The sequence below is a fragment of the Streptococcus sp. cx1 genome (assembly GCF_052384325.1).
In the GTDB taxonomy this organism is placed as follows: Bacteria; Bacillota; Bacilli; order Lactobacillales; family Streptococcaceae; genus Streptococcus; species Streptococcus salivarius_G.
Genome location: NZ_JBQSUN010000008.1, coordinates 57,672 through 102,947 on the forward strand (window position 1 = coordinate 57,672; position 45,276 = coordinate 102,947).

45 protein-coding genes, 1 tRNA gene and 1 CRISPR repeat array (1 of these 47 cut by a window edge) are annotated in these 45,276 nt (G+C 39.0%); of the genes, 42 read left to right on the forward strand and 4 right to left on the reverse strand.

Features of this window, described 5'->3' with window-relative positions:
• The 8 genes from ACT170_RS09980 to folP form a co-directional block, all read left to right on the forward strand.
• Nucleotides 1-1,000, forward strand: partial view of a sensor histidine kinase gene (locus tag ACT170_RS09980; RefSeq protein WP_444818270.1) — the 3' portion only. 179 nt of this gene lie to the left of the window's left edge; the window shows 1,000 of its 1,179 coding nt (coding positions 180-1,179); its start codon lies off the left edge, out of view; it ends in the stop codon at nucleotides 998-1,000.
• Between the two features lie 111 nt (nucleotides 1,001-1,111).
• Nucleotides 1,112-2,491, forward strand: a complete 1,380-nt coding sequence (locus ACT170_RS09985; protein ID WP_073685867.1) for a hypothetical protein — start codon at nucleotides 1,112-1,114, stop codon at nucleotides 2,489-2,491.
• 164 nt (nucleotides 2,492-2,655) lie between these two features.
• A complete protein-coding gene (gene rpsP / locus ACT170_RS09990; protein WP_002884675.1) occupies nucleotides 2,656-2,928 on the forward strand; it encodes a 30S ribosomal protein S16 in 273 nt (90 codons plus the stop codon).
• A gap of 11 nt (nucleotides 2,929-2,939) precedes the next feature.
• Nucleotides 2,940-3,188 carry a KH domain-containing protein gene (locus ACT170_RS09995; RefSeq protein ID WP_444818271.1) on the forward strand — a complete coding sequence of 83 codons (249 nt, stop codon included), beginning with the start codon at nucleotides 2,940-2,942 and terminating at the stop codon, nucleotides 3,186-3,188.
• 162 nt (nucleotides 3,189-3,350) lie between these two features.
• Nucleotides 3,351-4,613 carry a bifunctional folylpolyglutamate synthase/dihydrofolate synthase gene (locus ACT170_RS10000; RefSeq protein ID WP_444818272.1) on the forward strand — a complete coding sequence of 421 codons (1,263 nt, stop codon included), beginning with the start codon at nucleotides 3,351-3,353 and terminating at the stop codon, nucleotides 4,611-4,613.
• A gap of 66 nt (nucleotides 4,614-4,679) precedes the next feature.
• On the forward strand, nucleotides 4,680-6,524 hold the full coding sequence (locus ACT170_RS10005) for an APC family permease (protein ID WP_070576958.1): 1,845 nt from the start codon (nucleotides 4,680-4,682) through the stop codon (nucleotides 6,522-6,524).
• Between the two features lie 145 nt (nucleotides 6,525-6,669).
• On the forward strand, nucleotides 6,670-7,233 hold the full coding sequence (gene folE / locus ACT170_RS10010; protein ID WP_002884345.1) for a GTP cyclohydrolase I FolE: 564 nt from the start codon (nucleotides 6,670-6,672) through the stop codon (nucleotides 7,231-7,233).
• Between the two features lie 8 nt (nucleotides 7,234-7,241).
• Nucleotides 7,242-8,042, forward strand: coding sequence for a dihydropteroate synthase (gene folP / locus ACT170_RS10015; protein ID WP_410541377.1), 801 nt, complete (start codon nucleotides 7,242-7,244; stop codon nucleotides 8,040-8,042).
• A gap of 36 nt (nucleotides 8,043-8,078) precedes the next feature.
• Here folP and ACT170_RS10020 read toward each other — a convergent pair whose 3' ends face one another.
• The gene (locus ACT170_RS10020; protein WP_225998682.1) at nucleotides 8,079-9,530 is read right to left on the reverse strand and encodes an alpha-amylase; all 1,452 of its coding nucleotides are present in this window, start codon (nucleotides 9,528-9,530) and stop codon (nucleotides 8,079-8,081) included.
• A 222-nt stretch (nucleotides 9,531-9,752) separates the two neighbouring features.
• Between ACT170_RS10020 and folB the strand changes: the two genes are divergently transcribed.
• The 8 genes from folB to ACT170_RS10060 all read left to right on the forward strand — a co-directional run bounded on the left by folB (nucleotide 9,753) and on the right by ACT170_RS10060 (nucleotide 16,592).
• Nucleotides 9,753-10,112: a dihydroneopterin aldolase gene (folB, locus tag ACT170_RS10025; RefSeq protein ID WP_060972232.1), complete on the forward strand. Its 360-nt coding sequence runs from the start codon at nucleotides 9,753-9,755 to the stop codon at nucleotides 10,110-10,112.
• Complete coding sequence (gene folK, locus ACT170_RS10030; protein ID WP_201036044.1) at nucleotides 10,109-10,600, forward strand: 2-amino-4-hydroxy-6-hydroxymethyldihydropteridine diphosphokinase; 492 nt, start codon at nucleotides 10,109-10,111, stop codon at nucleotides 10,598-10,600. Before folB ends, folK begins: the two co-directional genes overlap by 4 nt.
• 188 nt (nucleotides 10,601-10,788) lie before the next feature.
• Nucleotides 10,789-11,691, forward strand: coding sequence for a UDP-N-acetylmuramate dehydrogenase (gene murB, locus ACT170_RS10035; protein WP_155213354.1), 903 nt, complete (start codon nucleotides 10,789-10,791; stop codon nucleotides 11,689-11,691).
• A 46-nt stretch (nucleotides 11,692-11,737) separates the two neighbouring features.
• Nucleotides 11,738-12,892, forward strand: coding sequence for an ABC transporter ATP-binding protein (locus ACT170_RS10040; RefSeq protein WP_002884517.1), 1,155 nt, complete (start codon nucleotides 11,738-11,740; stop codon nucleotides 12,890-12,892).
• Nucleotides 12,876-13,670, forward strand: a complete 795-nt coding sequence (locus tag ACT170_RS10045) for an ABC transporter permease (RefSeq protein ID WP_272159150.1) — start codon at nucleotides 12,876-12,878, stop codon at nucleotides 13,668-13,670. Before ACT170_RS10040 ends, ACT170_RS10045 begins: the two co-directional genes overlap by 17 nt.
• Nucleotides 13,667-14,443, forward strand: a complete 777-nt coding sequence (locus tag ACT170_RS10050) for an ABC transporter permease (protein ID WP_002884421.1) — start codon at nucleotides 13,667-13,669, stop codon at nucleotides 14,441-14,443. The genes ACT170_RS10045 and ACT170_RS10050 overlap by 4 nt, the downstream gene beginning before the upstream one ends.
• Entirely contained in the window at nucleotides 14,436-15,503 is a 1,068-nt protein-coding gene (locus ACT170_RS10055) for an ABC transporter substrate-binding protein (protein WP_410541379.1), read from the forward strand. Before ACT170_RS10050 ends, ACT170_RS10055 begins: the two co-directional genes overlap by 8 nt.
• A 189-nt stretch (nucleotides 15,504-15,692) precedes the next feature.
• Complete coding sequence (locus ACT170_RS10060; RefSeq protein WP_002891518.1) at nucleotides 15,693-16,592, forward strand: SPFH domain-containing protein; 900 nt, start codon at nucleotides 15,693-15,695, stop codon at nucleotides 16,590-16,592.
• Between the two features lie 42 nt (nucleotides 16,593-16,634).
• Here the strand turns inward: ACT170_RS10060 and gloA are convergent, their stop codons facing one another.
• Entirely contained in the window at nucleotides 16,635-17,030 is a 396-nt protein-coding gene (gene gloA, locus ACT170_RS10065) for a lactoylglutathione lyase (protein WP_002891517.1), read from the reverse strand.
• Nucleotides 17,031-17,145: 115 nt separating this feature from the next.
• Here gloA and ACT170_RS10070 point away from each other — a divergent pair, with 115 nt between their 5' ends.
• The 18 genes from ACT170_RS10070 (at nucleotide 17,146) to ACT170_RS10155 (ending at nucleotide 38,116) form a co-directional block, all read left to right on the forward strand.
• Nucleotides 17,146-18,039 (forward strand): ROK family protein, encoded by an 894-nt coding sequence (locus ACT170_RS10070; protein WP_201712266.1) that lies wholly within the window; start codon nucleotides 17,146-17,148, stop codon nucleotides 18,037-18,039.
• Between the two features lie 154 nt (nucleotides 18,040-18,193).
• Nucleotides 18,194-19,288, forward strand: coding sequence for a 3-phosphoserine/phosphohydroxythreonine transaminase (gene serC / locus ACT170_RS10075; protein ID WP_014632766.1), 1,095 nt, complete (start codon nucleotides 18,194-18,196; stop codon nucleotides 19,286-19,288).
• A 12-nt stretch (nucleotides 19,289-19,300) separates the two neighbouring features.
• Nucleotides 19,301-19,858, forward strand: coding sequence for a GNAT family N-acetyltransferase (locus ACT170_RS10080; protein WP_002884484.1), 558 nt, complete (start codon nucleotides 19,301-19,303; stop codon nucleotides 19,856-19,858).
• An 18-nt stretch (nucleotides 19,859-19,876) separates the two neighbouring features.
• Nucleotides 19,877-21,055: a 3-phosphoglycerate dehydrogenase family protein gene (locus ACT170_RS10085; protein ID WP_195435478.1), complete on the forward strand. Its 1,179-nt coding sequence runs from the start codon at nucleotides 19,877-19,879 to the stop codon at nucleotides 21,053-21,055.
• Between the two features lie 55 nt (nucleotides 21,056-21,110).
• On the forward strand, nucleotides 21,111-21,605 hold the full coding sequence (locus ACT170_RS10090) for a methylated-DNA--[protein]-cysteine S-methyltransferase (protein ID WP_444818273.1): 495 nt from the start codon (nucleotides 21,111-21,113) through the stop codon (nucleotides 21,603-21,605).
• Nucleotides 21,606-21,639: 34 nt separating this feature from the next.
• A complete protein-coding gene (locus tag ACT170_RS10095) occupies nucleotides 21,640-21,993 on the forward strand; it encodes an arsenate reductase family protein (RefSeq protein WP_037611955.1) in 354 nt (117 codons plus the stop codon).
• A 57-nt stretch (nucleotides 21,994-22,050) separates the two neighbouring features.
• Nucleotides 22,051-22,121: transfer RNA gene (locus tag ACT170_RS10100), tRNA-Thr, on the forward strand.
• Nucleotides 22,122-22,273: 152 nt separating this feature from the next.
• Nucleotides 22,274-22,648 (forward strand): CidA/LrgA family protein, encoded by a 375-nt coding sequence (locus ACT170_RS10105; RefSeq protein ID WP_014634867.1) that lies wholly within the window; start codon nucleotides 22,274-22,276, stop codon nucleotides 22,646-22,648.
• Nucleotides 22,641-23,336, forward strand: coding sequence for an LrgB family protein (locus ACT170_RS10110; RefSeq protein WP_002886784.1), 696 nt, complete (start codon nucleotides 22,641-22,643; stop codon nucleotides 23,334-23,336). Before ACT170_RS10105 ends, ACT170_RS10110 begins: the two co-directional genes overlap by 8 nt.
• 85 nt (nucleotides 23,337-23,421) lie before the next feature.
• On the forward strand, nucleotides 23,422-23,982 hold the full coding sequence (locus ACT170_RS10115) for an HAD-IA family hydrolase (protein WP_037611867.1): 561 nt from the start codon (nucleotides 23,422-23,424) through the stop codon (nucleotides 23,980-23,982).
• A complete protein-coding gene (gene gyrB / locus ACT170_RS10120; RefSeq protein WP_444818274.1) occupies nucleotides 23,983-25,935 on the forward strand; it encodes a DNA topoisomerase (ATP-hydrolyzing) subunit B in 1,953 nt (650 codons plus the stop codon). It begins immediately after the preceding gene.
• Nucleotides 25,936-26,031: 96 nt separating this feature from the next.
• Entirely contained in the window at nucleotides 26,032-27,756 is a 1,725-nt protein-coding gene (gene ezrA, locus ACT170_RS10125; RefSeq protein ID WP_444818275.1) for a septation ring formation regulator EzrA, read from the forward strand.
• 111 nt (nucleotides 27,757-27,867) lie between these two features.
• Nucleotides 27,868-28,515 carry a phosphoserine phosphatase SerB gene (serB, locus tag ACT170_RS10130; RefSeq protein ID WP_410536907.1) on the forward strand — a complete coding sequence of 216 codons (648 nt, stop codon included), beginning with the start codon at nucleotides 27,868-27,870 and terminating at the stop codon, nucleotides 28,513-28,515.
• Nucleotides 28,516-28,847: 332 nt separating this feature from the next.
• A complete protein-coding gene (cas9, locus tag ACT170_RS10135) occupies nucleotides 28,848-32,939 on the forward strand; it encodes a type II CRISPR RNA-guided endonuclease Cas9 (RefSeq protein ID WP_410536908.1) in 4,092 nt (1,363 codons plus the stop codon).
• Complete coding sequence (gene cas1 / locus ACT170_RS10140) at nucleotides 32,939-33,808, forward strand: type II CRISPR-associated endonuclease Cas1 (RefSeq protein WP_410536910.1); 870 nt, start codon at nucleotides 32,939-32,941, stop codon at nucleotides 33,806-33,808. The genes cas9 and cas1 overlap by 1 nt, the downstream gene beginning before the upstream one ends.
• Complete coding sequence (gene cas2, locus ACT170_RS10145; RefSeq protein ID WP_045772201.1) at nucleotides 33,805-34,149, forward strand: CRISPR-associated endonuclease Cas2; 345 nt, start codon at nucleotides 33,805-33,807, stop codon at nucleotides 34,147-34,149. Before cas1 ends, cas2 begins: the two co-directional genes overlap by 4 nt.
• Nucleotides 34,139-34,798, forward strand: a complete 660-nt coding sequence (gene csn2 / locus ACT170_RS10150) for a type II-A CRISPR-associated protein Csn2 (protein ID WP_045772202.1) — start codon at nucleotides 34,139-34,141, stop codon at nucleotides 34,796-34,798. Before cas2 ends, csn2 begins: the two co-directional genes overlap by 11 nt.
• A gap of 321 nt (nucleotides 34,799-35,119) precedes the next feature.
• Nucleotides 35,120-37,794: direct repeats of the CRISPR family, unit length 36 nt; unit sequence GTTTTAGAGCTGTGTTGTTTCGAATGGTTCCAAAAC.
• An 82-nt stretch (nucleotides 37,795-37,876) separates the two neighbouring features.
• On the forward strand, nucleotides 37,877-38,116 hold the full coding sequence (locus tag ACT170_RS10155; RefSeq protein WP_155198199.1) for a hypothetical protein: 240 nt from the start codon (nucleotides 37,877-37,879) through the stop codon (nucleotides 38,114-38,116).
• A 36-nt stretch (nucleotides 38,117-38,152) separates the two neighbouring features.
• Here the strand turns inward: ACT170_RS10155 and ACT170_RS10160 are convergent, their stop codons facing one another.
• Both ACT170_RS10160 and ACT170_RS10165 read right to left on the reverse strand, forming a co-directional pair.
• Complete coding sequence (locus ACT170_RS10160; protein WP_225745335.1) at nucleotides 38,153-39,043, reverse strand: DMT family transporter; 891 nt, start codon at nucleotides 39,041-39,043, stop codon at nucleotides 38,153-38,155.
• A gap of 116 nt (nucleotides 39,044-39,159) precedes the next feature.
• Entirely contained in the window at nucleotides 39,160-39,525 is a 366-nt protein-coding gene (locus tag ACT170_RS10165) for a hypothetical protein (protein WP_037601648.1), read from the reverse strand.
• 247 nt (nucleotides 39,526-39,772) lie between these two features.
• Here ACT170_RS10165 and ACT170_RS10170 point away from each other — a divergent pair, with 247 nt between their 5' ends.
• From ACT170_RS10170 to tnpA, 8 genes are all read left to right on the forward strand, one after another.
• Nucleotides 39,773-40,138 carry an OsmC family protein gene (locus ACT170_RS10170; protein WP_037598323.1) on the forward strand — a complete coding sequence of 122 codons (366 nt, stop codon included), beginning with the start codon at nucleotides 39,773-39,775 and terminating at the stop codon, nucleotides 40,136-40,138.
• Between the two features lie 93 nt (nucleotides 40,139-40,231).
• A complete protein-coding gene (locus tag ACT170_RS10175; protein ID WP_022496322.1) occupies nucleotides 40,232-40,615 on the forward strand; it encodes a PaaI family thioesterase in 384 nt (127 codons plus the stop codon).
• Between the two features lie 13 nt (nucleotides 40,616-40,628).
• On the forward strand, nucleotides 40,629-41,603 hold the full coding sequence (locus tag ACT170_RS10180) for a GyrI-like domain-containing protein (RefSeq protein ID WP_444818276.1): 975 nt from the start codon (nucleotides 40,629-40,631) through the stop codon (nucleotides 41,601-41,603).
• On the forward strand, nucleotides 41,604-42,335 hold the full coding sequence (locus ACT170_RS10185) for a pseudouridine synthase (RefSeq protein WP_148512839.1): 732 nt from the start codon (nucleotides 41,604-41,606) through the stop codon (nucleotides 42,333-42,335).
• 81 nt (nucleotides 42,336-42,416) lie between these two features.
• Nucleotides 42,417-42,545 (forward strand): DUF4044 domain-containing protein, encoded by a 129-nt coding sequence (locus tag ACT170_RS10190; RefSeq protein WP_002884629.1) that lies wholly within the window; start codon nucleotides 42,417-42,419, stop codon nucleotides 42,543-42,545.
• 94 nt (nucleotides 42,546-42,639) lie between these two features.
• Nucleotides 42,640-43,953, forward strand: a complete 1,314-nt coding sequence (obgE, locus tag ACT170_RS10195) for a GTPase ObgE (protein ID WP_002884694.1) — start codon at nucleotides 42,640-42,642, stop codon at nucleotides 43,951-43,953.
• A 377-nt stretch (nucleotides 43,954-44,330) separates the two neighbouring features.
• Complete coding sequence (locus tag ACT170_RS10200) at nucleotides 44,331-44,528, forward strand: hypothetical protein (protein WP_002884415.1); 198 nt, start codon at nucleotides 44,331-44,333, stop codon at nucleotides 44,526-44,528.
• Between the two features lie 151 nt (nucleotides 44,529-44,679).
• Nucleotides 44,680-45,153 carry an IS200/IS605 family transposase gene (gene tnpA, locus ACT170_RS10205; protein ID WP_002891962.1) on the forward strand — a complete coding sequence of 158 codons (474 nt, stop codon included), beginning with the start codon at nucleotides 44,680-44,682 and terminating at the stop codon, nucleotides 45,151-45,153.
• Nucleotides 45,154-45,276: the final 123 nt, after the last annotated feature.

A 45,276-nucleotide genomic window follows, 5' to 3' on the forward strand; every position in this document is an offset into this window, starting at 1 on the left:
ATCGGATTTTCTAAACAGAAGTTATCTTTATTTCATTTTCTTTGACCTTTTAATTATTCCAACATTTGTCGCTCTATCCAAGCTCCTTAACATTGATTTTAAATATTTGAGGGTCTTAGAGCGAGATCGTAAATTTGGTCGGATTATGTTTTTCACTAACTTTATCTTGATTGGCTATGTGATTTTGAACTATTCTGTCGTCGTGGCCTCGCGATTTTTTGCCTTGTACTATGCTGGACATGTGATAACCTTAGTGGGGTTTGTAGCTATTTTTTATGCTGTTTACAAGGTTAATAAATATGCAGATGAATTCTTTGAAAATGAGCGTAGAAAAGAAAATCGACGTCACTTGGATGATTTAGAGAAGTATTCTGAGCAGGTCGAAAGTCTTTACGAAACGCTACGCAGTTTCCGTCACGACTATACTAATGTTATGATTTCGCTTAATGAAGCCATCCAGATGAAAGACATCGATCAAATCAAGATGATTTATGATAGTGTCTTGAAAGATTCGGCATCAGATTTGAAGCAGCAAAAGTTTGATTTGGCAAAATTAACTCGTGTGACCAATATGCCACTTAAGAGTCTTTTATCATCTAAAATGGCTGAGGCTTTTGATAAAGGTATTCAATGTCATGTGGAGGTTGAAGAGGGGGTCTTCTTCACAGATATGCGTCCACTCGACTTGATTACAATCATATCAATTCTTTGTGATAATGCTATTGAAGCTACTGTATTAGCAGATAAACCAAAATTATCTATTGCTATCTTTAAGATGGAAAATCAATCAGTTATTGTTGTTGAAAATTCAACTAAGGAAGCTTCTATTGATGTAGCTCCTTTGAAACAAAGAGGATTTTCAACGAAAGGAACAGGTCGTGGTTTGGGCTTAGCAAATATCGAGGAGATTCTCTTCAGATACGACAACGTCACGCTTGAAACAGAATCAGCACAACACCGTTTTGTTCAATTATTGTCTATTACACCAAAAGAAGATTAATGGGGACTTAATAAGAATTTTTAGAATTCTTGTTAATCCCTATTTTTATGTTAAAAAGTATGGTAAAATAGGGAAGTTAATCATGTGTTTTTTAATTCAGGGGGATTTATTATGTTGAAAGACGAATGGTTAGAGTACTTTGAGGCTGTTAATGGCCGAAAACCAAGACCAATCGACTTCAAAGAGGCCTTGGAACGAGGAGAGTTTGTTCTCTCTGAAGGTACAGAGGCTAACCAAGTAGCTGATCAAGGTGAATCAGCAGCTGACCAACAGTTTGAAGAAGGAACCGCAACCGCCAGAGCACTAGCTCAGTCTCAGAAAGAGCGTGACAACGCGCAAGAAGCTATGGCAAATGCGGCCCAGGAAAAGAGAAAGGCCCTATCTCAAGAGACTGTTGGTCAAGTAAGAACCATTCAGTCGGGCCGTCAGGCTGAGGATATTCAAAAGGAAGAGGAACAGCGCAAACGCGTCGCAGAGGCTAAGGAACGTTTGGCAAGTTATGCGCCAACTCGTCCAGATGCAGGAAATCATTCTGTTAATACCTCGAATGAACCTAATCAAGCTATTCCAGTTTTCAGTAACCAAGCACAGCATCTTGGATTATCTGAGGATTTGACAAAACTTGATCGTAAGGAAGAAAAGGCAGCTAAGAAGATTGCTCGTCAAGCTGCTCGTGATAAGAAAAAAGCCGAAAAGCTAGCTGCCAAAGCTAAATCTAAGGAAGAACAGACAGTTGCCAAGTTGGAAAAGAGATTGGAAAGTCAGGTTCGTCTTCTAGAAACGATTCAAAACGCTAATCAAAAGTCGCAAAAGGCCAAAAATTGGGGCAAAGGAGCCTTGATTTCTAGTCTTGTTGCTGTTGTTTTGATGTTGCTTGTCGGTGGTGTATACGGTTTTTGGCGTAATGCTTCGGGGAACATTGAGGGAACTTGGGAATTAAAATCGTCTAAGGTCTTGGACGAAAATTCTGGTAAGTTAACCAATGCTCTGAAAGAACATGAAGATAAAGATGAGATTTACGTCTCTTTCCTTAAAGTTGATCATTCTAATAATTTACAAACGCATTCTTACTTCTATAAAAAAGGTGAGGAGGATCAGCCTACTTTTACAGCTTCAGATTATTTGAAGGAATATCAAGTTGTTGATCAGTGGAATAAATCTATTACCTATACTAAAGAAGTTTCAGAATTTAAGCGTGAGTTGACTAAAGTTGTCTCGCAACTTTATCCAAATGCAGATAAGAATCTAGTAGATTACTATATTTCGGATAACGTAGATAACTACCGACTCTACCGTAAAGGAAAACGCACCAAGTCTTATACTGTAAATAAAGATACCATGGTTGTTTCTACATACAACGAGGATGGCAAGTTGACTAGTCGTGATACTTATGAGAAAGTGTCAAAGGCAGCGGCTAAGAGTTTAGAAGCTCAATATGCTGAAGCAAAAGTAGCTTATGAAAAAAATCATAAGACCACAACTAAGAAATAGTCTAAAAGGAAGTTAGAGTCAAACTCTAATTTTTTTTTGTAGAAAATTTAAGTCTGTCAAGTTTTTTTCTTGACACATAAAAATTATATGTTATACTAGTTAGGGTCGAGGGGCGATAAGAGCCCTCACCATAATAAAAAAACTAAAGAAAAGAGATATTAAAAATGGCAGTAAAAATCCGTTTGACTCGTATGGGTTCTAAGAAAAAACCTTTCTACCGTATTAACGTTGCAGATTCACGTGCTCCACGTGATGGACGTTTCATCGAAACAGTTGGTACTTACAACCCACTCGTTGAAGAAAACCAAGTAACACTTAAAGAAGAACGTGTTCTTGAGTGGTTGTCTAAAGGTGCACAACCTTCAGATACAGTTCGTAACATCCTTTCAAAAGAAGGCGTTATGAAGAAATTCCACGAATCAAAATTCTCAAAATAATTTTTTAGCCTATGGATACCATTGAAAATCTTGTTATCGCTATCGTTAAACCTTTAATTGCTTCACCAGATCAGTTGACCATCAAAATCATTGACGGTCCTGAGTTTTTGGAGTACCATCTTGATCTTGCCCCAGCCGATATTGGGCGTGTTATCGGGAAAAAAGGACGTACTATTACGGCGATAAGAGCGATTGTCTATTCGGTACCTACTCAAGGTAAAAAAGTTCGTCTTGTTATTGACGAAAAAGAGAAAGCTTAAGAGGTGACCCTAGGGTTGCCTTTTTTGCATATTTTGGTTATAGACTAGAAGTCTTTGGTATAATAAGAATGTCAACTCATTAAGCTCAAGGAAAAACTAGGAATCTAGTTTAAAGGTCAGTTTAATGACTAAGTTGAAGCATTAGCCAAAAAAGGAGTAATTATGACTTATCAGGAAGCATTGGATTGGATTCATGGACAATTAAAATTTGGCATCAAGCCTGGCTTGGAGCGTATGGCTTGGATGCTTAAAGAATTGGGAAATCCACAAGATAATCTCAAGGCTGTGCATATCGTGGGAACAAACGGCAAAGGGTCTACAGTCAATGCCCTACAAACAATTTTTACCCAGGCAGGCTATGAAGTTGGAACCTTTACCTCGCCCTATATTATTGACTTCAAGGAACGAATCTCTCTTAATGGTCAGATGATTTCAGAAGAGGACTTACTTGACTTGGTTAGTCGTGTGAAGCCTGTGGTTGAACGTCTACCAAAAGAGACAGAGCATGAAAATGCGACAGAGTTTGAAATTATCACAGTTCTGATGTTCCTCTATTTTGGTCAGGTCCATCCTGTTGATATCGCATTCATTGAAGCTGGAATGGGCGGCCTTCATGATTCGACTAATCTATTTAAGCCTTTGGCAGTTCTTTGCCCTTCGATTGGTTTGGACCATCAGGCTATTTTGGGAAATACCCATGCTGAAATTGCAGCAGAAAAAGTTGGTGTTTTGAAGAATGGGGCTCCTTTTATTTATGCGACTGACCGTACTGATGTTAGAGATGTTTTCGAGAAAAAGGCGCGTGAAGAAGGGTCCAAGACCTATGAATTGGGGAGAGATTTCACAACTGAAGGATCTAGTCATTCCTTTGATTTTACCTATGGGGAGCAAAGGTTAGATGATATAGCCTTGGCCATGGCTGGTCGACATCAAGTAGCAAATGCTAGTTTAGCTATTATGGCTTCTTTACTGCTTCAAAAAGATTATCCTAAAGTAACTCCTAAACTCATAAAGGATGCACTAGCTCATGCCAATTGGCGAGGTCGAACAGAATTTTTAAGACCTAATCTCATGATTGATGGTGCTCATAATAATGAGAGTGTTAAAGTTTTGATTGACTTGCTGCAATCAGAACATGCAGATAAGGAGATTGAACTTCTCTTTGCGGCTATTGACACCAAGCCTATTGATGGTATGCTGGCTCAACTAAAATCGGTTGGTGACTTGACTGTAACGAGTTTTGATTATCCAAACAGTGTTAAATTAGATAAATACCCAGAGGTTTATAAGCAGGTACCAGATTTCAAAACATGGATTAAAGAACATGTAACGACTGACAATAAGAAACTTTATGTGATTACGGGATCTCTATACTTTATTTCTCAGGTCAGAAAATGGGTTTTAGAGCAGGCAAGTGATGTTTAAGACTTGAAAGATGACATTTAGGGGCGTATAATAACCTTCGTATGTTTTAAAAGCAAGGAGATCGCAATGTTTCAACGTCTGAAAAGCATTTTAATCGGTGAACCTTTAACTCATGATGATAGTGGTGATGAACACTTATTGTCCAAGATTCAGGCCTTGGCCATGTTGTCGAGTGATGCACTCTCATCTATCGCCTATGGTCCAGAGCAAGTCGTCTTGGTTCTGACAGCTGTATCTAGTGCGGCTATTTGGTGGTCAATCCCTATTGGGCTTTTGGTTCTTGTCCTTTTGGCCAGCCTTACCATCTCTTATAGACAGGTTATCAAGGCCTATCCTCAAGGTGGTGGTGCCTATATGGTAACGACGGAAAATCTGTCTCCTAAGTTTGGCTTGATAGCTGGAGGCAGTCTTTTGGTCGATTACATGTTGACAGTTGCTGTTTCAGTGGCCTCAGGTGCAGATGCCATTACTTCAGCCCTTCCCTTCCTTCATCCTTTCAATCTTGAGATATCAATGATTTTGGTGCTTGTTTTGATGGTTATGAATCTTAGGGGAATGCGTGAATCGGCAAAATCTTTGATGATACCGGTTTATCTCTTCATTGTTTCGACGCTGTTCTTGTTGGGATTTGGTTTCTTTCAAATTTTAACTGGTCATATGCCTTACGCAGCCACAGCACATTTAGGACAACCCATTACAGGGGTGTCATTGATTCTTATTTTAAGGGCCTTTACTTCAGGTTCTGCCTCATTGACAGGGGTTGAAGCCATCTCTAATGCGGTGCCTTTCTTTCAAAAACCTAAGGCCAAAAATGCAGCTTCAACCCTCTTTATCATGTCTAGCATTTTGGGGGCTATGTTTGCGGGAATTACCTTCCTCAACTGGTGGACAGGTATTACACCTCATGCAGGAGTAACTATCTTGTCACAAATGGCTAGAGAAATCCTCGGTCAATCATGGATTGGTAGTATTCTATTTTACATTTTCCAATTCTCTACTGCTATGATTCTTGCAGTAGCAGCTAACACAGGTTTTTCAGCCTTTCCGATGTTGTCCTTTAATATGGCGAAAAATAAATACATGCCTCACATGTATCTTGAAAAAGGTGCACGTATGGGATACTCTAATGGGATCTTGACACTTGCAATTGGTGCCATTACCCTTTTGTTTATTTTCCGAGGAAATACGGAACGGTTAATTCCGCTTTACACCATCGGTGTATTTATTCCATTTGCTCTTTCTCAAACGGGGATGGTTGTCCATTGGATTCGTGAATATGGTAAGGGATTCTGGAAACACTCTTTAGCAAATATCTTAGGTGCCCTCATTTGTTATGCTATCGTTCTCATTCTCTTCCTTTTCCGTTTAGGAGATATCTGGCCATTCTTCCCGATTATTGCAATCTTGATGTGGATGTTCCTTAAGATTAAAAAACACTATAATGGTGTTGCTCAACAGTTGCGTATTGATGGAGCGGTAGAAGAACACCATTATCAAGGAAATATTGTTCTTATCCTTGTTGGGAATGTTACCAAGGCTAATATCGGAGCTATTTCCTATGCACGTTCTATTGGTGACAAGGTTATCGCCATGCATGTATCTACTAAAGATACAGAGAACAAGGACAAGGAAACTGAACAAGAGTTTAAAAAATATTTCCCTGAAATTGAGATGGTTCATATCCAATCACCATATAGCTCAATCACTCAGTCAACCATTCAGTATGTGGACGAGGTCGCCACTCAAGCTGAGAAGGATAATGCGACTCTGACAGTCATGATTCCTCAGTTTGTACCTAAAAAATCATGGCAAACCATGCTTCACAACCAAATGAGTTTACGATTGAAATATTATCTCAAATGGCGTGAGAATATTGTTGTTTCATCTTATTCTTACCACTTGAAAGACTAAAAAATATAAGCGAAGATAACCTCTATATGAAAGGTGGTCTTCGCTTTTTTTGAGATTTAGGTAGCTAGGAAATCTTATTTTTTGCAAGAAAAATCCAGCAAAATAAGGTATAATAGATAGTATTATAACGTTGCAAGAGGTAATTATGGCAAATCAAGAAAAAGTAGAACAAGCAGTCTATCAACTATTGGAAGCTCTAGGTGAAAATCCTGAGCGTGAGGGACTTTTGGATACACCAAAACGTGTGGCTAAGATGTATGCTGAAATGTTTTCAGGTCTAAATGAAGATCCTAAGGATCAATTTACAGCTGTCTTTTCAGAAGTTCATGACGAAGTTGTCCTTGTCAAGGATATTCCTTTTTACTCTATGTGTGAGCACCATTTGGTTCCATTTTATGGTAAGGCCCATGTGGCTTATTTGCCAAGTGGAGACAAGGTGACAGGACTTTCCAAATTAGCGCGTGCGGTTGAAGTAGCTGCTCGTCGTCCGCAGTTGCAAGAACGTCTTACAGATCAAGTTGCTACAGCACTTGAAGAAGCTCTGAATCCTCGAGGAGTTTTTGTCATGGTTGAAGCAGAGCACATGTGCATGACTATGCGAGGCATTAAGAAACCAGGAAGTAAGACAATCACAACTGTCGCTAAGGGCCTTTATAAAGAAGACCGTGAAGAACGCAAGGAAATTCTTTCATTGATGCGTGATTTTTAGGAGTTAAGATGTTTATCGGTAAACATGAGATTACAGGTAAGGCCTGTATTATGGGAATCTTGAATGTCACCCCTGATTCTTTCTCAGATGGTGGCGATTTTGACACAGTAGAGGATGCCTTGGCTCAGGTTGAGCGCATGATTGCCCAGGGGGCTGCTATTATCGATGTCGGTGGCGAATCTACAGGACCAGGGGCAGAATTTGTTACTGAGGAAGAAGAGGTTGCTCGTATCGTTCCAGTTATTCAGGCTATCAAGGCAAAATATGATGTGCTCATCAGTATTGATACCTATAAGACAGCCACTGCTAGAGCTGCTCTTGAAGCAGGTGCAGATATTCTAAATGACGTCTGGGCTGGACTTTATGATGGTCAGATGTTAGCTTTAGCAGCTGAAAAGAATGTGCCGATTATCCTTATGCATAATCAAAAAGAAGAAGTATACAATGATGTCACAGAAGATGTCTGTACATTCCTCAGTCAACGTGCCCAGGCTGCCTTGGAAGCAGGTGTGGCCAAGGACAATATCTGGATTGATCCAGGCTTTGGATTTGCTAAAAATGTCCAACACAATATTGACCTGCTAAAAGGCTTGGACAAGGTCGTTGCCTTGGGCTATCCTGTTCTTTTTGGAATTTCTCGTAAGCGAGTTGTGAACTACCTACTAGGTGGGAATACTCAAGCTAAGGATCGCGACCAGGGGACAGCTGCCTTATCTGGCTATGCAGTTACCAAAGGATGTCAGATTGTCCGTGTACATAATGTTGACGTCAATCATGATATCGTTAAGACTATTTCAGGAATTTTATGATACTAAAAAAAGCTCAGTTCAACTGAGCTTTTTTTCTTAGTCTTGAATTGTCCAAACGCTGACAGATTTTTCAGAAACTGGGAAGTCTCCCCATCCGTCTTCGTCAATGGTTACAGTATCAGAGCAGTTTCCAAGAATGTCATAGAAGGCTTGTCCAGCCCAATCACTACCAATTTCCATAGACTTGCTGTTAGCAGCATCATTAGAAATCGTTACAGCTAATGGAGCCCCATCTTCGTTGCCAGAGCGTGTCCACCCGATACAGTTTGGATCATCAAAGTAGTCTGTTTGCTCACCGTAAGCTAGGTCTTTACGAGCGTAGAGCAAGGTATCTAGGCTCTCTTGGAAATTTTCTTGGGCAAATTCACCCTCAATACCATAGTAGTCACCATAAAATAGGCAAGGAAGACCGTCTTCACGGAGAAGGATGAGAGCGTAAGCAGCTGGTTTAAACCATTCTTCAACAGTAGATTCTAGAGCTTGTCCGCGTTGAGTGTCGTGGTTGTCTACGAAGGTCACGGCATGTTCAGGATGATTTTTGACCAAGGAATGATCGAAAATTGTTGTTAAATCATAATCAGCTCCCGCTGTGCTAGCGTTGTGTAGATTGTTGTGGAGGGAAACATCGACGAGGTCAAAACGTTTTTCAATCTTTTCAAGATAGGTATTGTTATCCTCCTCGTTACCATTCCAAAATTCACCAAAGACATAGAAATCCTGACCTTGTTTTTCTTTGACATCGCGAATAAAATTACGCATAAAGAAAGAATCAATGTGCTTAATGGCATCCATTCGGAATCCTTGAACGCCTGTTGTTTCAACGAACCAATCTGCCCATTCGTAAATATTTTCAATAACTTCAGGGTGTTTATAGTCTAGGTTGGCATACATAAGGTAGTCGAAGTTACCATTTTCGTTGTCAACCAAGTCGTTGTCTGCCCAGCCTTTGTTGTCACCTTGGATAAGATAGATACCACTTTTATTACGTTTGGCATCGAAGTCGGTTCCGTTAAAGTGGTACCAGTGCCATTCAAAATCGTTGTAGGCTTTATTACGTCCGTCAAAGGTGAAATGTGTCCAGCCTTCGATTTCAAATGGTTCGCTGATCTCTTGGGTACGGTCTTCTGGGTCAACTTCGACCACTTCGAAGGTCTCAAGTTTATCTGCTGCCGCCTTGTGATTAAGCACAACGTCGGCCATAGGTACAATACCAACTTCTTTGAGTTGGTTGATAGCATTGAGATATTCTTCTTTGAGGCCGTATTTGGTGCGGACTGTTCCTTTTTGGTCGAATTCTCCAAGGTCAAAGAGGTCATAGACTCCGTAACCAACATCATCTTTGTTTGTAGCTTTAAAAGCGGGTGGCATCCAAACGTGGCTGATGCCTAGGTCTGCTAAATGTTGGGCATCTTCAGCCAAATTGTTCCAGTGTTGACCGTCACTTGGGAGATACCATTCAAAATATTGCATTGCGGTTTGATTTGTCATAGTTTTTTCCTTATTAGTTGAGATAGTCTTGCTTATAATTCAGGAGTCTCTTTTTAGCTCCTGTGTCTATATTTTACCAAATCAGAAGAATTATGCAATCGATTGCATAAAGTGTAAATACACTAATTTCAGATTTGTCTAAAATATCATACTAATTAGAGACCAACTTTTCAACTGTTTTGTGCTAGAATAAAGAAGAGTCTAGTGTCTTAAGGAGAAACTATGGATAAAATTATTTTAAATGGTTGCCGTTTTTATGGTTATCACGGGGCTTTTGCTGAGGAGCAGACCCTAGGGCAAATTTTTGTGGTTGATTTGGAATTGACTGTTGATCTAACTAAGGCTTCACAGAGTGACAATCTAGATGATACGGTTCACTATGGTTTGGTTTTCGAAGCCGTGCAAAAACAAGCGGAAGATAAAAAGTATATTTTGATTGAGCGTTTGGCGGGTGCGATTTGTGAGGATCTATTTGCCCAATTTACACCAATTCAATCTATTAAAGTTCGAATTACCAAGGAAAATCCACCAATTAATGGGCATTATAAGAGTGTTGGTATTGAATTGGAGCGTAGCCGATGACAAGAGTTTATTTGAGTTTGGGATCTAATATGGGTGATCGTCAGGACTATCTCCAAAAAGCTGTGGAGGCCTTGAATGACTTACCTGAGACAGAGGTTAAAGTAGTATCTTCCTATTATGAAACGGCTGCTTGGGGACTGACAGAACAGGCTGATTTTTTGAACCTTGCCTTGGTCTTAGAGACTCAGTTGCCGGCTGAAGCCTTACTAAGGTCATGTCAGCAGATTGAAAAAAATCTTGACCGCGTTCGTCATGAGCATTGGGGGCCTCGGACAGTAGATATTGATATTCTTCTATATGGGCAGGAAATCTGGGAGACTGAGCACCTTAAAGTGCCCCATCCTTATATGAGTCAGAGAGCTTTTGTTTTGGTTCCCTTGATAGAAATAGCAGATGATTTGGTTGACCCTAAAACTGGCCAAGCCTACAAAAAATATTTGAGTCAATTAAACACTAGTGATGTCCGTAAATTGGAAGTTATGGACTAGCTTTGCGTGAAATTCCTTGTCGTCAAGATGGGGATTTTTTGCTATAATTAATCTTGGCTTTTTGCCGTATTTTTCTTTTAATTTTTAGGAAAAATGCTAACTCATTTTTAGGTAGTGATAGTAATATGGGGAAGTCTATCACGATACCTACAAAGAAATAAATGTATAGAAAAAGTATGGAAAATAACATGTTAGATGAACTTAAAGAAGATTTAGTGGGGATTGATATTCGTTTCGACGAACCCTTAAAACGTTATACATATACCAAGGTTGGTGGTCCAGCGGATTATTTGGCCTTTCCACGTAACCGCTATGAACTCTCTCGTATTGTCAAATTTGCTAATAAGCATGACATCCCTTGGATGGTGCTCGGTAATGCCAGTAATTTGATTGTCCGTGACGGTGGTATCAGAGGTTTTGTGATTATGTTTGACAGACTGAATGGTATTGCAGTTAATGGTTATCAAATTGAAGCTGAAGCGGGGGCTAATTTGATTGCGACAACCAAGGTGGCTCGTTTCCAAAGTTTGACTGGTTTTGAATTTGCAGCGGGGATTCCAGGTAGTGTTGGTGGTGCCGTCTTTATGAATGCGGGTGCCTATGGTGGTGAGATTGCCCATATCTTGGTTTCTGCTCAGGTTCTTACAAAAGACGGTGATATTCGTACGATTGATGCAAGAGATATGCGTTTTGGTTATCGTCGTTCGGTGCTCCAAGAAACAGGTGAAGTGGTTATTTCAGCTAAATTTAACCTCAAACCAGGAGACTACGAGCAAATCAAGAATGAGATGAATCGTCTCAATCATTTGCGAGAGCTTAAACAACCTCTTGAATACCCTTCATGTGGTTCGGTCTTTAAACGCCCACCAGGTCACTTTGCAGGTCAGCTGATTATGGAAGCTAACCTCAAGGGACATCGTATCGGCGGTGTTGAAGTGTCTACTAAGCATGCTGGTTTCATGGTCAATGTCGATCAAGGAACAGCAAAAGACTATGAAGACCTTATTTCAGATGTTATCGTTAAGGTTAAGGAAAATTCAGGTGTTACACTAGAGCCTGAAGTACGTATCATTGGCGACGAATTAAACTAATAAAACCCTATCCCTATATTTGCTATCCATGGAGGATTTATGACAATTGACTAATCCGATTATTGCCTTTCGAAATGTCTCAAAAGTGTTTGAAGACAGTGGCACACAAGTTTTAAAAGACATCAACTTTGAACTAGAAGAAGGTAAGTTCTATACCCTTCTTGGGGCTTCTGGTTCTGGTAAATCAACGATTTTGAACATCATTGCAGGTCTCTTAGATGCGACCAGTGGTGACGTCCTTTTGGATGGAAAACGTATCAATGATATTCCTATCAATAAAAGGGATGTTCACACCGTTTTCCAATCTTATGCCCTCTTTCCACATATGAATGTCTTTGACAATGTGGCTTTTGCCCTTAAATTGAAAAAGGTGCCTAAAAAGGAAATTGAAGAGCGTGTAGAAGAAGCCTTAAAGATGGTTCAACTAAATGGTTATCAAAAGCGCTCGATTCAAAAATTATCAGGTGGTCAACGTCAACGTGTGGCTATTGCTCGTGCGATTATTAACCAACCACGTGTAGTCCTTTTGGATGAGCCTTTGTCAGCACTGGATTTGAAACTACGTACTGAAATGCAATACGAGTTGCGCGAATTGCAACAACGTTTAGGAATTACTTTTGTCTTTGTCACTCACGACCAAGAAGAGGCTTTGGCCATGTCAGACTGGATTTTTGTTATGAATGATGGTGAAATTGTTCAATCAGGAACTCCGGTTGATATCTATGACGAACCGATCAATCACTTCGTTGCAACCTTTATTGGAGAATCTAACATCCTACCAGGCGTTATGATTGAGGACTATTTGGTTGAGTTCAATGGGAAACGTTTTGAATCTGTTGATGGAGGAATGCGTCCTAATGAACCTGTCGAAGTGGTGATTCGCCCTGAAGATTTACAGATTACACTTCCTGAGGAAGGCAAATTGCAAGTTCGCGTGGAAACTCAGCTCTTCCGTGGGGTCCACTATGAAATCATTGCCTATGACAATCTTGGTAATGAATGGATGATTCATTCAACCCGTAAGGCGATTGAGGGTGAGATTATCGGTCTTGATTTTACGCCTGAGGATATTCATATCATGCGTCTTAATGAGACAGAAGAAGAATTCGATGCGCGTATTGAAGAATATGTGGAAGTGGAAGAGCATGAAGATGGCTTGATTAATGCCATTGAGGAGGAGCGCTATGAAGAAAACAGCTAGCCTCTTCTCAGTTCCTTACCTCCTTTGGCTCCTACTCTTCGTGGTTGCTCCAGTGCTCATGCTACTCTATCAGTCTTTCTTTGATATCAGTGGCAACTTTACTTTGGACAACTATGGTACCTTCTTTTCCAGTTGGACTTATTTAAGGATGAGTTTTAACTCGGTTCTTTATGCAGCCATTATTACTCTGGTAACCCTTCTCATTTCTTATCCGACGGCATATCTTTTAACCAGATTAAAGCACAAGCAACTTTGGTTGATGTTGGTCATTTTGCCGACCTGGGTCAACCTCCTTCTGAAAGCCTATGCTTTTATGGGAATTTTTGGGCAACAAGGTGGTATCAATTCCTTTCTCGGCTTCTTTGGGATTGCACCCATGCAAATTCTCTTTACGGATTTCTCCTTCATTTTCGTGGCTAGCTATATTGAAATTCCCTTTATGATTCTACCGATTTTCAATGCACTGGATGATTTGGATGAAAATATTGTGAATGCGAGTAAAGATTTGGGAGCCAATGATTGGCAGACCTTTACCAAGGTTATTTTTCCCTTATCGCTTAATGGGGTACGCTCTGGTGTCCAGTCGGTCTTTATTCCTAGTCTCAGCCTCTTTATGCTGACACGCTTGATTGGTGGTAACCGAGTTATCACCCTAGGGACAGCCATCGAACAGCATTTCCTCACGACACAAAACTGGGGAATGGGGGCAACCATTGGTGTTGTTCTTATTGCTGCTATGATTGCGACAATGTGGTTAACAAAGGAGAGACGTAAATGAAAAAATTTGCAAATCTCTATTTAGCTCTTGTCTTTGTTATCCTCTACCTGCCAATCTTTTATTTAATCGCCTATTCTTTCAATAGTGGTGGCGATATGAATAGTTTCACAGGTTTTACTCTGGATAACTATCAGAGCATGTTTTCAGATAGCCGACTTATGTTAATCCTGGCTCAAACCTTCTTTTTAGCTTTCCTTAGCGCTCTTCTGGCAACGATTATCGGTACCTTTGGGTCTATCTTTATCTATGAGAGTAAACAGAAACAACAGACTGGGATTTTATCCCTAAATAACGTGCTCATGGTTGCACCGGACGTCATGATTGGTGCAAGTTTCTTGATTCTCTTCACCTTGATTGGTTTCCAATTAGGCTTTGTATCTGTCTTATTGAGTCACATTGCTTTTTCAATCCCAATTGTGGTTCTCATGGTGTTGCCACGTCTCAAGGAAATGAATCGAGATATGGTGAATGCCGCTTATGACCTAGGTGCAACTCAATGGCAGATGTTACGTGAGGTTATGTTGCCATACTTGACACCTGGTATTATTGCTGGTTATTTCATGGCCTTTACCTATTCATTGGATGACTTTGCCGTAACCTTCTTTGTAACGGGGAATGGTTTTTCAACACTTGCTGTGGAAATTTACTCACGTGCACGTAAGGGGATTTCTCTGGAAATCAATGCCTTGTCAACCGTTGTTTTCCTATTCTCTATTCTTTTAGTGATAGGTTATTATGCGATTACCAAGGAGAAGGAGGAGCAGGATGCGTAGACTCTATCAATTTCTGGCAGGTATCTTAGCCATTATCTTCTTCCTTTGGGGCATCTCTGCCTACATGCAGAGTCGTACAGGAAATGTGTCGGACAAATTAGTTATCTATAACTGGGGTGATTATATTGACCCAGACCTCCTGACTAAGTTTACAAAAGAAACGGGCATCAAGGTTCAGTACGAAACCTTTGATTCCAATGAAGCCATGTATACAAAGATTAAGCAGGGCGGAACAACCTACGATATCGCTGTGCCGTCAGACTATACCATTGATAAAATGGTTAAGGAAGACCTTTTGGTGAAGTTGGATAAATCTAAAATCAAAGGTTTTGACCAGATTGGCCCAAGCTTTAAAGGACTTAGTTTTGACCCTCACAATGACTATTCCATCCCTTATTTCTGGGGAACTGTCGGTATTGTTTATAATACAAAATTGGTGAAAAAAGCACCACAGCACTGGGATGATCTTTGGTCACCAGATTACAAAAACCAGATTATGCTAGTTGATGGTGCGCGTGAAGTCCTTGGTTTCTCACTCAATAGCCTGGGATATAGCTTGAATACGAAAAACATGACTGAATTACGTTTGGCTGAAACTAAACTTAATAGTCTAACACCAAATATCAAGGCTATTGTTGGTGACGAGATGAAGGGCTACATGGTTCAAGGTGATGCGGCCATTGGAGTAACCTTCTCAGGGGAAGCTAGTGAGATGCTTGATAAAAATGAGGACCTACGTTACGTTGTCCCATCTGAAGGCTCAAATCTTTGGTTTGACAATCTAGTGATTCCTAAAACTGTGAAGCATGAGAAGGAAGCCTATGCCTTTATTAACTTCATGCTTAAACCGGAAAATGCAGCACAAAATGCTGAATATATCGGTTATGCCACACCTAACGAGGCAGCCAAAGCCTTACTTCCAAAGAGTATTACGGATGATAAAGCTTTTTATCCATCAGAATCAACCATTAAAAACCTTGAAGTCTATAATAACCTAGGTCAAAAGTGGCTAGGAATCTATAACGATATTTACCTTCAAGTTAAGATGTATCGTAAATAAAAAGTTACCTTTTGACCTTTAGCTTCTAAAATCGGTCAAAAAAATACGAGAGGCTGAAACGCTAGTGTTTCAACCTCTTTTCTGATTGTCCAAGTGCTTGAAAAAGATATACTATTTTTCTTGAAAAATTGTATTACTGTGCTATAATAAAGCAAAGAAATTTTTAATGTTTATTTTGGAGGACTTAACATGCAAGCAGCATTTCTCTTTTTACTGATTTCATTCTTGATTATCTTAGGAATTCTCATCAGTATGCTTTACGTTGTACGTCAACAGTCAGTGGCTATTGTTGAACGTTTTGGACGCTATCAAAAAATCGCAACGAGTGGTATCCATATGCGTTTGCCGTTTGGTATCGATAAAATTGCAGCTCGTATTCAACTACGTTTGCTTCAAAGTGAGATTGTGGTCGAAACCAAGACCAAGGACAATGTCTTTGTTATGATGAATGTGGCTACTCAGTATCGTGTAAATGAGCAAAATGTTACAGATGCTTACTATAAACTCATGCGTCCAGAGGCTCAAATTAAATCATACATTGAGGACGCCCTTCGTTCATCAGTTCCTAAATTGACGCTTGATGAGCTCTTTGAGAAAAAGGATGAGATTGCCCTTGAGGTTCAACACCAAGTAGCAGAAGAAATGACAACTTATGGTTATATCATTGTTAAGACCTTGATTACCAAGGTTGAGCCAGATGCTGAAGTTAAGCAGTCTATGAACGAAATCAATGCTGCCCAACGTAAGCGTGTAGCAGCCCAAGAATTAGCAGAAGCTGATAAGATCAAGATTGTCACAGCAGCTGAAGCCGAAGCTGAAAAAGATCGTCTTCACGGGGTCGGTATTGCCCAACAACGTAAGGCTATCGTTGATGGATTGGCTGAATCTATTGCAGAACTAAAAGAGGCTAATGTGGGGATGTCTGAAGAGCAGATTATGTCTATTCTCTTGACTAACCAATATTTGGATACCCTTAATACTTTTGCGGCGAAAGGAAATCAAACCTTATTCTTGCCAAATAATCCAAACGGTGTGGATGATATTCGTACCCAAATTTTGTCAGCCTTGAAAGCAGATAATAAAAATTAAGCACAAAAAAAGCCAGATCTATACGATCTGACTTTTTTTGATTTATTTTTCTAGGAATTGAGCCAAACGAATAACTTCAATCTTATAGCCATCTGGATCAGTGATGAAGTAGTACATTTTTGGTTTACCAGGAAGACCTGAGAGGTCTGTGACAGTATAGCCAGCCTCTTTGTGAGCTTGGTGTGTAGCTTCTAGGTCATCAACACCAACGGCGATATGACCATATCCATCCCCGAGATCATAAGCTTCATGGTCGTAGTTGTAGGTTAATTCCAACTCATAATCAGGATCATCTTCGAGTTGTAAATAGACAAGGGTGAACTTATATTCTGGAAAATCATTGCGACGAGCTTCTTTGAAACCAAGTGCCTCTTTATAAAATTTAAGTGAGGCTTCTAGGTCCTTGACACGGACACAAGTGTGTAGAAATTTAGTCATGTGAGATACTCCTTTTATCTAATTGTGTAAGTTTATGATAGCATTTTGGAACCGTTTTTTCTAGTTTTTGCTATTTTGTGTTATAATGACGAATAACAATCTGTGGAGGATGCTTATGACGATTTTAGCGATTGATTTTGGGGGAACACAGGTGAAGTCAGCACTTGTCTCGGATCGGTTTGCCATTGAAAAGAGTCTGCCGACGCAGTCATCCCCACAAAACTTAGAACAAGCCATTGACGTGATTGGTCAGATAGTCAATTCAGTTGAAGTAGACTTATCAGGTATTGCAATTAGTGTTCCAGGGACGGTTGATACTGAGGAAGGTGTGATTTATCATGGTGGCTTATTGAGGTTCTTCCACGGCTTTCGTATTAAAGAGGTCCTTGAAGCCAAGTACCATCTGCCTGTGATGGCTCTTAATGATGGTAAAGCAGCGGCCTTGGCAGAGCTAGCGACGGGTCATTTGCAAGGAGTAACCAATGGTGCAGCCCTTGTTTTGGGTTCAGGTCTAGGTGGTGGATTTATTATTAATGGTAAACTTTTTCAAGGAAGCCACTTTCAAGCGGGGGAGTTGACCTTTCTTTTACCAGTTCAAATGGAAAAAGTTGATCCTTCATTGATGCGAGGCATGACTTTGTCGGCTGTCGGTTTAATTACCAAGGTAAATGAAGTGCTAGGTAACTCAGATTTAAAGGATGGTTTAGCCGCATTTAAGGCCATAAATGCAGGAGATAAAACGGTCTATTCGCTTTTTGAAAGCTATTGCCGTAATCTAGCCATTACCATTTTGAATCTTCAAACCATCTTTGATATGGAAACCTTTGTTATTGGAGGTGGCATTTCAGCCCAGCCAATTCTTATCGAGGAGGTAAACCGCCAGTTTGATAAGGTTCACCATGAGATTGACTTTATCGGTAAAATTATTAAACGTCCCAAGATTGTTGCTTGTCATCATCATAATGGAGCTAATCTAATTGGGGCAGCCTATTTTCTTAAGCAAAAATAAACGGATACTAAAATCAATTACTGATAAAAATATACATAAAATACCTAACTTTTTTGAGGCGAGCGGTTAATCCCGTTCGTTTTTTACTGTTAACACTTTACAATATTCAGAAAATTCGCTATAATAGGACCATTAAAATTTTGGAGGTGTCTTTATGACAATTTATAATTTCTCAGCAGGACCTGCTACATTACCAAAACCAGTGCTTGAAAAAGCCCAAGCTGAATTGCTTAACTATCAAGATTCCGGTATGTCCGTGCTAGAAATGTCCCACCGTTCTCCAGAATTTGACAAAATCGTTAAAGATGCGGAAGCGACACTTCGTGAGCTTATGGCCATTCCTGATAACTATAAGGTTATTTTCTTGCAAGGTGGCGCTTCAACACAATTTACAATGGTCCCACTTAACCTCGCTCAAGGTAAGAAAGCTTACTACCTTGTAGGTGGTTCATGGGGTAAAAAAGCTTACACAGAAGCTGTTAAACTTTCAAAAACCATTCCTTTTGAACCAATTCTTTTGGCCTCTTCAGAAGAAACTGTTTACGATCATATCCCAAGTTTTGACCCAGCAACAATTGATCCAGAAGCTGCTTATGTTCACTTGACAACGAACAATACCATTGAAGGAACATCTATCTACGATTTGCCTGATACTAATGGTGTGCCAATTGTAGCTGACATGTCTTCAAATATTTTGGCTGCTCGTTACAATGTTGAGGACTTTGCCCTTATCTATGCTGGTGCTCAGAAAAATATTGGACCTGCTGGTGTTACAGTGGTTATCGTTCGTGAAGACTTCCTTAACGACCAACCACAATTGTCTGCCATGTTGGATTACCGTATTCAAGCTGAAGCAGGATCACTTTACAATACACCACCATGTTTCAACATCTATATTTCAAAACTCGTCTTTGACTGGGTTAAAAATGAAATTGGTGGCGTGGACAAGATGGCTGAAATTCAACGTGAGAAATCAGGTCTTCTCTACGATTACATTGAGTCATCTGATTTCTACACAAATCCTGTCAAGGATGCTAAAGATCGTTCTGTCTGCAACATTCCATTTGTCACACCAAGCAAAGAATTGGATGCTAAGTTTGTAGCAGAAGCAGATGCTCTTGGTTTCAAGAATATCAAAGGACACCGTTCAGTAGGTGGTATGCGTGCTAGTGTTTATAATGCTTTCCCACGTCAGGGTGTACTTGACTTGATTGACTTTATGAAGAAATTTGAAGCCGAAAATAAATAATTAGGTAAAGAGATGGAAATTAGACAAGCCTTCCCAAATGAAATTGGGGCTATCATGACTGTGATTGAGAGTGCTAGAACTGCTTTAGCAGAAGCGGGGAGTACCCAATGGCAAGGAGCTGATGGTTACCCTACTGAAGAAACTATCTTTGACGATGTCCTTAATGGGCAGGCCTATGTAGGAATTGTTGATGGTCAAATTGTTTCTTATGCTGCGGTGATTGTTGATGGAGACCCTGCTTACGACAAAATCTATGACGGGGACTGGAAACACCACAATAAGCGCTACATTACTTTTCATAGAATCGCCGTTTTAAGTGAATTTACGGGTCAGGGTATTGCTCAAACCTTCATTCAAGGTCTTATTGAGGGAACTGATGCTCATGATTTCCGTTGTGATACGCATGAAAAGAATACTGTCATGCAACATATTTTGGAGAAGCTTGGCTATGTCTATTGTGGCAAGGTTCCTATTGATGGTGAACGTCTTGCTTATCAGAAAATCAAAACTAAGCGAGAGAAAGCCTTTTATCAAGAACTTGATGAAGCAGCTCACCACGGGATACATTGATTTAAGAGGAATAAAATTATGGTATTTAGTGTAAAAACGTATAACAATATTAACCAGATTGGTTTGAAGGAACTTGGAAATCATTTCCAAATTGATGGTGATTTAGCGGAAAATCCGGATGCCTATATCATTCGTAGTCAAAATCTCCATAACACTGTCTTCCCTGACAACTTGAAAGCTATTGCGCGTGCTGGTGCAGGTACTAACAATATCCCAGTTGACGAAGCAACTGAAAAAGGGATTGTTGTCTTCAATACTCCAGGTGCCAATGCTAACGCTGTTAAAGAAGCTGTTTTGGCCTCTATCTTACTCTCAGCACGTGACTATATTGCGGCCAATGCTTGGGTTAACACACTTAGTGGTGATGATGTTCCTAAACAAATTGAAGCAGGTAAGAAACAGTTTGCTGGTAGCGAGATTGCTGGTAAGACATTGGGTGTTATCGGGCTCGGTGCTATTGGTGCACGTATTGCCAATGATGCTTACCGTTTGGGAATGAAGGTCTATGGTTACGATCCATATGTTTCTATTGAAGCTGCCTGGAATATCTCTCATCATGTAAGACGTGTTTCTGATCTTAAAGAGATTTTTGAAAACTGTGATTATATCACCGTTCACGTTCCATTGACACCAGATACAAAAGGTACTTTCAATGCGGATGCCTTTAACCTCATGCAAAAAGGGACAACTATCATTAACTTTGCCCGTGCAGAGTTGGTAGATAACGATGCCCTCTTTGATGCTTTGGAAACAGGTGTGGTTAAACGCTATATCACCGACTTTGGTACAGAAGACCTCCTTAACAAACCTAAGGTGACTGTCTTCCCACACGTTGGTGGATCAACAGGTGAAGCAGAACTTAACTGTGCGATTATGGCTGGTCAAACCATTCGTCGTTTCATGGAAACAGGTGAAATTGTTAACTCTGTTAACTTCCCACGTGTGCAACAGGCCTTGAGTGCCCCATACCGTATCACCTTGATTAATAAAAACGTGCCTAATATTGTGGCTCGTATCTCTACTGCGGTTTCTGATTTTAATATCAATATCGATAATATCATCAACCGTTCTAAGGGCGACTATGCCTATACACTTCTTGACCTTGATGAAACAGATAAGTCTAAGATTGATGAATTGGTTGCTAAGTTTGAAGCTAGTGACAATATCGTTCGTGTGCGTTTGATTAAAGGTAAATAATAAGAGTTAATTGACAGGAACAAGAGATTCCTGTCTTTTTTGTTATAATAAAGACATGCTTTATCGTCAGTATTATTTATCTCCTATTGGACGCTTGTGCTTGGTGGCAAGTGACCAAGCGCTTTATGGTGTTTGGTTGGAGGGGCAAAAGCATTTTCAAGCAGGAATTAAGGAAGAGGAGCTAGTAGACACCTCAAATCCTATCTTGAAAATGACCAAGAATTGGTTAGAGGCTTATTTTAAAGGTAATCATCCAAGTTCAGATAACCTCCCTCTAGCTGATAGAGGGACAGCCTTCCAGCAAAAAGTTTGGTCAGCTTTACGGGACATTCCTGTGGGTCAGAGTAGAACCTATAGCCAGATTGGTAAAGTGATTTCATGCCAATCGGCACAGGCCGTAGGAACTGCTGTTGGTAAGAATCCCTGGTTGATTCTGGTCCCTTGTCATCGTGTTCTTCCTAGTAGTGGTCATATAGGAAAATACGCCGCAGGAGAAGATGCCAAGCATTTCTTACTTCATTTAGAAGGCATTAGGTTTGACAATCCTTAGACAGATATCTTATGCTAGAAAAAAGGAGAAAAACATGTACACTTTTTATGAATATCCCAAATGTAGCACTTGTCGCAAGGCAAAGGCAGAACTCAATCAATTAGGTTTAGATGTTGAATCTATTAATATTAAGGAAAATCCACCTTCAGCTCAATTTTTAAAAGAGCTTTTGGAAGGGTCAGATTTAGAACTTAAGAAATTCTTCAATACGAGTGGTCAATCCTACCGCTCTCTAGGTCTAAAGGATAAGTTGCCAACCCTATCTCTTGATGAAGCTGTTGAACTCTTGGCTTCAGATGGTATGTTGATTAAACGTCCTATCTTGATTAAAGATGGTAAGGTTTTACAGGTTGGTTACCGTACCCCTTACCAAGACTTAAATTTATAAAAAATAAGCAAAAAATCTTGCCACAGTAAATAGAAGTATGGTAAGATTAAAACAGTTGCCGCTATAGTTAAATGGTATAATAGAGCAATGGTAATGTTCCGTTCCGAGTTCAATTCTCGGTGGTGGCATCTGTGATAAAGTCCAGCCTTAGGGTTGGATTTTTTTATGTTCAAAGAGGCTGATTTATACCTCTCAATTTTTCAAAAGAATTTACTGAAAACTCTTGAAATTCAAAAAAAAAGGAGTAGACTAATAGGTGATTAAACCTAGGAGGCAAGTCGTGAAATACTACGTTCAATTCATGTTGATTTGTTTGTTTGCCGTTATTGGTGAAGCTATTTCAACATTCTTCAAATTACCTATTCCTGGAAGCATTATTGGTTTATTCTTGCTTCTTATTGCTCTTCAGCTTAAGTGGATTCGTCTACGTCATATTCATGCAGTAGCAGAGTTTTTAATTACCAATATGACCATTCTATTTTTGCCAGCAGGTGTCGGTATTATGGAACGATGGAATGCTATTTCAGCGAATATTGTCCCTATTATTTTGATTATTATGGGAGCCTTGGTTCTTAATATTGTAGTGATTGCAGTAGTTGTCGGTTTCATCAAAAAACATTTTGAAGGTGATTACGAGGAGGTTAAACGTGGCTAATTTTTTTAATACACCCTTGTTTGGGCTAACACTTTCTGTACTAGCTTACACAATAGGGCTTTTGATTTATCGCCGTTTTCCTAATCCTTTGACAACGCCTCTCCTTGTATCGACTGCCTTGATTATCGTCATTTTGCATTATACAGGTATTTCCTACAAGGATTACTATGTAGGTGGTTCTTATCTTAACAGTTTGATTATTCCTTCAACAGTTGCGTTAGCAGTTCCTTTTTATAAAAATCTACACCTCATGCGCCATCACTATAAGAGTATTCTAATTGGATCAACGGTTGCCTGTGTTCTAAATACGAGTTATACGGCCTTGATTGCTAAGCTTTTTGGGATGGATTATTTCCTAGCCATTTCTCTCTTTCCTAAGTCTGTAACAACTGCCATGGCTGTAGGGATTTCGGAAAAAATGCAGGGGATTACGACAGTAACCTTGGTTGTCGTTGTTATTACGGGTATCTTAACCTCTGTCTTGGGTCCTGTCTTCTTAAAAATGATTGGCATTAAAGATCCAGTTGCTATCGGACTTTCACTCGGAGGAACTGGACACGCCGTAGGTACCGGAGCTGCCTTCAGATATGGTCAGGTTGCAGGTGCCATGGGTGGTCTTTCAATTGCTGTAACAGGGATTCTATATGTCTTTATTAGTCCCATTGTGGCAAGTTTGATTCTGAAATAAAAAATTAAGGTTTGGATAGCTTATCCAAGCCTTTTTAGCTGTGAAAAACAAGCAAAATCTGACCTTTTATGGTATAATTAAGGTTATGAATTATGGAGATTATATCTGGGATTTGGGTGGTACCTTGTTGGATAATTACCAGGTATCAACCCAAGCCTTTCTAGCAACTTTAGAGCAATTTGGTCGGACGGCAGAGCACCAAGAAATTTATGATGCCCTTAAGGTATCAACCAGCACAGCTATCGCGAAATTTGCTCCCGATATAGCCGATTTTCGAACCCTATACAAACAGGAGGAAGCTAAGCATTTGCAAGAGCCTGTACTTTTTGAGGGGGCTAAGGCTATCCTCGCTAAGATAGTGGAAGAAGGTGGGCGTAATTTCTTGGTTAGCCACCGTAATCACTTGGTGCTAGACATCCTTGATAAGGCAGAGATTGCCCCTTATTTTACGGAGGTTGTAACTTCTGAAAATGGTTTTGCTAGAAAGCCTAGTCCAGATAGTTTTCTTTATTTAATTAACAAATACGATATTAAACATGGCTTGGTCATAGGTGACCGCCAGATAGATATAGAGGCTGGTCGAGCAGCGGGTCTGGATACCTTGCTTGTTGATGGCCATAAATCATTATTGGAGATTGTGACATAAATGACTGATGAATTAAAAAATCTTGAAGAAAAAGCGCAAGAATATGATGCCAGCCAGATTCAAGTCCTAGAGGGACTTGAAGCGGTACGTATGCGCCCAGGTATGTATATTGGCTCAACCTCAAAAGAGGGGTTGCATCATTTGGTATGGGAGATTGTCGATAACTCAATCGATGAGGCCTTGGCTGGTTTCGCCACCCATATTCAAGTCTTTATTGAGCCGGACAATTCTATTACGGTTGTCGATGATGGTCGTGGTATTCCAGTCGATATCCAAGAAAAAACTGGCCGTCCTGCGGTAGAAACTGTCTTTACAGTACTTCACGCTGGTGGTAAATTCGGCGGAGGCGGTTATAAGGTCTCTGGTGGTTTACACGGGGTTGGTTCTTCGGTCGTTAATGCCCTCTCAACACAACTTGATGTTAAGGTTTATAAAAATGGCCATATCCACTTCCAAGAGTATAAACGTGGGGTAGTGGTAGCAGATTTGGCAGTAATTGGTGAAACAGAGAAACATGGTACGACTGTTCACTTTACGCCAGACCCAGAGATTTTCCAAGAGACAACCGAGTTTGATTTTGGAAAATTGGCTAAACGTATCCAAGAATTAGCCTTTTTGAACAAGGGGCTCCGTATCTCTATCACAGATAAGCGTGAAGGTCTCAAACAAGAGAAACATTATCACTACGAAGGTGGTATCACATCCTATGTGAAATACATCAATGAAAACAAGGATGTTATCTTTGATGAACCTATCTACACTGATGGTGAGATGGATGGTATTTCGGTTGAAGTTGCTATGCAATACACGACTGGCTATCATGAAACGGTAATGAGTTTTGCCAACAACATTCACACCCATGAGGGTGGTACTCACGAACAAGGTTTCCGAACAGCCTTAACGCGTGTCATTAATGACTATGCACGTCAGAATAAGATTCTCAAAGAAAAAGATGATAATTTGACAGGGGATGATGTTCGTGAAGGTTTGACTGCTATCATCTCTGTTAAACATCCAAACCCACAGTTTGAAGGTCAAACCAAGACCAAGCTTGGAAACTCTGAAGTGGTTAAGATTACCAATCGTCTCTTCAGTGAAGCTTTGAGTCGCTTCCTCTTGGAAAATCCTGCTATCGCTAAGAAGATTGTTGAAAAAGGGATTTTGGCTTCTAAGGCCCGTATCGCCGCTAAGCGTGCCCGTGAAGTGACACGTAAGAAGTCAGGTCTTGAAATTTCTAACCTTCCAGGGAAGTTGGCAGACTGTTCATCGAATAATGCTGAAATGAATGAACTTTTCATTGTCGAAGGGGACTCAGCCGGTGGATCTGCTAAATCAGGTCGTAATCGTGAATTCCAAGCTATTCTGCCAATTCGAGGTAAGATTTTGAACGTTGAAAAGGCTAGCATGGATAAGATTCTAGCCAATGAAGAAATTCGTTCTCTCTTCACAGCTATGGGAACAGGTTTTGGAGCTGAATTTGATGTCAGCAAGGCTCGTTACCACAAGTTGGTAATCATGACCGATGCCGATGTCGATGGGGCCCACATCCGTACTTTGCTTCTGACTTTGATTTATCGCTTTATGCGTCCAGTCTTGGAAGCAGGCTATGTCTACATTGCTCAACCACCAATTTATGGGGTTAAGGTTGGTTCTGAGATTAAAGAATACATCCAACCTGGTGCCGATCAAGAAGACAAATTGCGTGTTGCTCTTGAAAACTACAGTGTGGGACGTTCAAAACCTACAGTACAACGTTATAAAGGTTTGGGTGAAATGGATGACCACCAACTTTGGGAAACTACCATGGACCCTGAAAATCGTTTGATGGCACGTGTTTCTGTGGATGATGCTGCAGAGGCCGATAAGATTTTCGATATGCTGATGGGAGACAAGGTTGAACCTCGTCGCGAATTTATCGAAGAAAATGCCGTTTACAGTACTCTAGATATCTAATATTCTTTTAGAAAAGGGTGCAATGCTAGGATAACTATGATATAATCGTAATGTTATTCTACATTTATGAACATAATAGACGATTAAGGAGAAACTATGTCTAGCGGAATTGTTTTACTGATTGTAGTGGTAGTTATGCTCGTAATTATCGCTTACTTAGTCGGTATTCTTATTAGAAAACGAAATGATTCGCGGATTGCACAGCTTGAAGAACGCAAGCAAAAATTGTTTGACTTGCCAATTAACGAAGAAATTGAAGAAGTTAAAAAGCTTCACTTGATTGGACAAAGTCAAACAACATTCCGTGAATGGCATCAGAAATGGATTGATATCTCGACAAATTCATTCGCAGATATTGAAAATCATATTTTCGAAGCTGAAAATATGAATGATACCTTCCATTTCTTCAAGGCTAGTGGTGAAATCAATAACATTGAGAGTCAGTTAGATCTTGTGGAAGAAGATATCAAGTCTATCCGCGAAGCGCTCTCAACCTTGAAAGAACAAGAAGAAAAGAACAGTGCTCGCGTTAAGCATGCATTAGACTTGTACGAAGAGTTGCAAAACTCAATCGAGGAAAACTCTGATAATTTCGGTTCTACCATGACCGAAATCAATAAGCAGCTTAAAAACATTGAAGCTGAGTTTGCAGAATTCGTGACTCTTAACTCATCAGGTGACCCTGTTGAAGCATCTACTATCTTGGATCGTGCAGAAGAGCACACTATTGCATTGGGTCAAATTTCAGAGAAGATTCCTGCTATTGTAGCTAAGTTGGAAGATGATTTCCCAGATCAGTTGGATGATTTGGAATCTGGCTATCGCAAGTTGATTGAGCAAAATTATCACTTCCCTGAGAAAAATATCGAACGTCGCTTCCAAGAAATTCGTGAAGCTATCCGTTCAAACTCAAGTGAGTTGGTTTCTCTTGATTTAGACCGTGCGGAAGAAGAAAACGCTGAGATTCAAGAAAAAATTGACAACTTGTATAGCATTTTTGAACGTGAAATTGCCTCATACAAGGTTGTTATGCGTCAAAAGAAAATTTTGCCAGATTATCTCAAGCATGCTAAAGAAAACAACAAGAAACTTCAAGAAGAGCTTGAGCGTCTCATGTTGACTTACATCTTCGATGAAACTTATGCGGCAGATGTTCGTAGCTTTGCATCTGATATCTCAGGTGTGGAGACGGCTGTTCTTCCAACCCTTGAAAATTTTGAAACTCAGGTAAAACCATTCTCAGAACTTGAGAAAATCTTTGAAAAGAGTCTTAATACCTTGTCAGCTGTTGAAAATGGTCAGGTTGAGGTCTTTGAAAATCTTCAGGCTATTGAGATAAACGAAGCTAAAGCACGTGAAGAGCTTGATCTTTATGTTAATAAATTGCATGTTATCAAGCGTTACATGGAAAAACGTAACCTGCCAGGTATTCCTCAATCCTTCTTGAGTGTATTCTTCTCAACTAGTGCTCAAATTGAGGCCCTTATGGACGAACTCAGCCGTGGCCGTATTAATATTGATGCGGTAATGCGTTTGACAGAAATATCTAAAAACGCCATTGATCATTTGGAAGAGACTGCTTACTTGGTTGTTCAAAATGCAACCTTGACTGAGCAACTCTTGCAATACTCAAACCGCTACCGTTCGTTCGAACCTGCTGTTCAAAGTAGCTTTGAGCATGCACTTAAATTGTTTGAGGTTGATCATGATTATGATGCATCTTTGGAAGAAATCTCTTATGCTTTGGAAACAGTTGAACCAGGTGTGACAGATCGTTTTGTATCATCTTACGAGAAGACACGCGAACAAATTCGTATGTAAGAGAAAGATTCTGGACTACGGTCCAGAATTTTTTGTAAGGTCCGTTTTTCATTTCATATTTGAATTAAATCTAGTGAAGGCTTATATAGACATCGAAGAATCGAGGTAATTATGTCAGAAGTTAAAGGTTTATTAGTTATGGACGTAGATTCTACGCTAGTCCAAGAAGAAGTTATTGATTTATTGGGAGAAGAAGCAGGCGTTGGTCAAAAGGTTGCTGAAATTACAGAGCGTGCCATGCGTGGAGAATTGGATTTTAGACAGGCCTTGAATGAGCGTGTGGCGACCCTCAAGGGATTGCCAGAGAGTATATTTGACAAGGTCTACGCTCGTATTCATTTCAACAAGGGAGCCAAGGAACTTGTAGATGAACTCCACGCCCGTGGCTTTAAGGTAGGCTTGGTTTCTGGAGGTTTCCATGAGACTGTGGATAGACTAGCAATTGAAGCAGGAATCGATTATGTTAAGGCTAATCACCTAGAGGTGGTTGACGGTGTCTTAACTGGTAAGGTCTATGGTGACATTGTCACCAAAGATGTCAAGGTAGCCAAACTCAAAGATTGGGCAGCAGAAAATGGTCTCGAACTCTCGCAAACCATTGCTATGGGTGACGGTGCTAATGATTTACCTATGATTAAGACAGCTGGTATCGGCATCGCCTTTTGTGCCAAACCAATTGTTCGCGAACAAGCTCCCTACCAAATCACAGAACCAGATTTGTATAAGGTAATCGAGATTTTGGATGAGGTCAAGAAATAGTAGATATATAAATAGTCCTTTGGAATCATCCAAAGGACTATTTGTATACCAAAAAAGCACCGAATCGGTGCCACTTTCTCAAGTTGAATACGGACTAAGCCTTATTTTAACTTTGCTGTATTGTTTCGAATGGTTTCAAAGCGTTTTTATTATATAGCTTTGTAACCAATATGTCAATATACTACAGAGTAAGGTAATAAAAAATTATTTTCTTAATCATAAGACTTTAACTCTGTACTATTAAATAAGTAGTTCTATCAGGTGTTGAAATGTTCTTTAATAAGTGTATAATATTTTCTATAAATTAAGATTTTTCAAATAAGGAGAAAAGCATGACTAAGCCATACTCAATTGGACTTGATATTGGGACGAATAGTGTTGGATGGGCTGTAATAACTGATGATTACAAGGTTCCATCTAAAAAAATGAAAGTCTTAGGAAATACGAGTAAAAAGTATATCAAAAAGAACCTGTTAGGTGCATTACTCTTTGACTCTGGAATCACAGCAGAGGGAAGAAGATTGAAGCGTACTGCAAGAAGACGTTATACTAGACGACGTAATCGTATCCTTTATTTGCAGGAAATTTTTAGCACAGAGATGGCTACATTAGATGATGCTTTCTTTCAAAGACTTGACGATTCATTTTTAGTTCCTGATGATAAACGTGATAGTAAGTATCCGATATTTGGAAATTTAGTAGAAGAAAAAGCCTATCATGATGAATTTCCAACTATCTATCATTTGAGGAAATATTTAGCAGATAGTACTAAAAAAGCAGATTTGCGTCTAGTTTATCTTGCATTGGCTCATATGATTAAATATAGAGGTCACTTCTTAATTGAAGGAGAGTTTAATTCAAAAAATAATGATATTCAGAAGAATTTTCAAGACTTTTTGGACACTTATAATGCTATTTTTGAATCGGATTTATCACTTGAGAATAGTAAACAACTTGAGGAAATTGTTAAAGATAAGATTAGTAAATCAGCAAAGAAAGATCGTATTTTAAAACTCTTTCCTGGGGAGAAGAATTCGGGTATTTTTTCAGAGTTTCTAAAGTTGATTGTAGGAAATCAAGCTGACTTTAAGAAATATTTTAATTTAGACGAAAAAGCCCCTTTACATTTTTCTAAAGAAAGCTATGATGAAGATTTAGAGACTTTGTTAGGTTATATTGGAGATGATTATAGTGATGTCTTTCTCAAAGCAAAGAAACTTTATGATGCTATTCTTTTATCAGGTATTCTGACTGTAACTGATAATGGGACAGAAGCACCTCTTTCTTCTGCTATGATAATGCGATATAAAGAACACGAAGAAGATTTAGCGTTACTAAAGGCATACATAAGAAATATTTCGCTAGAAACTTATAATGAAGTATTTAAAGACGACACCAAAAACGGTTATGCTGGTTATATTGATGGAAAAACAAGTCAGGAAGATTTCTATGTACATCTAAAAAAACTATTGGCTGGTCTTGAAGGTGCGGACTATTTTCTTGAAAAAATTGATCGAGAAGACTTTTTAAGAAAGCAACGCACATTTGATAATGGTTCAATACCATATCAGATTCATCTTCAAGAAATGAGAGCAATTCTCGATAAGCAAGCTAAATTTTATCCTTTCTTGGCTAAAAATAAAGAAAGAATCGAGAAGATTTTAACCTTCCGAATTCCTTATTATGTAGGTCCACTTGCGAGAGGGAATAGTGACTTCGCTTGGTCAATAAGAAAACGAAATGAAAAAATTACACCTTGGAATTTTGAGGACGTTATTGACAAAGAATCTTCGGCAGAGGCTTTTATTAATCGAATGACTAGTTTTGATTTGTATTTGCCAGAAGAGAAGGTACTTCCAAAGCATAGTCTCTTATACGAAACTTTTACTGTATATAATGAATTAACAAAAGTTAGATTTATTGCCGAAAGTATGAGAGATTATCAATTTTTAGATAGTAAGCAGAAGAAAGATATTGTCCGACTTTATTTTAAAAATAAAAGGAAAGTTACTGATAAGGATATTATTGAATATTTACATGCAATTGATGGATATGATGGAATTGAATTAAAAGGCATAGAGAAACAGTTTAATTCTAGTTTATCTACTTATCACGATCTTTTAAATATTATTAATGATAAAGAGTTTTTGGATGATAGTTCAAATGAAGCGATTATCGAAGAAATTATCCATACTTTGACAATTTTTGAAGATAGAGAGATGATAAAACAACGTCTTTCAAAATTTGAGAATATATTCGATAAATCCGTTTTGAAAAAGTTATCTCGTAGACATTATACTGGCTGGGGTAAGTTATCTGCTAAGCTTATTAATGGTATTCGAGATGAAAAATCTGGTAATACTATTCTTGATTACTTAATTGATGATGGTGTTTCTAACCGTAATTTCATGCAACTTATTCACGATGATGCTCTTTCTTTTAAAAAGAAGATAAAGAAAGCACAAATTATTGGTGACAAAGATAATATTAAACAGGTCGTTCAGGCTTTGCCAGGAAGTCCTGCGATTAAAAAAGGGATTTTACAAAGCATAAAAATTGTAGATGAATTAGTTAAAGTTATGGGAAGAAGACCTGAGTCAATTGTTGTTGAGATGGCTCGTGAAAACCAATATACCAACCAAGGTAAATCTAATTCTCAACAACGCTTGAAACGTTTAGAAGAATCTCTCAAAGACTTAGGTAGTAAGATACTTAAGGAAAATATTCCTGCAAAACTTTCTAAAATAGACAATAACGTACTTCAAAATGATCGACTTTATTTGTATTATCTTCAAAACGGAAAAGATATGTATACCGGAGAAGAATTAGATATTGATAGATTAAGTAATTATGATATTGATCATATTATTCCTCAAGCCTTTTTGAAAGATAATTCTATTGACAATAAAGTACTTGTTTCATCTGCTAGCAACCGTGGTAAATCAGATGATGTTCCTAGCTTAGAGGTTGTCAAAAAAAGAAAGACACTTTGGTATCAATTATTGAAATCAAAATTAATTTCTCAACGAAAATTTGATAATCTGACAAAAGCTGAACGGGGAGGATTGTCACCTGAGGACAAAGCTGGTTTTATTCAACGCCAGTTGGTAGAAACACGTCAAATAACAAAACATGTAGCTCGTTTACTTGATGAGAGATTTAATAATAAAAAAGATGAAGATAATAAAACGTTACGAACAGTAAAAATCATTACCTTGAAATCTACCTTAGTTTCTCAATTTCGTAAGGATTTTGAACTTTATAAAGTTCGTGAAATCAATGATTTTCATCATGCTCATGATGCCTATTTGAATGCTGTTGTGGCAAGTGCTTTACTGAAGAAATACCCTAAACTAGAGCCAGAATTTGTGTATGGTGACTACCCAAAATACAATAGTTTTAGAGAAAGAAAGTCAGCTACAGAAAAGGTATATTTCTATTCAAATATCATGAATATCTTTAAAAAATCTATTCCTTTAGCTGATGGCACAGTTATTGACAGACCAATTATTGAAGTAAATGAAGAGACAGGTGAATCCGTTTGGAATAAAGAATCTGATTTAGCAACTGTAAGGAGAGTACTTTCTTATCCGCAAGTAAATGTTGTGAAGAAAGTTGAAGTACAGTCAGGAGGATTTTCTAAAGAGTTAGTACAGCCACATGGTAATTCTGACAAGTTGATTCCTAGAAAAACGAAGAAAATGATTTGGGGTACAAAAAAATATGGTGGATTTGATAGTCCTATTGTTGCTTATTCTGTATTGGTTATGGCAGAAAGAGAGAAAGGAAAGTCTAAGAAGTTAAAACCAGTTAAGGAGTTAGTTGGTATAACTATTATGGAAAAAGAGTCTTTCGAAAAGAACACAATAGATTTTCTTGAAAGAAGAGGACTCCGAAATATCCAAGATGAAAATATCATACCATTACCTAAGTTCAGTCTATTTGAATTAGAGAATGGAAGACGTAGATTATTAGCAAGTGCTAAAGAGCTACAAAAGGGTAATGAGTTTATTCTGCCTAACAAATTGGTTAAACTACTTTATCATGCAAAAAATATCCATAATACTCTAGAACCAGAACATCTAGAATATGTAGAAACTCATCGGGCAGATTTTGGGAAAATCCTTGATGTTGTATCAGTTTTTTCTGAAAAATATATTTTGGCAGAAAAAAATTTGAAAAAGATAAGAGAAATCTATCATACAAATATGGATGCTGAGATTGATGAGTTGGTTATTTCCTTTATCAATTTGTTGACATTTACTTCGATTGGGGCACCAGCCACTTTTAAATTCTTTGGACATAATATTGAAAGAAAACGATATTCATCTGTTGCTGAAATTCTAAACGCCACACTTATTCACCAATCTGTTACAGGCCTCTATGAAACACGAATAGACCTTGGCAAACTAGGAGAGGATTAATGGCGGGTTGGAGAACAGTAGTCGTAAACACACATTCTAAACTGTCATATAAGAATAATCACCTTATTTTTAGAAACTCATATAAAACTGAGATGATTCATCTTTCTGAGATTGATATACTTTTATTGGAAACTACTGATATTGTACTAACCACTATGTTAGTAAAGAGATTAGTTGATGAAAATATTCTTGTTATTTTCTGTGATGATAAACGATTGCCGACAGCTTTTCTTACACCGTATTATGCACGTCATGATTCTAGTCTACAAATAGCTAGACAAATTTCTTGGAAAGAAGATGTTAAATGTGAAGTATGGACGGCTATTATTGCACAAAAGATATTGAATCAGTCCTACTATTTGGGAGAATGTTCCTTCTTTGAGAAATCTCAATCAATTATGGAGTTATATCATGGTTTAGAACAGTTTGATCCTAGTAATCGTGAGGGTCACTCTGCCAGAATTTATTTTAATACACTTTTCGGAAATGACTTTACTAGGGAAAGTGATAATGATATCAATGCAGCGCTAGATTATGGTTATACTTTATTATTGAGTATGTTTGCACGTGAGGTTGTCGTCTGTGGTTGTATGACACAAATTGGTTTAAAGCATACTAATCAGTTTAATCAATTTAACCTTGCTAGTGATATTATGGAGCCATTTAGACCAATTATAGATAGAATTGTTTATCAAAATCGACATAAGAATTTTGTCAAAATCAAGAAAGAACTCTTTTTGATTTTTTCAGAAACCTATCTCTACAATGGAAAAGAGATGTATTTATCAAACATTGTTAGTGATTATACAAAAAAAGTTATAAAAGTGTTAAATCAGTTAGGTGAGGAAATTCCTGAATTTAGAATATGAGTTATAGATATATGCGAATGATATTAATGTTTGATATGCCAACAGATACTGCTGAAGAGAGGAAAGCGTATCGTAAGTTTAGGAAGTTCCTATTAAGTGAAGGTTTTATTATGCACCAGTATTCGGTTTATAGTAAACTTTTGTTAAACAATACCGCAAATACAGCAATGATTGGACGACTTAAGGCTAATAATCCTAAAAAAGGAAATATAACAATATTAACAGTTACTGAAAAGCAATTTGCTCGTATGATTTATTTGTACGGAGATAAGAACACCAGTGTTGCCAATTCAGACGAAAGGTTAGTGTTCTTAGGAGAAGATTATTGTGATGAAGATTAATTTTTCGCTTTTGGATGAGCCTATGGAGATTAGCCAGGGGACAGTTCTCGTAATTGAGGATGTGAGTGTGTTTGCTCAAATAGTTAAGGAATTCTATCAGTATGATGAACAATCGAATTTAACAATATTTGATAGTAAAATAAGGAGTATAAAGTCCTCTGAATTACTTTTAATAACAGATATTTTAGGTTACGATATTAATACTTCTCAGGTATTAAAGTTGCTTCACACAGATATTGTAAGCCAGTTGAATGATAAACCAGAAGTTAGATCAGAAATAGATTCTTTGGTATCATTAATTACTGATATTATCATGGCAGAGTGTTTAGAAAATGAACTAGATATAGAGTATGATGAGATTACACTTTTAGAACTAATTAAATCGTTAGGTATCAGAATCGAAACTACGTCTTGTACGGTTTTTGAAAAAATATTTGAGATTTTACAGATTTTCAAATATTTAGTTAAAAAGAGAATTTTGGTGTTCGTCAATAGTTTGTCGTATTTTTCTAATGATGAAATTTATCAAATCTTGGAATATACAAAGTTATTACAAGCTGATGTATTATTTTTGGAACCTAGAAAGATTAAAGGTATTCAACAATTTATTTTGGATAAGGATTACATTTTGATGCCTTATAATAACTAGTAATTTGGTAATAAGTATAGATAGTCTTGAGTTATTTCAAGACTATCTTTTAGTATTTAGTAGTTTCTACATGAAGTTGAGTGGAAGAATCATTTTGTTAGAGTGTAGATTATAAGCTATCTGATAGGTGAGAAGGTAAGTTGATTGGAATAAGATTTCTAAAATTTTTTCGATATAGCGACAGCTCTATTTGTTAAAACGTTGTTATATAAGGCTTTTTAAGGTATAATAAACATAAAAAATGGAATCATTTTGAAGCTGAAGTCAGGCTGAGATGAATAGCGCGATTACGAAATCTGGTAGAGAAAAATGACCTACGAGGTTTTAGAGCTGTGTTGTTTCGAATGGTTCCAAAACTTTTTTCGTATTAGAAGGAGTATATAAACAGTTTTAGAGCTGTGTTGTTTCGAATGGTTCCAAAACTGCAGAAGACGATGACGTTGCTTATTTCGAGTTTTAGAGCTGTGTTGTTTCGAATGGTTCCAAAACTGGACAATCGGAGTTACTGCTGTAACTATCGTTTTAGAGCTGTGTTGTTTCGAATGGTTCCAAAACGTAAGTCACGCCAGCTTGCATGTAGAGCCTGTTTTAGAGCTGTGTTGTTTCGAATGGTTCCAAAACACGTCTCTAATATAGTTATTTAGATTGTTAGTTTTAGAGCTGTGTTGTTTCGAATGGTTCCAAAACAAGCAAAAGGTGAGAAGCAACGCCGTCACAGTTTTAGAGCTGTGTTGTTTCGAATGGTTCCAAAACGTGTTTGTTTCTTGCCAAATGCTATAGGGTGTTTTAGAGCTGTGTTGTTTCGAATGGTTCCAAAACACTCCACGCTGAAATCTATAAATAGAGACAGTTTTAGAGCTGTGTTGTTTCGAATGGTTCCAAAACTGCGTTCGTTTTCCTCGTATGGTGTCCATAGTTTTAGAGCTGTGTTGTTTCGAATGGTTCCAAAACTCGCTCCAGTTTGGCAATTTGGGGGTTAGAGTTTTAGAGCTGTGTTGTTTCGAATGGTTCCAAAACAGCCTTCATAGGTAGACGCCGCCCTTTTATGTTTTAGAGCTGTGTTGTTTCGAATGGTTCCAAAACTAAGCTACAATATAGACCTCGTTTAGCAATGTTTTAGAGCTGTGTTGTTTCGAATGGTTCCAAAACAGAATGTAAACCCGCATTTCAAATCGGTTGTTTTAGAGCTGTGTTGTTTCGAATGGTTCCAAAACTACCACCCTAGCCGTAGCAGTGAGCTAGCGGTTTTAGAGCTGTGTTGTTTCGAATGGTTCCAAAACGCTTATGGGAGCTTATAAGTTAAGTGGTTTGTTTTAGAGCTGTGTTGTTTCGAATGGTTCCAAAACAAGTTACTAGCGAATGAATTGCGAGATTCTGTTTTAGAGCTGTGTTGTTTCGAATGGTTCCAAAACGTTACGTCCTTCATGTTCTATCCCTTTCGTGTTTTAGAGCTGTGTTGTTTCGAATGGTTCCAAAACAAATTCAAAGAGTAAGAATCCCACCGAAGGGTTTTAGAGCTGTGTTGTTTCGAATGGTTCCAAAACAAAGCTTTTTATAACGTTTATCCCAATCCTGTTTTAGAGCTGTGTTGTTTCGAATGGTTCCAAAACTGATAAATCAAGCATTTAGATATTTATCGAGTTTTAGAGCTGTGTTGTTTCGAATGGTTCCAAAACCTTACCATAGCAAGTCCAGCTCCTGCCATTGTTTTAGAGCTGTGTTGTTTCGAATGGTTCCAAAACAAACCTCCAAAATGATTTCACTATATCTATGTTTTAGAGCTGTGTTGTTTCGAATGGTTCCAAAACCGATAGCTATGACTGTCGCCCAAAAAGCTAGTTTTAGAGCTGTGTTGTTTCGAATGGTTCCAAAACTGACACGCATGACCGTCGTTATTATTGGATGTTTTAGAGCTGTGTTGTTTCGAATGGTTCCAAAACTATCACTGTGTAAATGCATGGCGACAACGAGTTTTAGAGCTGTGTTGTTTCGAATGGTTCCAAAACTAGAATGATTGCTAGGGAATGACCCCCACAGTTTTAGAGCTGTGTTGTTTCGAATGGTTCCAAAACCCACGGCATTGTCTGCCTTGTGGATTACCAGTTTTAGAGCTGTGTTGTTTCGAATGGTTCCAAAACCTTAAACCTTGCAAGGCTGCTTTAAGCCCTGTTTTAGAGCTGTGTTGTTTCGAATGGTTCCAAAACTGAGAATTGGACTTATAAGTTCACTGAAGAGTTTTAGAGCTGTGTTGTTTCGAATGGTTCCAAAACAGGAATAATAAAAGTATAAAACAAGAAAGGGTTTTAGAGCTGTGTTGTTTCGAATGGTTCCAAAACTAATCTAGTGACTACCCTAATTAAGACATTGTTTTAGAGCTGTGTTGTTTCGAATGGTTCCAAAACTTCGTTTGGCAATGTCAAAGAAGGCGAACTGTTTTAGAGCTGTGTTGTTTCGAATGGTTCCAAAACTTGGTTGATAGAGGTCATGAGCTTAGCCATGTTTTAGAGCTGTGTTGTTTCGAATGGTTCCAAAACTGCTAGGCGTGTAGCTAGAACGGTTTATGAGTTTTAGAGCTGTGTTGTTTCGAATGGTTCCAAAACTACGATTTCTTATATTATGTCAACAGATAAGTTTTAGAGCTGTGTTGTTTCGAATGGTTCCAAAACAGCACACGCTGATAGCCGTCTGATATAGCGGTTTTAGAGCTGTGTTGTTTCGAATGGTTCCAAAACTGCAAGTGCAAACTTCGAGAATATCCACGCGTTTTAGAGCTGTGTTGTTTCGAATGGTTCCAAAACAAGTCAGTTAGTGAGAAAACCATCAGAAGAGTTTTAGAGCTGTGTTGTTTCGAATGGTTCCAAAACTTCCAAAATGTTACCCCCCTATTAGAAAACGTTTTAGAGCTGTGTTGTTTCGAATAGTTCCAAAACATAGGTATTATATGTCCACTTCTCGTTTTAGTTTTAGAGCTGACTTGTTTCGAATGGTTTCACTCCCTCTTTATAACGATTTTCGGTTGACTTCTCTTCAAACGAATCTTATCATAGAGGAGTATAGTATTGAAATGGGGGAAGAGACATGTTATACGAATATCCAGCGATTTTTCACACGATTGAGGAAGGTTATCAAATTAGTTTTCCTGATTTTGGTCGTGGCATTAGGGCAGATTCTTTACCTCTTGCCATGACAAAAGCGTCTGTGTTCTTATCACATATTATTAAGGGGTATGGAGATAAGGCTTTACCTGAGCCGACTGCGGTAAGCAGCATTCCTAATGAGGAAGAACTCGTCGTGTTAATCCAAACAGAGCTTGATTAAGACTAAAAACTCTCGGAAGATTAATTCCCGAGAGTTTTAGGTTTTATTGGCCACATAGACGCCCAAGACGACTAAAATTCCTGCAAAAATTTGTAAATACGAGAAGGGTTCTCCTAAGACGACGACAGCCGCTAGAATTGAGATAATTGTCGAAATCCCAATAAAGGATGCTGTTCTGTTAACCCCGATATTTGCGATGGCAAAATTTGATAGAAGATAGCCCAGAACACTGCATCCCAAGCCTTGATAAAGGATGGTGATAGTGAATTTTGGATTGATTACAGGGAGTAGCAAGAGCTCTTTCAAATCGCCTGCTAGAAAGCCTTGGCTGAGTGCAAAGAGTCCGAATGTCAGGCAACCACTGGCAAGCATAAAATAAGTAATCTCAAGGCTACTGAATTGACTAGCCCTTTCAACATCAACGCAATACAGGGCGTAGGAGACAACTGCTAGACCTAGAATCAAGTAGCCCACCAGGGAGAAGTCGGTAGAACCGCCAGCAGCAAAGACAGCCATGATGATACCGACGAGGGTGGTGATGACACCGACCACCTGCCAACGGCTGGGCCATTCTTTTAAAATAAGGCTAGACATGATAAGGGCAACGACTGGGATGCAGGCGAGAAAGGCTCCACTTTCAGAAGCCGTCGTCATACGAATGCCAATCGTTTCACAGATAAAATAGATTATCGGATTGAGGATGGCAATACGTGTCAGAGGTTTAAGATTTCTACCGTTAATTGTTATCCGACGTCGACTGATGAGAAAATAGAGGTTAATAAAAAGGAAGGCTGTGACAAAACGCCAAGAGATTAAAGCCAGGTCACTGACCTGTGCTGTAATAGATTTGGTAAAGATAAAACTGAGCCCAAAGAGAATCTCACAAGTCGCTGCAGCCAAACATCCTAAGATGATTTTATTTTTCATTGTCTCACCTCCTGAATTTGGATTTCCACGCCTATTATAGCACGTTCAGGAAGCGTTTACATCAATCTAAATCTAAAAAAATAGACTAGCAGAATAGCTAGCCTTTTTTATCTTATTTAGTTACCAATTGAGACAGTTCCGTCTGATCCGACTTTGACGTTTGTACCGTCTTGGCTATTAACATCGACTGAACCATCTTGACCAACTGTTGCGCTGTTACCTTCGCTATCGTTAGCTTCTACAGTGTTATTGCCGTTTGTTTTTGCTGAGTTAGCGTTTCCGTCGCTGACTTCAGATGATCCATCTTTGTTGACTTTTACTGAAGCACTTGAATCAGTTGAAGAAGATTCTTTGGTCACCTTGCTTGATGATGGTGCTGAAGATGATGAGTCAGTTTTGTCTTTAGAGTTGCCACATGCTGCTAAGGTCAACAAGGCAAGAACTGAGACAGAGGCTAAAGTTAATTTAGAAAATGTTTTCATAATAGTCTCCCTTTTTTCTTAGTAAATTCATTTTAAATGAAAAACCATAATTTTAAAAGCGCTTCCAGTCGTTTTTACTCAACTGTAACCCCTTGGTAATATCAGTGTTGTACAAGACTAATCTATTGGAAAATAAGAGCTGATAACCCTTACGCTTTCTGTTTTTTTGATAGATATTTCAAATCGTTCAGCTCGGTCCTTAGCCCTCTCTTTGTTATAATAATAAAAAATAGATTGAGGTGACATGATGTATCAAACAACAATTAAAGGTGACAAACGATTCCATTCACTTTCAGAGGGGTATGGAGCACCTGTGGAACTTTTTGGCTATACGGAAGATGGGGAAACACCTATGAGCCTGGTGAATATTGCTTTGGCTTCTTGTGTGACCATGTGTCTACAGAGTTATTTTGCCAAGTATCAGGGAATTGAGGAGCTTGCTATTCAGGTTGATTCCAACTATGAAGAAGGGCATTTCACACTTGCGATTCATTTACCTAAGGATCTGATTTTGGAAAATGAACAAGAACTCTTGGCTTTTGTGGATAATTATTGTCGAGTGAAGAAGCTTTTTCGTGAAGATATTAAGGTTGATATTAGCTTAGCCAAATAAGCTTATTATCCTTTATGAACTTCGTGTTATACTAGTAGATAAAGACGTGTCATTTCACTAGGTGTGGAATGAGCAACGATAGGAGGGCTTGCTATGGAAGACAAACTACATGAGATCCGTGTATTTGAGAATTTTCAAGAAGAACTATTTGAAACGGGACATGTTATCGTGACAACTAAGGTAGTCGAGAAGTCCCTGAATTATTTTGGTAATGCTCATGGGGGATATCTGTTTACGCTTTGTGATCAGGTCGCAGGGCTCGTGGCCATTTCAACAGGTGACTATGCGGTGACGCTTCAGTCTAATATCAATTATCTCAAGGCAGGGCATTTGTCTGACCAACTCAAGATTGAGGGATTGTGTGTTCATAATGGAAAGACGACTAAGGTGGTGGAAGTTGTCATTACTAATCAGGAAGAGAAAATTCTTACAAGGGCTACATTTACCATGTATGTGACAGGCTCGGTCGAGGAATAGAAAAGGAGCGTTTATGTCAGATTTTCAAACCATGGATGACTTTGCGGTCTTTGTTAATGACTACCTGACACCAAACCAACTGGGCGTTCAAGCATATTCCTATGCATCTGACCAGCAGGAGCTCTCTCTTCTGGTGACCATTGACGATTATGAGATGATGTGTCGTTGGCATGCTGTCTGGACTTTTTCAGGTTTACACCAGGCCTTCTTTCAGTCTGTAATGGACACTGACAACACCTTTTCAATTGATAGTGATAGCTTGGCTATGAAGGTGCGTTTAAGGAATCAAGAGCTCTTGTTTCAAGCAAAGGGGCTTGAGATGGTGGTTGTCGATTTGCCTGAGCCCCTTTTTCGTTTAGCTGATGTGTCTTTTAACGAAGGAGGAAAGCACTTTACCTACCTTTGTGAAGATCAAAGTGTCACAGCAGAAGATTGGGTATTGGTTCCTATAGGTTCAGGTAATGCTGAAAAAGAAGCATTTGTAGAAAAGATTTCTTATGTCCTAGCGGATGAGGTTCCAGTTGAACTGACAAAGCTGAAGAAGGTGATTCAAAAGCTGGATTTAGTAACTGTTCGTTATGATGTGAAGGTTGTTCGAAAGGGATTTTTGAGTTTTTCAGGGATGGCTTTTGAAGGCGAGGAACTAGGTAAGCCAACAGACTTCCTTTGGGTACCCTTTTTGGCAGAACAAGATGATTTGGCTGTTCCTACCTATGGTATTCGGATCAATGATGGCAGTCGTAAGACTTATGTAACAGCCTTGGCTGGTGAGGATGATAGTATGGAAATGATTGCTCTTGCACCGGCTACTTATGCGGTTTTTAAACTTAGAGGGCCTGCAACAGCAGCAGTTTGGGAGAGTTTTCATTATGCTAAGAAACATTTTGAAATGATTGCTCAGCCAACTGTAGAGGTTTATCCACCAGGGAATCGTCAGGCTGAAGATTATGAGATGGAAGTTTGGATTCCAATAAAGGAGGAAGTATAGATGCGTCTGGATAAGTTTTTGGTTGATTGTGGTGTTGGTAGTCGCAGTCAAGTCAAGACCTTTCTCAAAAAGAAGCAAGTGACCGTAAATGGTCAGGTGGAGACGTCACCTAAGACTCAGATTGATGAGAATCAAGACCAGATTGCTTTTCAAGGTCAAGCATTAACACACGAGACCTTTGTTTACTATCTTTTAAATAAGCCTCAGGGTGTCATTTCAGCGACGGAGGATGCCCGTCACAAGACAGTACTTGATTTACTGGATGATACAGCTAGACATAAGCAGGTCTTTCCTGTTGGACGTTTGGATATTGATACTCACGGTCTCTTGCTTTTGACCAATAATGGCGATTTAGCTCACGCTATGCTGTCTCCAAAGAAACATGTTGATAAGATTTATCAGGCTAAGGTTGATGGAATCATGGATCAGGAGGATATTCTGGCTTTTGAAAAAGGAATTGAACTCAAAGATCACACTTGCCAACCAGCTAAACTAGAGATTATTTCAGTAGATAGGGCTACTGGGACTAGCCTGGTTCAGATTACCATTGCTGAAGGGAAATTTCATCAGGTTAAGCGTATGGTAGCAGCTTGTGGTAAGGAAGTGACAGAGTTACAACGTCTAAGTATGGGGCCTTTAAGCCTGCCCAATGATTTAGAAGTCGGTGCTTGGCGACGTTTGACCGAGGAGGAGTTGGAAGCTTTAACGGTTTTTGGAATTCCTTTGGCTTAAGCTAGTCTAAGAGTTGCGAAATAGGCAGATTTTTGTTACTATTATTGTGAAATATTAGAAGAAAAAACGAGGTAAATTCAAGTGGCATTTGGAGATAACGGACCACGTAAGAAATCATTTTTTGAACGTCTAACAGTGTTGGTCGTTTTGATTATGCTATTAGTAACAGTTGGGGCATTGATTTTCCAAGCAGTCGCAGCTGTCCTTTAAGACGCTATCAAGCGTTTTTTTGTGTATGTCGGAAATTCTTTCGTTTGTGATTGAATTTGTACATGGCATACAAATCAGAAAGAGAGAAATATAGATGAGTATGTTTTTAGATACAGCCAAGATTAGTGTCAAAGCTGGTCGTGGTGGTGACGGGATGGTTGCCTTCCGTCGTGAGAAATATGTACCCAATGGCGGTCCTTGGGGCGGTGACGGTGGTAAGGGTGGCTCAGTCATTTTCAAGGTTGACGAAGGTTTGCGTACCCTTATGGATTTCCGTTATAATCGTAAATTCAAGGCTAAGAATGGCGAAAAAGGGATGACCAAGGGAATGCACGGACGAGGTGCTGAAGACCTCATCGTTAGTATCCCGCCTGGTACGACAGTTCGTGATGCTGAGACAGGCAAGGTTATTACTGATATGGTTGAGGATGGACAAGAGTTTGTCATTGCTCACGGTGGTCGTGGTGGACGTGGAAATATCCGCTTTGCGACACCTCGTAACCCTGCTCCCGAAATCGCTGAAAATGGTGAACCAGGTGAAGAGCGTGAACTTCAATTGGAATTGAAGATTTTAGCTGATGTTGGTTTGGTTGGTTTCCCATCTGTTGGTAAATCAACAATCCTCAGTGTGGTAACCGCAGCAAAACCAAAGATTGGTGCCTATCACTTTACGACAATCGTTCCTAACTTGGGGATGGTTCGTACCAAGTCAGGTGAGAGCTTTGCCATGGCTGACCTTCCAGGATTGATTGAGGGGGCTAGCCAGGGTGTTGGTTTGGGAACACAGTTTCTTCGCCACATTGAGCGTACACGTGTTATCCTTCATGTGATTGATATGTCAGCGAGTGAAGGACGTGATCCTTACGAGGATTATCTTCAAATTAACAAAGAGTTGGAAACTTACAACCTTCGCTTGATGGAACGACCACAAATTATTGTGGCTAATAAGATGGACATGCCCGGGGCTGAGGAAAACTTGAAAGAGTTTAAGGAAAAATTGGCTGCTAACTATGATGAATTTGATGAGTTGCCACAAATTTTCCCAATTTCAAGTTTGGCTCACCAAGGTTTGGAAAATCTCTTGGAAGCTACTGCAGAATTGCTTGATGAGACAGATGAATTCTTGCTTTATAGCGAAGACGATATGGAACAAGAAGAAGTTTACTACGGCTTTAACGAGGATGAACGTCCATTTGAAATTAGCCGTGACGATGACGCTTCATGGGTACTTTCTGGTGAGAAACTTGAAAAACTCTTTGTTATGACCAACATGGAACGTGACGAATCTATCATGAAATTTGCACGTCAATTGCGTGGTATGGGAGTTGATGAAGCGCTTCGTGAACGTGGTGCTAAGGATGGCGACATCGTTCGTATCGGCAACTTCGAGTTTGAGTTTGTGGATTGACGTTGAAAGACTCTCTAAGTGCTGAAGCACTTGCTATTCTACGGCAGCCGCTATGGCTGACTGCCTATCAACCTCACTAACTGCGTAAAGTCGGTATAATCGACCGACTTTCCTTCGTGTCGTAACCGAGCAAGACTCTCTAAATGCTGAAGCACTTGATAGTCTACGGCAGCTGCTATGGCTGACTGCCTATCAACCTCACTAACTACGTAAAGTCGGTATAATCGACCGACTTTCCTTCGTGTCGTAACCGAGCAAGACTCTCTAAGTGCTGAAGCACAAGATAGTCTAGGCCAGTCGCTATGGCGGTCTGCCAAGCAACCTTACTAACTACGTGAAGTTGGTGAATTTAAAAATATTGAAATAAGAGGTTTACAATGGGAGATAAACCGATATCCTTCAGGGATAAAGATGGAAATTTTGTTTCTGCGGCCGATGTTTGGAATCCAAAGAAACTTGAAGAACTCTTTACGCGCTTAAATCCTAACCGAAAACTCCGTCTTGAGCGTGAACGCTTGGCAAGGGAAGAAGCAGCAAAACACCCTGAACTAAATGAAGAAACAGAGCAAGTCTAGCACTTGCTCTGTTTTTCTTGTCTCTCGAAAACCACTAGCTGTGCTAGTGGTTCCGAAAAGCTTTTAGCGATGTATCAAAAAAGTCCCCCTAAAGTGTTATATTAGATAAGGTTTCCCGACCACTAACTAATATACAAAAGGAGGACCCCTGATGAGACAGGATAATAATAGTTTAGCACATACTACATGGAATTGTAAGTATCATATTGTTTTCGCCCCAAAATATAGACGTCAGATAATTTATGGGAAATACAAAGCAAGTATTGGTCAAATCTTACGGTTATTATGTGAAAGAAAAGGTGTTGAAATTCATGAAGCAGAAGCTTGCCCAGATCATATTCACATGTTAGTGAGTATACCACCGAAACTAAGTATTTCTTCATTTATGGGATATTTAAAGGGTAAAAGTAGCTTAATGATATTCGACCGACATGCTAATTTAAAGTATAAATATGGGAATCGCAAATTTTGGTGTCGAGGCTTTTATGTTGATACGGTTGGGCGAAATCAGAAGCGAATTGAAGAATATATTCGTAATCAATTACAAGAAGACGTGATAGCAGATCAGCTCAGTCTTTTTGAGGAATATGATCCGTTTACAGGTGAGAAGAATAAAAGAAAGTAATCTTAAAGAGACCCGCTAGACGGGTCAGCTAGCAAAGGTGGTGCTGAAGGGAAACCATTCGGTAGGCCTTTAGGCCTCGGCCGGTAGCAGAGGCTTTCAGCCGAAGAGCAAGCCACCCGTTCT

What these genes read in the sequence shown, in the direction of transcription:
- ACT170_RS10005 (WP_070576958.1), top strand. Translation starts at nt 4,680, where the DNA reads ATGTTTCAACGTCTGAAAAGCATTTTAATCGGTGAACCTTTAACTCAT.
- ACT170_RS10000 (WP_444818272.1), top strand. Translation starts at nt 3,351, where the DNA reads ATGACTTATCAGGAAGCATTGGATTGGATTCATGGACAATTAAAATTT.
- ACT170_RS09995 (WP_444818271.1), top strand. Translation starts at nt 2,940, where the DNA reads ATGGATACCATTGAAAATCTTGTTATCGCTATCGTTAAACCTTTAATT.
- ACT170_RS10180 (WP_444818276.1), top strand. Translation starts at nt 40,629, where the DNA reads ATGTCAGATTTTCAAACCATGGATGACTTTGCGGTCTTTGTTAATGAC.
- ACT170_RS10155 (WP_155198199.1), top strand. Translation starts at nt 37,877, where the DNA reads ATGTTATACGAATATCCAGCGATTTTTCACACGATTGAGGAAGGTTAT.
- gloA (WP_002891517.1), bottom strand. Translation starts at nt 17,030, where the DNA reads ATGACTAAATTTCTACACACTTGTGTCCGTGTCAAGGACCTAGAAGCC.
- obgE (WP_002884694.1), top strand. Translation starts at nt 42,640, where the DNA reads ATGAGTATGTTTTTAGATACAGCCAAGATTAGTGTCAAAGCTGGTCGT.
- ACT170_RS10080 (WP_002884484.1), top strand. Translation starts at nt 19,301, where the DNA reads ATGGAAATTAGACAAGCCTTCCCAAATGAAATTGGGGCTATCATGACT.
- ACT170_RS10175 (WP_022496322.1), top strand. Translation starts at nt 40,232, where the DNA reads ATGGAAGACAAACTACATGAGATCCGTGTATTTGAGAATTTTCAAGAA.
- ACT170_RS09985 (WP_073685867.1), top strand. Translation starts at nt 1,112, where the DNA reads ATGTTGAAAGACGAATGGTTAGAGTACTTTGAGGCTGTTAATGGCCGA.
- ACT170_RS10095 (WP_037611955.1), top strand. Translation starts at nt 21,640, where the DNA reads ATGTACACTTTTTATGAATATCCCAAATGTAGCACTTGTCGCAAGGCA.
- gyrB (WP_444818274.1), top strand. Translation starts at nt 23,983, where the DNA reads ATGACTGATGAATTAAAAAATCTTGAAGAAAAAGCGCAAGAATATGAT.
- ACT170_RS10055 (WP_410541379.1), top strand. Translation starts at nt 14,436, where the DNA reads ATGCGTAGACTCTATCAATTTCTGGCAGGTATCTTAGCCATTATCTTC.
- ACT170_RS10165 (WP_037601648.1), bottom strand. Translation starts at nt 39,525, where the DNA reads ATGAAAACATTTTCTAAATTAACTTTAGCCTCTGTCTCAGTTCTTGCC.
- ACT170_RS10050 (WP_002884421.1), top strand. Translation starts at nt 13,667, where the DNA reads ATGAAAAAATTTGCAAATCTCTATTTAGCTCTTGTCTTTGTTATCCTC.
- serC (WP_014632766.1), top strand. Translation starts at nt 18,194, where the DNA reads ATGACAATTTATAATTTCTCAGCAGGACCTGCTACATTACCAAAACCA.
- ACT170_RS10115 (WP_037611867.1), top strand. Translation starts at nt 23,422, where the DNA reads ATGAATTATGGAGATTATATCTGGGATTTGGGTGGTACCTTGTTGGAT.
- folE (WP_002884345.1), top strand. Translation starts at nt 6,670, where the DNA reads ATGGCAAATCAAGAAAAAGTAGAACAAGCAGTCTATCAACTATTGGAA.
- csn2 (WP_045772202.1), top strand. Translation starts at nt 34,139, where the DNA reads ATGAAGATTAATTTTTCGCTTTTGGATGAGCCTATGGAGATTAGCCAG.
- ACT170_RS10070 (WP_201712266.1), top strand. Translation starts at nt 17,146, where the DNA reads ATGACGATTTTAGCGATTGATTTTGGGGGAACACAGGTGAAGTCAGCA.
- ACT170_RS10160 (WP_225745335.1), bottom strand. Translation starts at nt 39,043, where the DNA reads ATGAAAAATAAAATCATCTTAGGATGTTTGGCTGCAGCGACTTGTGAG.
- cas2 (WP_045772201.1), top strand. Translation starts at nt 33,805, where the DNA reads ATGAGTTATAGATATATGCGAATGATATTAATGTTTGATATGCCAACA.
- ACT170_RS10090 (WP_444818273.1), top strand. Translation starts at nt 21,111, where the DNA reads ATGCTTTATCGTCAGTATTATTTATCTCCTATTGGACGCTTGTGCTTG.
- folB (WP_060972232.1), top strand. Translation starts at nt 9,753, where the DNA reads ATGGATAAAATTATTTTAAATGGTTGCCGTTTTTATGGTTATCACGGG.
- tnpA (WP_002891962.1), top strand. Translation starts at nt 44,680, where the DNA reads ATGAGACAGGATAATAATAGTTTAGCACATACTACATGGAATTGTAAG.
- ACT170_RS10060 (WP_002891518.1), top strand. Translation starts at nt 15,693, where the DNA reads ATGCAAGCAGCATTTCTCTTTTTACTGATTTCATTCTTGATTATCTTA.
- folK (WP_201036044.1), top strand. Translation starts at nt 10,109, where the DNA reads ATGACAAGAGTTTATTTGAGTTTGGGATCTAATATGGGTGATCGTCAG.
- ACT170_RS10085 (WP_195435478.1), top strand. Translation starts at nt 19,877, where the DNA reads ATGGTATTTAGTGTAAAAACGTATAACAATATTAACCAGATTGGTTTG.
- ACT170_RS10200 (WP_002884415.1), top strand. Translation starts at nt 44,331, where the DNA reads ATGGGAGATAAACCGATATCCTTCAGGGATAAAGATGGAAATTTTGTT.
- murB (WP_155213354.1), top strand. Translation starts at nt 10,789, where the DNA reads ATGTTAGATGAACTTAAAGAAGATTTAGTGGGGATTGATATTCGTTTC.
- ACT170_RS10185 (WP_148512839.1), top strand. Translation starts at nt 41,604, where the DNA reads ATGCGTCTGGATAAGTTTTTGGTTGATTGTGGTGTTGGTAGTCGCAGT.
- ACT170_RS10020 (WP_225998682.1), bottom strand. Translation starts at nt 9,530, where the DNA reads ATGACAAATCAAACCGCAATGCAATATTTTGAATGGTATCTCCCAAGT.
- ezrA (WP_444818275.1), top strand. Translation starts at nt 26,032, where the DNA reads ATGTCTAGCGGAATTGTTTTACTGATTGTAGTGGTAGTTATGCTCGTA.
- cas1 (WP_410536910.1), top strand. Translation starts at nt 32,939, where the DNA reads ATGGCGGGTTGGAGAACAGTAGTCGTAAACACACATTCTAAACTGTCA.
- ACT170_RS10170 (WP_037598323.1), top strand. Translation starts at nt 39,773, where the DNA reads ATGTATCAAACAACAATTAAAGGTGACAAACGATTCCATTCACTTTCA.
- cas9 (WP_410536908.1), top strand. Translation starts at nt 28,848, where the DNA reads ATGACTAAGCCATACTCAATTGGACTTGATATTGGGACGAATAGTGTT.
- folP (WP_410541377.1), top strand. Translation starts at nt 7,242, where the DNA reads ATGTTTATCGGTAAACATGAGATTACAGGTAAGGCCTGTATTATGGGA.
- serB (WP_410536907.1), top strand. Translation starts at nt 27,868, where the DNA reads ATGTCAGAAGTTAAAGGTTTATTAGTTATGGACGTAGATTCTACGCTA.
- rpsP (WP_002884675.1), top strand. Translation starts at nt 2,656, where the DNA reads ATGGCAGTAAAAATCCGTTTGACTCGTATGGGTTCTAAGAAAAAACCT.
- ACT170_RS10045 (WP_272159150.1), top strand. Translation starts at nt 12,876, where the DNA reads ATGAAGAAAACAGCTAGCCTCTTCTCAGTTCCTTACCTCCTTTGGCTC.